At 53.0% G+C, this 56989-nt stretch carries 57 protein-coding genes, 1 other RNA gene and 1 other annotated feature (2 of these 59 cut by a window edge); of the genes, 30 read left to right on the forward strand and 28 right to left on the reverse strand.

The annotated features are described in order from the left end of the window. From astE to ves, 3 genes are all read left to right on the forward strand, one after another. A protein-coding gene (gene astE / locus KI228_RS09705; protein ID WP_061070198.1) for a succinylglutamate desuccinylase crosses the window boundary here: on the forward strand, positions 1-665 show its 3' portion. It extends 304 nt beyond the left edge of the window; only the last 665 of its 969 coding nucleotides appear in the window; its start codon lies off the left edge, out of view; the stop codon is at positions 663-665. 344 nt (positions 666-1009) lie between these two features. Continuing rightward, a complete protein-coding gene (gene spy, locus KI228_RS09710) occupies positions 1010-1495 on the forward strand; it encodes an ATP-independent periplasmic protein-refolding chaperone Spy (RefSeq protein ID WP_044254826.1) in 486 nt (161 codons plus the stop codon). Positions 1496-1662: 167 nt separating this feature from the next. Beyond that, positions 1663-2238, forward strand: a complete 576-nt coding sequence (gene ves / locus KI228_RS09715; RefSeq protein ID WP_043000895.1) for an environmental stress-induced protein Ves — start codon at positions 1663-1665, stop codon at positions 2236-2238. Here ves and cho read toward each other — a convergent pair. Both cho and nadE read right to left on the reverse strand, forming a co-directional pair. Then, positions 2198-3112, reverse strand: coding sequence for an excinuclease Cho (gene cho / locus KI228_RS09720; RefSeq protein WP_081097273.1), 915 nt, complete (start codon positions 3110-3112; stop codon positions 2198-2200). The two genes, ves and cho, sit on opposite strands and share 41 nt — an antisense overlap. A 93-nt stretch (positions 3113-3205) precedes the next feature. Beyond that, positions 3206-4033 (reverse strand): NAD(+) synthase, encoded by an 828-nt coding sequence (gene nadE, locus KI228_RS09725; protein ID WP_044254823.1) that lies wholly within the window; start codon positions 4031-4033, stop codon positions 3206-3208. A gap of 220 nt (positions 4034-4253) precedes the next feature. On the opposite strand from nadE, the gene osmE reads away from it, so the two are divergent. The 7 genes from osmE to chbG all read left to right on the forward strand — a co-directional run bounded on the left by osmE (position 4254) and on the right by chbG (position 10151). Next, the gene (gene osmE, locus KI228_RS09730) at positions 4254-4598 is read left to right on the forward strand and encodes an osmotically-inducible lipoprotein OsmE (RefSeq protein WP_061070197.1); all 345 of its coding nucleotides are present in this window, start codon (positions 4254-4256) and stop codon (positions 4596-4598) included. A 294-nt stretch (positions 4599-4892) separates the two neighbouring features. Next, positions 4893-5213, forward strand: coding sequence for a PTS N,N'-diacetylchitobiose transporter subunit IIB (chbB, locus tag KI228_RS09735; RefSeq protein WP_042319411.1), 321 nt, complete (start codon positions 4893-4895; stop codon positions 5211-5213). A gap of 81 nt (positions 5214-5294) precedes the next feature. After that, positions 5295-6653 carry a PTS N,N'-diacetylchitobiose transporter subunit IIC gene (gene chbC, locus KI228_RS09740; protein ID WP_061070196.1) on the forward strand — a complete coding sequence of 453 codons (1359 nt, stop codon included), beginning with the start codon at positions 5295-5297 and terminating at the stop codon, positions 6651-6653. 52 nt (positions 6654-6705) lie between these two features. Then, entirely contained in the window at positions 6706-7053 is a 348-nt protein-coding gene (gene chbA / locus KI228_RS09745; RefSeq protein WP_043000891.1) for a PTS N,N'-diacetylchitobiose transporter subunit IIA, read from the forward strand. 10 nt (positions 7054-7063) lie between these two features. Continuing rightward, positions 7064-7906 (forward strand): transcriptional regulator ChbR, encoded by an 843-nt coding sequence (gene chbR, locus KI228_RS09750; protein WP_080343308.1) that lies wholly within the window; start codon positions 7064-7066, stop codon positions 7904-7906. A gap of 119 nt (positions 7907-8025) precedes the next feature. Then, a complete protein-coding gene (locus KI228_RS09755; protein WP_061070195.1) occupies positions 8026-9381 on the forward strand; it encodes a 6-phospho-beta-glucosidase in 1356 nt (451 codons plus the stop codon). 11 nt (positions 9382-9392) lie between these two features. Then, positions 9393-10151, forward strand: coding sequence for a chitin disaccharide deacetylase (gene chbG, locus KI228_RS09760; RefSeq protein ID WP_043000888.1), 759 nt, complete (start codon positions 9393-9395; stop codon positions 10149-10151). Between the two features lie 51 nt (positions 10152-10202). Here the strand turns inward: chbG and katE are convergent, their stop codons facing one another. After that, positions 10203-12461, reverse strand: coding sequence for a catalase HPII (gene katE / locus KI228_RS09765; RefSeq protein ID WP_061070194.1), 2259 nt, complete (start codon positions 12459-12461; stop codon positions 10203-10205). 202 nt (positions 12462-12663) lie between these two features. On the opposite strand from katE, the gene cedA reads away from it, so the two are divergent. Next, on the forward strand, positions 12664-12918 hold the full coding sequence (gene cedA / locus KI228_RS09770; RefSeq protein WP_071888400.1) for a cell division activator CedA: 255 nt from the start codon (positions 12664-12666) through the stop codon (positions 12916-12918). 51 nt (positions 12919-12969) lie between these two features. On the opposite strand, the gene tcyP is transcribed toward cedA, so the two are convergent. From tcyP to hxpB, 4 genes are all read right to left on the reverse strand, one after another. Further along, complete coding sequence (gene tcyP, locus KI228_RS09775; protein WP_054176635.1) at positions 12970-14361, reverse strand: cystine/sulfocysteine:cation symporter; 1392 nt, start codon at positions 14359-14361, stop codon at positions 12970-12972. Between the two features lie 132 nt (positions 14362-14493). Then, the gene (locus KI228_RS09780) at positions 14494-15084 is read right to left on the reverse strand and encodes a metal-dependent hydrolase (protein WP_043000884.1); all 591 of its coding nucleotides are present in this window, start codon (positions 15082-15084) and stop codon (positions 14494-14496) included. A gap of 95 nt (positions 15085-15179) precedes the next feature. Then, positions 15180-15941: a 2-dehydro-3-deoxy-D-gluconate 5-dehydrogenase KduD gene (gene kduD / locus KI228_RS09785; RefSeq protein WP_058587977.1), complete on the reverse strand. Its 762-nt coding sequence runs from the start codon at positions 15939-15941 to the stop codon at positions 15180-15182. Positions 15942-16085: 144 nt separating this feature from the next. Beyond that, positions 16086-16754, reverse strand: coding sequence for a hexitol phosphatase HxpB (hxpB, locus tag KI228_RS09790; protein WP_043000882.1), 669 nt, complete (start codon positions 16752-16754; stop codon positions 16086-16088). A gap of 137 nt (positions 16755-16891) precedes the next feature. On the opposite strand from hxpB, the gene KI228_RS09795 reads away from it, so the two are divergent. After that, on the forward strand, positions 16892-17428 hold the full coding sequence (locus tag KI228_RS09795) for a YniB family protein (protein WP_044254806.1): 537 nt from the start codon (positions 16892-16894) through the stop codon (positions 17426-17428). 208 nt (positions 17429-17636) lie between these two features. On the opposite strand, the gene KI228_RS09800 is transcribed toward KI228_RS09795, so the two are convergent. From KI228_RS09800 to pfkB, 3 genes are all read right to left on the reverse strand, one after another. After that, a complete protein-coding gene (locus KI228_RS09800) occupies positions 17637-18497 on the reverse strand; it encodes a fructosamine kinase family protein (RefSeq protein WP_061070193.1) in 861 nt (286 codons plus the stop codon). Positions 18498-18603: 106 nt separating this feature from the next. Continuing rightward, on the reverse strand, positions 18604-18894 hold the full coding sequence (gene ghoS, locus KI228_RS09805) for a type V toxin-antitoxin system endoribonuclease antitoxin GhoS (protein WP_043000879.1): 291 nt from the start codon (positions 18892-18894) through the stop codon (positions 18604-18606). 99 nt (positions 18895-18993) lie between these two features. Further along, positions 18994-19926, reverse strand: coding sequence for a 6-phosphofructokinase II (gene pfkB / locus KI228_RS09810; protein WP_043000878.1), 933 nt, complete (start codon positions 19924-19926; stop codon positions 18994-18996). Between the two features lie 286 nt (positions 19927-20212). Between pfkB and KI228_RS09815 the strand changes: the two genes are divergently transcribed. After that, entirely contained in the window at positions 20213-20971 is a 759-nt protein-coding gene (locus tag KI228_RS09815; RefSeq protein ID WP_043000877.1) for a DUF481 domain-containing protein, read from the forward strand. Between the two features lie 123 nt (positions 20972-21094). Here KI228_RS09815 and yniD read toward each other — a convergent pair whose 3' ends face one another. Then, the gene (yniD, locus tag KI228_RS09820) at positions 21095-21202 is read right to left on the reverse strand and encodes a small membrane protein YniD (protein ID WP_086512613.1); all 108 of its coding nucleotides are present in this window, start codon (positions 21200-21202) and stop codon (positions 21095-21097) included. Positions 21203-21568: 366 nt separating this feature from the next. Here yniD and thrS point away from each other — a divergent pair, with 366 nt between their 5' ends. From thrS to selO, 14 genes are all read left to right on the forward strand, one after another. Beyond that, positions 21569-23497 carry a threonine--tRNA ligase gene (gene thrS / locus KI228_RS09825; RefSeq protein WP_043000876.1) on the forward strand — a complete coding sequence of 643 codons (1929 nt, stop codon included), beginning with the start codon at positions 21569-21571 and terminating at the stop codon, positions 23495-23497. A gap of 3 nt (positions 23498-23500) precedes the next feature. Beyond that, complete coding sequence (gene infC, locus KI228_RS09830) at positions 23501-24043, forward strand: translation initiation factor IF-3 (protein WP_043000875.1); 543 nt, start codon at positions 23501-23503, stop codon at positions 24041-24043. Between the two features lie 95 nt (positions 24044-24138). After that, a complete protein-coding gene (rpmI, locus tag KI228_RS09835; protein WP_003030583.1) occupies positions 24139-24336 on the forward strand; it encodes a 50S ribosomal protein L35 in 198 nt (65 codons plus the stop codon). An 88-nt stretch (positions 24337-24424) separates the two neighbouring features. Then, positions 24425-24781, forward strand: coding sequence for a 50S ribosomal protein L20 (gene rplT, locus KI228_RS09840; RefSeq protein WP_000124850.1), 357 nt, complete (start codon positions 24425-24427; stop codon positions 24779-24781). 120 nt (positions 24782-24901) lie between these two features. After that, positions 24902-25025: a sequence feature (Phe leader region), on the forward strand. Next, the gene (gene pheM, locus KI228_RS09845; protein WP_001386830.1) at positions 24907-24951 is read left to right on the forward strand and encodes a pheST operon leader peptide PheM; all 45 of its coding nucleotides are present in this window, start codon (positions 24907-24909) and stop codon (positions 24949-24951) included. Its footprint overlaps the feature before it by 45 nt. A gap of 62 nt (positions 25026-25087) precedes the next feature. Beyond that, positions 25088-26071, forward strand: coding sequence for a phenylalanine--tRNA ligase subunit alpha (gene pheS / locus KI228_RS09850; protein WP_044265459.1), 984 nt, complete (start codon positions 25088-25090; stop codon positions 26069-26071). A gap of 15 nt (positions 26072-26086) precedes the next feature. Next, on the forward strand, positions 26087-28474 hold the full coding sequence (pheT, locus tag KI228_RS09855) for a phenylalanine--tRNA ligase subunit beta (protein WP_061070192.1): 2388 nt from the start codon (positions 26087-26089) through the stop codon (positions 28472-28474). 4 nt (positions 28475-28478) lie between these two features. Further along, positions 28479-28778 carry an integration host factor subunit alpha gene (gene ihfA / locus KI228_RS09860; RefSeq protein ID WP_001229265.1) on the forward strand — a complete coding sequence of 100 codons (300 nt, stop codon included), beginning with the start codon at positions 28479-28481 and terminating at the stop codon, positions 28776-28778. Positions 28779-28878: 100 nt separating this feature from the next. Then, positions 28879-29859, forward strand: a complete 981-nt coding sequence (gene btuC, locus KI228_RS09865; protein ID WP_043000872.1) for a vitamin B12 ABC transporter permease BtuC — start codon at positions 28879-28881, stop codon at positions 29857-29859. 63 nt (positions 29860-29922) lie between these two features. Further along, positions 29923-30474: a glutathione peroxidase gene (locus tag KI228_RS09870; RefSeq protein WP_044254791.1), complete on the forward strand. Its 552-nt coding sequence runs from the start codon at positions 29923-29925 to the stop codon at positions 30472-30474. Further along, complete coding sequence (gene btuD, locus KI228_RS09875; RefSeq protein ID WP_061070191.1) at positions 30474-31223, forward strand: vitamin B12 ABC transporter ATP-binding protein BtuD; 750 nt, start codon at positions 30474-30476, stop codon at positions 31221-31223. Before KI228_RS09870 ends, btuD begins: the two co-directional genes overlap by 1 nt. A gap of 77 nt (positions 31224-31300) precedes the next feature. After that, positions 31301-31765 (forward strand): C40 family peptidase, encoded by a 465-nt coding sequence (locus tag KI228_RS09880; RefSeq protein WP_043000869.1) that lies wholly within the window; start codon positions 31301-31303, stop codon positions 31763-31765. A 221-nt stretch (positions 31766-31986) separates the two neighbouring features. Then, complete coding sequence (locus KI228_RS09885; protein WP_061070190.1) at positions 31987-32700, forward strand: EAL domain-containing protein; 714 nt, start codon at positions 31987-31989, stop codon at positions 32698-32700. 61 nt (positions 32701-32761) lie between these two features. Further along, positions 32762-34204, forward strand: coding sequence for a protein adenylyltransferase SelO (selO, locus tag KI228_RS09890; RefSeq protein ID WP_061070189.1), 1443 nt, complete (start codon positions 32762-32764; stop codon positions 34202-34204). A gap of 4 nt (positions 34205-34208) precedes the next feature. On the opposite strand, the gene hemP is transcribed toward selO, so the two are convergent. The 3 genes from hemP to ppsR all read right to left on the reverse strand — a co-directional run bounded on the left by hemP (position 34209) and on the right by ppsR (position 36572). Continuing rightward, on the reverse strand, positions 34209-34391 hold the full coding sequence (gene hemP, locus KI228_RS09895; protein ID WP_044254783.1) for a hemin uptake protein HemP: 183 nt from the start codon (positions 34389-34391) through the stop codon (positions 34209-34211). 144 nt (positions 34392-34535) lie between these two features. Continuing rightward, entirely contained in the window at positions 34536-35582 is a 1047-nt protein-coding gene (aroH, locus tag KI228_RS09900) for a 3-deoxy-7-phosphoheptulonate synthase AroH (protein WP_043000865.1), read from the reverse strand. Between the two features lie 156 nt (positions 35583-35738). Then, positions 35739-36572 carry a posphoenolpyruvate synthetase regulatory kinase/phosphorylase PpsR gene (gene ppsR, locus KI228_RS09905; protein ID WP_043000864.1) on the reverse strand — a complete coding sequence of 278 codons (834 nt, stop codon included), beginning with the start codon at positions 36570-36572 and terminating at the stop codon, positions 35739-35741. 333 nt (positions 36573-36905) lie between these two features. On the opposite strand from ppsR, the gene ppsA reads away from it, so the two are divergent. Beyond that, on the forward strand, positions 36906-39284 hold the full coding sequence (gene ppsA / locus KI228_RS09910; RefSeq protein WP_061070188.1) for a phosphoenolpyruvate synthase: 2379 nt from the start codon (positions 36906-36908) through the stop codon (positions 39282-39284). A 37-nt stretch (positions 39285-39321) separates the two neighbouring features. Here the strand turns inward: ppsA and fadK are convergent, their stop codons facing one another. The 5 genes from fadK to KI228_RS09935 all read right to left on the reverse strand — a co-directional run bounded on the left by fadK (position 39322) and on the right by KI228_RS09935 (position 44416). Continuing rightward, positions 39322-40962 (reverse strand): medium-chain fatty-acid--CoA ligase, encoded by a 1641-nt coding sequence (fadK, locus tag KI228_RS09915; RefSeq protein WP_141227509.1) that lies wholly within the window; start codon positions 40960-40962, stop codon positions 39322-39324. A 94-nt stretch (positions 40963-41056) separates the two neighbouring features. After that, a complete protein-coding gene (locus tag KI228_RS09920; protein WP_043000861.1) occupies positions 41057-41350 on the reverse strand; it encodes a ferredoxin family protein in 294 nt (97 codons plus the stop codon). Next, a complete protein-coding gene (locus tag KI228_RS09925; RefSeq protein ID WP_061070186.1) occupies positions 41347-42636 on the reverse strand; it encodes an FAD-dependent oxidoreductase in 1290 nt (429 codons plus the stop codon). Before KI228_RS09925 ends, KI228_RS09920 begins: the two co-directional genes overlap by 4 nt. Positions 42637-42692: 56 nt before the next feature. Then, entirely contained in the window at positions 42693-43628 is a 936-nt protein-coding gene (locus tag KI228_RS09930) for an electron transfer flavoprotein subunit alpha (protein ID WP_044265441.1), read from the reverse strand. Positions 43629-43648: 20 nt separating this feature from the next. Beyond that, positions 43649-44416 carry an electron transfer flavoprotein gene (locus tag KI228_RS09935; protein WP_061070185.1) on the reverse strand — a complete coding sequence of 256 codons (768 nt, stop codon included), beginning with the start codon at positions 44414-44416 and terminating at the stop codon, positions 43649-43651. Between the two features lie 328 nt (positions 44417-44744). Between KI228_RS09935 and KI228_RS09940 the strand changes: the two genes are divergently transcribed. Then, positions 44745-45635 (forward strand): AraC family transcriptional regulator, encoded by an 891-nt coding sequence (locus tag KI228_RS09940; protein ID WP_044254771.1) that lies wholly within the window; start codon positions 44745-44747, stop codon positions 45633-45635. Between the two features lie 70 nt (positions 45636-45705). Here KI228_RS09940 and KI228_RS09945 read toward each other — a convergent pair whose 3' ends face one another. The 9 genes from KI228_RS09945 to ydiK all read right to left on the reverse strand — a co-directional run bounded on the left by KI228_RS09945 (position 45706) and on the right by ydiK (position 55094). Beyond that, positions 45706-46857 (reverse strand): acyl-CoA dehydrogenase, encoded by a 1152-nt coding sequence (locus KI228_RS09945; protein ID WP_042319326.1) that lies wholly within the window; start codon positions 46855-46857, stop codon positions 45706-45708. A gap of 13 nt (positions 46858-46870) precedes the next feature. Then, positions 46871-48466 carry an acyl CoA:acetate/3-ketoacid CoA transferase gene (locus tag KI228_RS09950; RefSeq protein ID WP_044254768.1) on the reverse strand — a complete coding sequence of 532 codons (1596 nt, stop codon included), beginning with the start codon at positions 48464-48466 and terminating at the stop codon, positions 46871-46873. Positions 48467-48610: 144 nt separating this feature from the next. Beyond that, a complete protein-coding gene (gene aroD, locus KI228_RS09955; RefSeq protein WP_054176642.1) occupies positions 48611-49369 on the reverse strand; it encodes a type I 3-dehydroquinate dehydratase in 759 nt (252 codons plus the stop codon). Between the two features lie 33 nt (positions 49370-49402). Continuing rightward, positions 49403-50269, reverse strand: a complete 867-nt coding sequence (gene ydiB / locus KI228_RS09960) for a quinate/shikimate dehydrogenase (RefSeq protein WP_044328161.1) — start codon at positions 50267-50269, stop codon at positions 49403-49405. Between the two features lie 23 nt (positions 50270-50292). Further along, positions 50293-51537, reverse strand: a complete 1245-nt coding sequence (locus KI228_RS09965; protein WP_141227510.1) for an MFS transporter — start codon at positions 51535-51537, stop codon at positions 50293-50295. Positions 51538-51783: 246 nt separating this feature from the next. After that, on the reverse strand, positions 51784-53007 hold the full coding sequence (locus tag KI228_RS09970) for an MFS transporter (protein WP_044254757.1): 1224 nt from the start codon (positions 53005-53007) through the stop codon (positions 51784-51786). Positions 53008-53136: 129 nt separating this feature from the next. Then, positions 53137-53493 carry a YdiL family protein gene (locus tag KI228_RS09975; RefSeq protein ID WP_141227691.1) on the reverse strand — a complete coding sequence of 119 codons (357 nt, stop codon included), beginning with the start codon at positions 53491-53493 and terminating at the stop codon, positions 53137-53139. A 194-nt stretch (positions 53494-53687) separates the two neighbouring features. Continuing rightward, positions 53688-53795, reverse strand: an RNA gene (rprA, locus tag KI228_RS09980) — antisense sRNA RprA. 186 nt (positions 53796-53981) lie between these two features. After that, positions 53982-55094, reverse strand: coding sequence for an AI-2E family transporter YdiK (ydiK, locus tag KI228_RS09985; protein WP_043000851.1), 1113 nt, complete (start codon positions 55092-55094; stop codon positions 53982-53984). Positions 55095-55300: 206 nt separating this feature from the next. On the opposite strand from ydiK, the gene ydiJ reads away from it, so the two are divergent. Further along, on the forward strand, positions 55301-56989 hold the 5' portion of the coding sequence (ydiJ, locus tag KI228_RS09990; protein WP_044265432.1) for a D-2-hydroxyglutarate dehydrogenase YdiJ. The gene runs 1368 nt beyond the window's last position; 1689 of the gene's 3057 nt are visible here — the first part of the coding sequence; its start codon is at positions 55301-55303; the stop codon falls past the right edge of the window.

Raw genomic sequence — 56989 nt, forward strand, 5'->3', positions numbered from 1 at the left:
TGAACCGGATGTTTGGCGGGCGCTGGCAACAGTTTGCCGAAAGCGGTGAGACGCAGCGCGCACGTCAACTGGAACAGTGTCTGGAAAATTTTTATGCGACGGGCACGGAGTCGGTGCGCTGGCATCTCGATTTACATACCGCCATCCGTGGTTCTTACCATTTGCGCTTCGGCGTGTTGCCACAGCGTCCCATCCCCTGGGATGAGACGTTTCTTGGCTGGCTGGGTGCCGCAGGACTGGAAGCGCTGGTGTTTCATCAAACGCCGGGAGGCACGTTTACGCACTTTAGTGCTCAACACTTCGGTGCGCTCGCCTGTACCCTGGAGCTTGGCAAAGCCTTGCCATTCGGTCACAACGATCTCCGCCAGTTTGCGCCGACGTCTGCCGCGCTGACCTGTTTACTGTCGGGGCAAATTGACCATGCAGTCGGCACTCCGCCAGTCCGCTATCGGGTGGCGTCGCAGATCACCCGACGCAGCGACGCATTTGTACTGCACATGGACAGCCAGACGCTCAACTTCACTCCCTTTACCGCCGGAACGCTGCTGGCGGAAGAGGGCGACGAGCGTTTTGTCGTCACTCATGACGTGGAATACGTTCTTTTTCCCAACCCTGGCGTGGCGCCGGGATTACGTGCGGGCCTGATGCTGGAGAAATTGCGCTAACCTGTTTCCCGCAGGCGAGGGCCTGTGGGTTTTAATTTATCGTGCGCCAGGAAATTAATCCGGACTATTCCTGGAGAGCTGCTTTATTTATCATCAGCGCTCAGGTATAGTTCTTCATATTCCCTGCAAAATCATGCTGTTGTCATTTTTTCTTTCAACTCTTCGCAATAATTTCTTTTTTTCTCCACAATTGGCGAAAAAATGTTTTTTACACTTTCATTGTTTTACTGATGCTCTGACTAATTGACGATTAAGCCGTTAAAGTTAATCTCGTCAACACGGCACTGTACTTCTTCATAAGTGACAAGAAAGCCGTAAAATAACTGAAAGGAAGGATAAAGATTATGCGTAAATTAACTGCACTGTTTGTGGCTTCAACTCTGGCACTGGGCGCTGCGAACCTGGCTCACGCAGCGGATACCACCACCGCGGCACCGGCAGACGCCAAACCGATGATGCAGCATAAAGGTAAATTCGGCCCACATCATGACATGATGTTTAAAGACCTGAATCTGACCGATGCTCAGAAACAACAGATTCGCGACATCATGAAGGATAAGCGTGACCAGATGAAGCGTCCGCCGGTTGAAGAACGCCGCGCAATCCACGACATCATTGCCAGCGATACCTTCGATAAAGCGAAAGCAGAAGCGCAGATTACGAAGATGGAAGAACAGCGCAAAGCGAACATGCTGGCACACATGGAAACGCAGAATAAGATCTACAACATTCTGACCCCGGAACAGAAAAAACAGTTTAATGCCAATTTTGAGAAGCGTCTGACAGAACGTCCGGCGCGTGACGGTAAAATGCCTGTACCTGCTGAGTAATCGCTGAGCAGACTTATTCGAAGACCGCCGGTCTTGTCCATCCTCTCCACTGAGGCGATGGACAGGATCGGCGGTTTTTTCTTTTTCATACCCTATGGAAAATCATCATGGCTGCCGATAACGACGTTGTGCTTTATTATGCCGCATAATGTTTATCAGGAGCGATGATGGAATACTTTGATATCCGCAAGATGCCGGTCAGTCTCTGGCGCAACGGTGCTGGTGAAACGCGTGAAATTTGCTGTTTTCCTCCGGCGACCCGCGATTTTCACTGGCGTGCCAGCATTGCTTCTATCGCCGGTAATGGCGAGTTTTCGCTCTTTCCTGGTATCGAGCGGGTGATTACCCTGCTGGAAGGCAGCGAAGTGACGCTGGAAAGTCAGGGCGCCTTCAGCCATACCCTTAAGCAGCACCAGCCGTTTACCTTTGCCGGCGAGCGTGTGGTGAAGGCCAGACTGACGGAAGGGCAGATGTCGATGGATTTTAATATCATGACCCGGCGTGACTCCTGCCAGGCGAAAGTGCGGGTGGCCGATCGTACCTTTACCACGTTTGGCTCACGCGGCGGCGTGGTGTTTGTTATTAGCGGAGCCTGGCAACTGGGCGATAAGCTCCTGACTGCCGATCAGGGCGCCTGCTGGCACGACGGAAAACATACGCTACGGTTGTTGAAAGCAGAAGGGAAACTGTTATTCAGCGAGATCACCTGGTTGCAGGGGTATTCCCCGGATTCAGTTCAATGATTTCACAGGTTCCGGCAACGAGCGGCTTACAGAGAATCTTGTAACCGTCATGATCAAAACCGGCTGGCGTCTGGACCAGCGTCGCCGCATCCTCCAGCGTATCGACCGCCCCCAGCCATAGCCAGTTATTAATGACGTGATACTGCGTCATTTGCGCACGACTCTCTCTGAGCGCAATGGCGTTTTTCCACGGCCAGCAGATAACGCGCAGTTTTTCCAGCGATGCCTGTAAACGGGCGTCGTGCTCCTGTGGCGATTCTTTATTACAGCAGACGCCAGCGCAGCGTTTTAGCGCGGCGCGAAAGCAGGCTCGGCCACGGCTCAGGGGTTCAAGACCCAGTCGCCCGTAACACAATCTTTGTTCGTCAGCGAGTGACTGTAAGGCGGCAAGCGCTGCGCGGCGGTTGGCAAAAAGACCGAACAGATCCGGAGCGTGGGAGAAATCAACGTCACGCGAATAGACGACATCCACTTTTCCATCCCGGAGCGTTAATGCGCAGAGTTGGCGGTTGCGGCGCAGGCGTTTATTAAATAGCGGCTGTTGCTCTTTAATCAGCCGTGCCTCGAGTAATAGCGCGCCGATTTCACCGGCGGTACCGATCCAGGAGATACGCCTGGACTGGCGCAGCATGGCGGCTTCTTCTGGCGTGCGTAAATGCGACAGTACCCGACTGCGGATATTGACACTTTTACCAATGTAAAGTGGCAGGGTGTCGCTTTCGCTGTGAAACAGGTAAACACCAGGCACGCTCGGGAGCGACTCCAGGAAAGGGCGCAGATGTTCAGGATATTCGTAAACTGCTGCTGCTTCAAACTCAAGACGAGGAACTGATTGACGCCGTGCCACGGTAAACTCCGGATGCTGGTTATGCATCCAGTATAGCAGTGGTATTACGATGAAAAAAGAGAGGGCGTGGGCGACTGCGGCGCGAAAGCCGGATGGCGTTGCCATCCGGTCGGTTCATGCTTACTGTTTCCAGAAGTCATCAAACACGGTAATCGGCGGACGGCGTTTATGCTCTGTCTTCAGATACCAGCCTTCAATGATTTTCGCGATAGCGGCATCCACCGCTTTTCCTTCCAGATAGTCATCAATATTCTCATAGGTCACGCCCAGCGCGGCTTCATCCGGCAGAGAAGGGCGATCGTCTTCGAGATCCGCGGTGGGTGTTTTCTTATAAAGGTGCTCCGGGCAACCTAACGCCGCCAGTAGTTGTTTCCCCTGGCGCTTGTTGAGGCGAAACAGCGGGTTAATATCCGTACCGCCGTCTCCGTATTTGGTGAAGAAACCGGTAATGGCTTCCGCCGCATGATCGGTACCCACCACCACGCCGCTGGTCATACCCGCGATACTGTACTGTGCTTTCATGCGCTCACGGGCTTTTTCATTGCCACGAACGAAATCGCTCAGTTCAATACCGGCTTCACGCAAAGCCTGTTCGCTCGCCAGTACCGCACCTTTGATATTGACGGTCAGCACGCGGTCCGGCTGGATAAAGTCGATGGCGTCCTGACAATCCTGCTCATCAGCCTGAACGCCATAAGGCAGGCGAACGGCGATAAACTGCAATGCGTCGTTACCGGTCTCAGCACGCAACTCGCTAATGGCGGTCTGGCACAGTTTGCCTGCCAGCGTCGAGTCTTGTCCTCCGCTGATACCCAGCACCAGACTTTTCAGGAAGGGATAACGTTGCAGATATGCCTTCAGGAAATCCACGCTGCGGCGAATTTCCTCTTCTGGATTAATGTGCGGTTTTGCACCAAGCGCTTTGATGATCTCATGTTGCAGAGTCATTTACCCCCCTCCCAAATGTATAAAGAATAAAATCAGACTGTGTTAAAGCTAACCCTTTGCTGTGAAAACGACAAGTGAACGCAGGCTGAGTGGCGCTTAAAACGACATCCTGCCGTCTGAACGGAATCTGGCAAAATATTCGCGTGCTAAGCGTTAGCTTGAAAAATGTCAAAATGTATTCCAGGCTTATATAACACGCTGATAAACAAGAGGACGGAAAATGAACAGGACTATTGCAGGAATTTTCAGTGCAGCAGCTGTATTAACGATGCTGGCAGGGTGTACGGCGTACGACCGTACCAAAGACCAATTTGTCCAGCCTGTGGTCAAAGATGTGAAAAAAGGCATGAGCCGCGCGCAGGTTGCACAGATTGCCGGAAAACCGTCGTCTGAGGTGAGCATGATCCATGCTCGTGGTACCTGCCAGACCTACATCCTGGGTCAACGTGATGGTAAAGCAGAGACCTATTTCGTGGCGCTGGATGATACCGGTCATGTGATCAACTCAGGCTACCAGAGCTGCGCTGAATACGATACCGACCCGCAGGCAGCGAAGGCACAATAACTGTCTACTGCCTGTACAAGTCAACGAACCGGCCCCTGGCCGGTTTTTTTGTAACGAAGATGATCTTATTTATTGATGCGAATTATTTACCCGAAGTGTGAAGGGGGTCATAACGCCAGGTCAATGAGAGACAATTTAGTTGGTCAAGGAAATACCATCAGCAGGTGCGATGCCGTATACTCATTTCAGACACAGAAATAAGTTTTCGGTTACGCAGGTTATCCAGAGCATAGAAGCAGGTAGAGACTTGCGGCGTGGCTGGTTGACAGATAATCGCACATGAGGAAGGTCTGAATGGAAAAGAAACACATTTATCTGTTTTGCTCTGCGGGTATGTCTACCTCTTTGTTAGTGTCAAAGATGCGCGCGCAGGCGGAAAAGTATGAAGTCCCGGTTATTATTGAAGCATTTCCGGAAACCCTTGCCGGAGAAAAAGGACCCAATGCTGACGTTGTATTATTAGGTCCACAAATTGGTTATATGTTGCCCGAAATTCAGCGTTTGTTACCGAACAAACCTGTAGAAGTGATTGACTCGCTGCTGTATGGCAAAGTCGATGGTTTAGGCGTGCTTAAGGCTGCAGTTGCAGCAATTAAAAAAGCCGCTGCAAATTAATATTTTAAATTTTCCCGTCAAAGAGTTATTTCATTTACATATACCGCAATAATTAATTGCGGTTTTTAAGGGTATTTTTCTATGAGTAACGTCATTGCTTCACTTGAAAAGGTACTCCTTCCTTTTGCTGTCAAAATAGGAAAGCAGCCACACGTTAATGCAATCAAAAACGGTTTTATTCGTTTAATGCCATTAACCCTCGCGGGGGCTATGTTTGTATTAATCAATAACGTTTTCCTGAGCTTTGGGGAGGGGTCGTTTTTTTATTCCCTCGGTATTCGGCTGGATGCGTCAACCATTGAAAATCTCAATAGTCTGAAGGGCATCGGCGGAAACGTCTATAACGGTACGTTGGGTATTATGTCACTGATGGCGCCATTCTTTATCGGTATGGCGCTGGCGGAAGAGCGCAAAGTCGACGCCCTGGCGGCCGGCCTGTTATCGGTCGCGGCCTTTATGACCGTCACGCCTTATAGCGTGGGTGAAGCCTATGCGGTTGGGGCGAACTGGCTGGGCGGCGCGAATATCATTTCCGGTATTATTATCGGTCTGGTGGTCGCCGAAATGTTTACCTTTATTGTCCATCGCAACTGGGTCATTAAATTACCCGATAGCGTACCGGCATCTGTTTCTCGTTCATTCTCAGCATTGATTCCAGGCTTTATTATCCTCTCTATTATGGGGATCATCGCCTGGGCGCTGACGACCTGGGGAACAAACTTCCACCAGATCATTATGGACACCATCTCGACACCGCTGGCTTCGCTGGGCAGTGTGGTTGGCTGGGCGTATGTACTCTTTGTTCCGCTGCTGTGGTTCTTCGGTATCCACGGTTCCCTGGCGCTGACGGCGCTCGACAGCGGTATCATGACCCCATGGGCGCTGGAAAACATCGCTATCTATCAGCAGTACGGTTCAGTGGATGCCGCGCTGGCTGCCGGTAAGACGTTCCACGTCTGGGCGAAGCCGATGCTCGACTCCTTTATCTTCCTCGGCGGTAGTGGTGCAACGCTGGGTCTGATCCTGGCTATCTTTATCGCCTCTCGCCGCGCGGATTACCGTCAGGTGGCGAAACTGGCTCTGCCATCAGGTATCTTCCAGATTAACGAACCGATTCTGTTTGGTCTGCCGATCATCATGAATCCGGTGATGTTCATCCCGTTCATTCTGGTTCAGCCGATTCTGGCCGCGATCACGCTGATAGCGTATTACCTGGGGATCATCCCACCAATTACGAACATCGCACCGTGGACCATGCCAACCGGGCTGGGGGCGTTCTTTAACACCAACGGGAGCGTTGCGGCTCTGCTGCTCGCCTTGTTCAACTTAGGGATTGCGACGCTGATTTACCTGCCGTTCGTGGTGGTTGCGAACAAAGCGCAAAACGCAATCGACAAAGAAGAGAGCGAAGAAGATATCGCTAACGCACTGAAATTCTAAGTTTAACCCGGCATGTGGCAACGCATGCCGGGCCGTCAAAGAGGAATGATTTATGATGGATCTCGAGAATATTACTGATACCCAAACCGAAGCCGAAGAGCTCGAAGAAGTGGTGATGGGGCTTATCATCAACTCCGGACAGGCGCGCAGCCTGGCCTACGCGGCCTTAAAACAGGCGAAGCAGGGCGACTTCGACGCCGCGAAAACGATGATGGAGCAGTCGCGCATGGCGTTGAACGAAGCCCATCTGGTGCAGACGAAACTGATTGAAGGCGATCAGGGCGAAGGTAAAATGAAAGTCAGTCTGGTTCTGGTTCACGCACAGGATCACCTGATGACGTCAATGCTGGCACGCGAACTGGTGGCAGAGTTGATTGAGCTTCACGAGAAGCTGAAATAGTAAGGAGTTGATGATGCAACATCAGGCGACCGCACCGGAAATCACCATTGCCCGTGAACAACAGTTGTTTAACGGTAAAAATTTCCATGTCTTTATCTACAACAAGACAGAGAGCGCCTGTGGTCTGCATCAGCACGATTACTATGAGTTTACGCTGGTGCTCACGGGGCGCTATTACCAGGAGATCAACGGTAAACGCGTGCTGCTGGAACGGGGTGACTTTGTGTTTGTCCCGCTCGGTTCGCACCATCAGAGCTTCTACGAGTTCGGCTCGACGCGCATTCTCAACGTTGGCATCAGTAAACGTTTTTTTGAACAGCACTACAGCCCGCTCATGCCGTTCTGTTTCGTGGCATCGCAGGTCTATCGCACCAACAGCGCATTTTTAACCTATGTCGAAACGGTTATTGCCTCGCTCAACTTTCGTGATACCGGGCTGGAAGAGTTTGTCGAAGTGGTCACCTTCTACATTATCAACCGCCTGCGCCATTATCGTGAAGAACAGGTTCTGGATGATATTCCGCAGTGGCTGAAAGCCACCGTGGAAACCATGCATGATAAAGCGCAGTTTGGTGAAAACGCGCTGGAAAATATGGTTTCCCTGTCGGCAAAATCTCAGGAATACCTGACGCGAGCGACCCAGCGTTATTACAGCAAAACGCCGATGCAATTGATTAATGAAATTCGCATTAACTTTGCCAAGAAACAGCTGGAGATGACTAACTACTCCGTAACAGATATTGCGTATGAAGCGGGATACAGTAGTCCTAGTCTGTTTATTAAGACGTTTAAAAAAATGACGTCATTTACGCCTAATAGCTACAGAAAAAAACTCACGCAATATAATCAGTAATTATTTTACTCAACAACCAGGTTTACGCTTGCCCATTAGTGACGCGGGACGTCTGCGTCATATCTGACAGAAGGGCAGAGCATCATTCACGCCAGTGTTAAGCACTGAAGGGAGAAACGATGAGCCAGAAATTAAAAGTCGTCACCATTGGTGGTGGCAGCAGCTATACCCCGGAATTGCTGGAAGGATTTATTAAACGCTACCACGAGCTGCCGGTTTCCGAATTGTGGCTGGTTGACGTCGAAGGCGGTGAAGAGAAACTGGATATTATTTATCAACTTTGCCAGCGTATGATCGAAAAAGCAGGCGTGCCGATGAAGGTGTTTAAGACTCTGGATCGCCGCGAAGCGCTGAAAGATGCCGATTTCGTAACCACGCAGTTGCGCGTAGGACAGTTGAAAGCGCGTGAACTGGATGAGCGTATTCCGTTGAGTCACGGCTACCTGGGCCAGGAAACCAACGGTGCCGGTGGTCTGTTCAAAGGGCTGCGCACGATCCCGGTGATTTTCGACATTATTAACGATGTGGAAGAACTGTGCCCGAATGCCTGGGTGATCAACTTTACTAACCCGGCAGGCATGGTGACCGAAGCGGTCTATCGTCATACGAACTTCAAACGCTTTATTGGCGTGTGCAACATTCCGGTCGGGATGAAGATGTTCATCCACGATGTGCTGGCACTGAAAGAGAGTGATGACCTGTCGATCGACCTGTTTGGTCTCAACCACATGGTGTTCATTAAAGACGTGATCGTCAACGGGCAGTCACGCTTTGCTGAGCTGTTGGACGGCGTGGCCTCGGGCCAGCTTAAAGCCTCCACGGTGAAAAACATTTTCGATCTGCCGTTTAGCGAAGGGCTCATTCGTTCTCTGAATCTGCTGCCATGCTCGTATCTGCTGTACTACTTCAAGCAAAAAGAGATGCTGGCGATTGAGATGGGTGAATACTACAAGGGCGGCGCACGGGCCCAGGTGGTACAGAAGGTCGAGAAACAGCTGTTCGATCTGTATAAGAACCCGGAGCTGAACGTCAAGCCGAAGGAGCTGGAGCAGCGCGGTGGCGCGTACTACTCTGACGCCGCCTGTGAAGTGATTAATGCCATTTTTAATGACAAGCAAACCGAGCATTACGTCAACATTCCGCATCACGGCCACGTCGATAACATTCCGGCCGACTGGGCGGTAGAGATGACCTGTACGCTGGGTCGCAATGGGGCAACGCCGACGCCGCGTATCACCCATTTTGACGAGAAAGTGTTGGGATTGATCTATACCATCAAAGGTTTTGAAGTCGCTGCCAGTAACGCGGCGCTGAGTGGTGAGTTTAACGATGTGTTGCTGGCGCTGAACCTGAGCCCGTTGGTGCACTCAGACCACGATGCAGAAGGGCTGGCGCGTGAACTGATTCTGGCGCACGAAAAGTGGCTGCCAAACTTTGCCGGGTGCATTGCGAAGCTAAAAGACGCACAACACTAAAGAGGTCGGCTATGGAACGCTTATTGATTGTAAACGCGGATGATTTTGGCCTGAGCAAAGGGCAAAACTACGGCATCGTGGAGGCCTGTCGCCACGGTGTGGTGACCTCGACCACGGCGCTGGTGAACGGTGATGCCATTGAGCATGCGGTCGCCTTAAGCCGCGATCTGCCGACGCTGGCGGTAGGGATGCACTTTGTTCTGACGCTGGGAAAACCGCTGACCGAGATGCCGGGATTAACCCGTGAAGGGCGTCTGGGAAAATGGATCTGGCAGATGGCAGAGGAAGATACGCTGCCGTTGGATGCAATCGCCCGTGAGCTTGCCAGTCAGTACCAGCGTTTCATCGACCTGTTCGGACGGGAGCCGACGCACCTGGATAGCCATCACCATGTGCATATGTTCCCGCAGATCTTCCCCCTTGTCGCGCGATTTGCCGCAGAGCGTAATCTTGCGCTGCGCATTGATCGTCAGCCGGTGTTCCAGGCAGGCGATCTTCCGGCGACGCTGCGTAGCTCGCAAGGGTTCAGCAGTGAGTTTTACGGGGAAGCGATTTCGGAAGCGTTGTTTCTGCAGGCTCTCGATGCTTCAGCAAAACGTGGAGAATCCTCACTGGAAGTGATGTGTCACCCGGCGTTTATTGACAATATCATCCGTCAGAGCGCCTATTGTTACCCCCGCTTGACTGAACTGGACGTGCTGACGTCGGCCTCGCTCAAGTATGCGATTGCAGAACGTGGCTACCGTCTGGGCAGTTTTCTTGATGTCTGACTCCTGAGTTTGCGGCGCGTGGTGCGCCGCTTTTTTTGCCCGCGATTTGCCTCAGGCTGGTACGGCCGGGATTTTAGCCGTGCGCGACCAGACACGGTGAGCTGCCATCAATGTAAACAGCTCATCCATAAAACGGCTATCCGCATCAGCGCCTTCAACAACGCCTTCCTCTCCCTGACTGTCGATATGCAGTCGCGCTTTAAAGCGTCGTGCTTCACCGGCGAGTGCAATAGGTTTGAGATGCTTATAGGCTTCCAGCAGGTAGTACTGCGCGTCGCCGTTGTCCTCAATATCGGCGATGTCACCGCTCGGCACAATGACTGCATCCACGGTGAGAGACGGTGCTCCGGCAAAAGTGGCGGCGATGGTCAGCGTTGAACCATCATCTGCGACCACCTCGCCCATGCGGGAGTAGAGCAGTTTCGCGTGGACGCCTTTCGCCTTAAGCGCCTGGAGTATTGAAAGCAGATCAGCGGATTTCACTTTTCCGTTGAGCAAAATCCCGACGACGCGGCCTTTGATATCGCCGTCCGGCACGGCATACAGACTGAGTGAAGGATCTTTCTTCAGTCCGTTCACCTCTGGCGGCGGTGCAATTTGTGTCTGTTCATCGCTTAACGCGATCCCCAGATTCTTCCCGACCGCCTGCGCGAGGTTAATGTCGATGTGCGCCAGTTGGTCGACCACCCGTTCACGGATCCAGCTACGAACAACCTTACTCAGTTCAAAGCTGAAGGCATCGATGATATGCAACTGCTCCACGGGCGTCTGGCTTGACCAGAACAGACGCGGATGGGCGTAATATTCGCCAAACGAGGGGCTACGTTCACGGATTTTGTTACCTTCGATGCGTTCCTGATATGACTCAAAGCCGCCGCGTTTCGGTCCCGGCGGCGTTTCACGCGGCCAGTTGTCATTGATGGAGTTGGGTTCATAGTTGGCCGGGTTGGTATCAATATCCTGGCGGTGCATGCCGTCACGCTGGAAGTTGTGATACGGGCAGGTCGGGCGGTTGATTGGGATTTCGTGGAAGTTAGGTCCGCCAAGACGACTAATCTGCGTATCGGTATAGGAGAACAAACGCCCCTGCAACAGCGGATCGTTCGTGAAATCAATGCCGGGAACGATATGGCCGGGATGAAAGGCGACCTGTTCGTTTTCGGCGAAGAAATTATCGGGGTTGCGGTTGAGTACCAGTTTACCGACGCGCTGCACCGGAACTAGCGCTTCGGGGATCAGTTTGGTCGGATCCAGTAAGTCAAAGTCGAATTTCAACTCGTCCTCTTCCGGGATCAATTGCAGTCCCAGTTCATATTCCGGGAAATCACCGGCTTCAATGGCTTCCCACAGTTCCCGGCGATGGAAGTCCGGGTCGCGACCGGTCAGCTTCTGCGCTTCATCCCATACGAGTGAGGCTTTACCTGCCAGAGGTTTCCAGTGGAAACGAACGAAGGTGGCCTTACCCTCGGCGTTGATCAGCCGAAAAGTGTGAATGCCAAAGCCTTCCATGGTGCGATAACTGCGCGGAATGCCGCGATCGGACATCGCCCACATGACGTTATGCAGGGTTTCTGGCTGTAACGACACGTAATCCCAGAAGGTGTCATGCGCACTTTGTCCCTGCGGTATCGCCCAGTGAGGCTCCGGTTTTACCGCATGGACAAAGTCAGGAAATTTATGCGCGTCCTGAATAAAAAAGACAGGGGTATTATTGCCAACCAGATCAAAAATGCCTTCTTCGGTATAAAACTTGGTGGCAAAACCACGGATATCACGCACCGTATCCGCCGAGCCTGCGCCGCCCTGAACAGTGGAAAAACGTACGAAGACCGGGGTGATTTTATCCGGGTCAGAGAGAAAGTCGGCTTTGGTGATGTCGCTCAGATTTTTGTAGGGCTGGAAATAGCCGTGAGCTGCCGAGCCGCGTGCATGGACGATCCTCTCGGGAATGCGCTCGTGGTCAAAATGGGTGATTTTTTCGCGCAGGATGAAATCTTCAAGCAGCGTAGGACCACGACTGCCTGCACGCAATGAATTCTGGTCATCAGCAATGCGTACGCCCTGGTTAGTAGTGAGGGCAAAATTCTCGCTGCCCTTGCGTACCGTTTCCAGATCGCTCAGCTTTTTATTGCCGGTATCCGGGGCTTTCAGACTGCCGGGCGCGGTAGGTTGCGCGCCTGGAGGCGTTGGTTCAGGAACAGGGCGATACGACTCATTATCAGGAGCCAGAGAGTCCAGACCCGGTTTTGCTTCGCGCGGATCGTGCACCGGTGATTGATGTGGATGGGGATTTTTCTCATTATGCGACATTGAACTCGTCTCCATTTTTCATTGCTGAAAGGGTCGATGTTTTTTTGTCAAAAACCCTCTAACTATAGTCCACTCGTGTGATCCCGCCGGGCAGAACGCGGATGCCAGCGTTGGTTGACAGGGGAAAGCGCACGCCAGGAGCAGGACGGGCGGGGGTAAAATCGGCTAAGATAGTTCTTTTCTGATTTTTGAATTTGTCTTAGTGAAGCAATTAATGATGAAACCTCTTCGCCAACAAAATCGCCCGGTTATTAGTTATGTTCCGCGTGTTGAACCTGCACCGCCCGAACATGCAATAAAAATGGACGCGTTTCGTGACGTGTGGATCTTGCGCGGGAAGTATGTCGCGTTTGTCTTAATGGGGGAGTCGTTCCAGCGCTCGCCGGCGTTCAGCGAGGCGGAATCTGCCCAGCGCTGGGCAAATCAGATTCGTCAGGAAAACGAAATAGCGGATTAATTCCGGCATAAAAAAACCGCCTCGAAGGGCGGTTTTCTGTTTTGGGGACGTTTAGTGATGCGCCAGTTCGGCGTCGTCTTCACTGTCCAGAATGGTTTTATCGGTTTGCTTCAGCCACTGGCTGGTCAGCGTACCGGCGGTCATTGACCCGCTGACGTTCAGCGCGGTACGGCCCATGTCAATCAGCGGCTCAACGGAGATGAGCAGCGCCACCAGCGTGACAGGCAGCCCCATCGCAGGCAGTACGATCAGCGCGGCGAACGTGGCACCGCCACCGACACCGGCTACCCCGGCAGAGCTGACGGTCACAATGCCGACCAGCGTCGCAATCCAGAGAGGATCCAGCGGGTTAATACCGACCGTCGGCGCCACCATAACGGCCAGCATGGCCGGATACAAACCAGCACAGCCATTCTGGCCAATCGTCGCACCAAAGGAGGCGGCGAAGCTCGCGATAGATTCCGGCACGCCCAGACGACGGGTTTGCGCTTCCACGTTCAGCGGGATAGAGGCGGCGCTGGAACGGCTGGTAAACGCGAAGGTCAGAACCGGCCACACTTTGCGGAAGTACTTGAGCGGGCTCACGCCGTTAACACCCAGCAGTACACCGTGGACAACGAACATAATGCCGAGACCGAGATACGAGGCAATGACGAAGCTACCCAGCTTAATGATGTCCTGCAGGTTAGAACCCGCTACCACTTTAGTCATCAGCGCCAGAACGCCGTAAGGCGTTAACTGCATGACCAGGCGGACCAGTTTCATCACCCAGCTTTGCAGGGTGTCTATTGCGGTCAGCACACGTTCACCTTTCGGCGCGTCATCTTTGAGCAGTTTCAGCGCGGCGACGCCGAGGAAGGCGGCAAAAATGACCACGCTAATAATGGACGTCGGGTTCGCGCCGGTCAGATCGGCAAACGGGTTTTTCGGTACAAAGGAGAGCACCAACTGCGGGACACTGAGATCGGCCACTTTACCGACATAGTTGGTTTCAATGGCATTCAGTCGCGCCGTTTCGGCACCGCCCTGAACCAGACCTTCAGCGGTCAGGCCAAACAGATTGGTCACCAGCACACCGACCAGTGCGGCAATCAATGTGGTAAACAGCAGGGTCCCGATGGTCAGAAAGCTGATTTTCCCCAACTGTGAGGCGTTATGCAGACGGGCGACCGCGCTCAGAATCGAGGCAAATACCAGCGGCATGACGATCATTTGCAGCAGTTGCACATAGCCGTTACCAACAATGTTGAACCACTGGACGGAATCTTTCAGCACCTGGCTGTCAGAGCCATAGATGGTGTGCAGCGCAAGGCCAAAGACCACACCCATGACCAGACCGACCAGCACTTTCTTTGCCAGACTCCACTGTTTATGACGGGCTTGCGCCAGCACAAACAGCAGAATGACGAACACCACAATGTTCGCGATTAATGGAAAATTCATCCCCGTTCTCCTGATTTTATTATTCGTCCCGCTGTGTCACAGCGATCCTGTTGCCGCAAGGTTAGCAGAACTGTGACCTGGCTCTTATATTCAAATGGAATTGTTTATGCCAAAAACGATAATTTCGCTGCTTTACTGGTCGATTTGATGCTTTATAAAGCGATTGAACTGCCATTGCAGTGTATTAATCATATCGGATGACCAGCGAACTGCACTGTTCTGGGGCAAGGTCTGGGGCATCCATACCGCCCAGGCAAACAGCGCCATGCAGAGAAATCGCTCCAGTTGATTACCTTTCTGCGGGACCAGAATCGGCAGGCGAAAGCGCCAGCGACAGGGCCAGAGCAGGGGGACGCCCGCTGGGGTTAGCATATCGGCGGCGATATGGCTCAGATAGCCTATCACCATACCCTGCAAGGCATCGGCGGGGATAACCCAGCTCTCCGGCACTTTCAGGTAGAAGGTCGCCAGTAGCGCAAAGACGGCCAGCAGACTGTGAGTGAATCCGCGATGGCCAAACGCACGGGCGATCGGTTTCGAAATCCATTTTAGTCGCTGACCGAGAAATGACTTTGGGTGATCAATATCCGGTAACAGACAGGTCAGAATAGCGGAAGGAACAATATGCCACCAGTCACCCTGTGCGAGCACGGGCGTGAGTTCCGCGTTTTTAGCAAACACCGCGCAGGCAATGGAAAAGAGGAGGTGACCTTCCGCCGTCATGATAAAACCTGATAAACTGTGAATTCGTACAGTATAGGATTTTTATACAGTGGGCGGAAGTGGTGACGTTGTAACTCTTTGTCAATAATGTGCGTTTAACGCGCTAACCAACCGCCATCGACGGCCAGCGTATAACCGTTGATGTAATCTGCTGCCTTCGAGGCGAGGAAAACGACCGGACCCTGCAGATCGTCTGGCGTTCCCCAGCGGCCCGCCGGGATACGATCGACAATCTCTTTATTGCGTTCAGCATCTTCCCGCAGTTGTTGGGTGTTGTTAGTTGCCATGTAGCCGGGGGCGATAGCATTGACGTTAATCTGATGCTGCGCCCACTCATTCGCTAACAGTCGGGTAATGCCCAGAACACCGCTCTTTGAGGCCGTATAGGACGGGACGCGAATACCGCCCTGAAACGACAGCATTGACGCGATGTTGATAATTTTTCCGCCCTGGCCCTGGGCGATGAACTGGCGTGCAACGGCCTGGGAGAGAAAGAAGAGCGACTTGAGATTCAGGTTCATCACGTCGTCCCAGTCCTTTTCAGTAAAACTGAGTGCGTCTTCGCGACGAATGGTCCCGGCGTTGTTCACCAGAATGTCGATGCGACCGAATTTCTCTACCGCCTGGGTGATAACGTCCGCGATGACTGCCTGTTGGCTTAGATCGGCCTGTATGGCGAAAAAGCGGCGACCCAGCGCTTCAACTTTGGCGGCGGTGTCATGAGGGACTTTGCGGTTCACGCCGATGATATCGCAACCGGCTTGCGCCAGCGCAACCGTCATCCCTTGCCCGAGCCCGGTATCACAACCGGTGACAATGGCGACTTTACCTGTGAGACGAAATGCATCCAGAATCATAATGACCTCGGCTATCCGTTTTTATCTGTTATGTGCCTGAAAGAAGGATAGGAGAGGAACCGAAAGAATACAATAAAAATGAAACGTCGTTTTAATTTTTTAACTGTTGGCAAGACGGGCAATGTGGCCATTGCCCGATCCCGGTTAGCCAAGTAAATCGGCGATGGTCAGTTCTGTGAGTGTGTTGAGCCTGACGTCAGCGAGGATATAGCGCGGATCGTGTCGCACCTCTTTGTCCGGTACGACAATGGAGCGCATCCGTGCGGCTTTCGATGCCACCATACCGTTGACGGAATCTTCCAGCGCTACACAACATAACGGGTCGACGCCCAGTTTCGCCGCGCAGTCGATGTAAACCTGGGGATGTGGCTTGCTGTAGGGTAGTTTCTCCGCGGAAGCGATAGCGTCAAAGCTCTCCCGCAGGTCGAACATCGCCAGTACTTTTTCCAGCATATGCAAAGGGGATGCTGACGCCAGTCCGACTTTCAAACCTTGCGCTTTACACAACGCGACCGCTTCTTTGACGCCCGGTAACAGCGGACGCGTCTCTTCAACCAGCGTGATGGCACGGGTAATGACGCGATCGGTGACCTCCTGGCGGCTCGGCCCGTTCCACGGTTGCTGAGCAAACCAGAGATCGACAACCATATCGATGCGCAGCCCCAGCGTATCCGGGAGTTCGTGACGACGAGTGATATCGACGCCGATGCTGGACAGCACGTCCAGTTCAGCCCGATCCCACAGCGGCTCGGAATCAATCAGCAATCCATCCATATCGAATATGGCCGCAAGAATTTGACGCGGGGTTGACATTACAACCTCTCCTGTTGAGCATTAAATGTAGGGTATTCAGCGTTAGCCGCTATCATAACGTTTTTAAAGATCGGGCGAAAAGGGTTATCAGCAGGTAGACTTAAGCCAAAACGACGCGTCTTCATCAAGGGGAACTCATGACGTATCAACAAGCTGGACGCATTGCAGTGTTAAAAAGGATCTTAGGATGGGTGATATTTATCCCGGCGCTTCTCTCCACGCTGATTTCAGCCCTGAAATTTATGTACGCGCACAGCGAAAAGCAGGAAGGGATTAACGCGGTGATGCTCGATTTTGCCCACGTCATGATCGACATGATGCGAGTGAATACCCCGTTTCTGAACCTCTTCTGGTACAACTCGCCGACGCCGGATTTCCAGAATAGCCTGAACATTCTGTTCTGGCTGATTTTTGTGCTGATTTTTATCGGTCTGGCGATGCAGGATTCCGGCGCGCGCATGAGCCGCCAGGCGCGGTTTTTACGTGAAGGCGTTGAAGACCAGTTGATTCTGGAGAAAGCCAAGGGCAGCGAAGGGTTGTCACGCGAGCAGATCGAGTCACGGATCGTGGTGCCGCATCACACGATTTTTCTGCAGTTTTTCCCGCTCTACATCCTGCCGGTGATTATCATCATTGCCGGCTATGTGTTTTTTTCCCTGCTGGGATTTGTCTGAACTAAAAGGCCGCCATCCGGCGGTCTTTGAGAGTGATGACAAACCTCGTTCCGTTACCGGACAAGCCGAGCGCGCCTGATTATAAACGAGGAAAATCAATTCATTGATTTTCGGCTGATAACCACAAAGAAGGAAAAACCACGTTTTATCCTTCTTTGTTAGCGGCCTGAAAGGCCGCCATCCGGCGGCCAATTGATGTCAACCATGATTACGCCGCGAGTAGTCTGTCCATTGCCTTCTGCGCAATCACCAGGTGCTGGCCGCTAAACAGTCTTGCCCGGTTGAGCAAGGTATACAGTTGATATACCGGTTGCCGGTCGAGAAAATCTAACGGCAGCGGCGACACTGACTGATAACCATCATAAATTTGCGGCGGCTGTTCAGTATGCAGCGGCAACATTGCCAGGTCACACTCTCTGTCTCCCCAGTAACAGGCTGGGTCAAACAGATACGGACCGTCTGGCCCGAGCGCGCAGTTCCCGGACCACAGATCGCCATGTAATAAAGAAGGTTGTGGCTGGTGGGAGGCGAGACGCTGTTGCACGTGCTCGACGATGGCGTCGATATTACCAAAGGCAATCCCTTTTTCCGCCGCCAGTTCGAGTTGCCAGCCAATGCGCTGTTCGGCGAAGAAGGTAGACCAGCGGCGCTGCCAGGCATTGGGTTGCGGCGTGGTCGAGAGCGCGTTATCGAAGTCCAGCCCAAACTGCGGCTGATCGCTCCATTCATGCAGGTGGGCAAGCTGCTGCCCCAGAATAAACGCACTGTGCGCATCCAGGGGGCGGGGAGGGAGATAATCCATCACCAGAAAGCTGTAATCACGATCCGCACCCACCGCCCACACTTTGGGGACCGTCACCGTATGGCTGCGTGATAACAGTTCTAATTGGTCGGCTTCTGCCGTGAAGCCTGGAAGCAGTTCTCGCTCATCACATTTAACGAAGAAATCGCGTCCCGCATAGCGTAAATGCCACGCGGCATGAATTTCTCCGCCAGGCAGTTCGTTACGCAGTTCGATTTCGCCTTCACCGAGTTGCTCGCTTAAAAGACGACTGATAGCCTGCCACATGATGTCTCTCCCCATGTTGTCTGCCAGATCATAAGGTTAGCGCAAAGATGCGGTAAAAAAACACGAACTAACGCACACCGTGGACGTGTTTTCGTGGTAATGGCATTTATTGTCCGCTGAGATCCCACTCGTCCCAGGTCACCACGCTGACCTCCGGCATTTTATCTAACGCACTTTCAGCCAGTCCCGCGGCCAGAGCTTTGACCTCGTCCGGACTCTGGGCGCTAATCAACCCAAAGGTATTGGTTCCCAGTTCATGCACATTACCGTCATCATCCGTAAGAGTGAGTAGAAAACCGGCACGGGTAAGATGATTATTCAGTTCATTTATTTCCGTTAAGGAGTCCTCGTGGAACGTGATAGTAACAACATATCGGGTGATTTCCCCACTGGCCATTTGACACCCCTTTGTAATCTCATGAGTTTGTAGCATAGACGGTGAACGCGTAACCCGACAGGTTTACGCAAAATTCCCCCTCGAAGAGAGGGGGGGTCATTATGGCTGGCTAAGGTAAGCGTAGATTTTTTGTGTATCGTCATGGGAACACAGGCGTGTTCCCTGGTTGAGGGTCGCGGCGCTACCGGCCGCCACGCCGAAGCGCACCATATCGTCAAGCGAGGCGCCTTCAGCCAGTTTGAGGGTCATTGCTCCCACCATACTGTCGCCCGCGCCCACGGTGCTCTGGCTTTTGACCGGCGGCGGCACAACCTGTACACAGGTTTTACTGTCCACGCCCAGTGCGCCCTGAGGACCGAGCGAGACGACGACGCGCTGTGCCTTGCCGCTGCGGACAATTTCCTGTGCCGCGTTGCGCACGTCATCAGGTTGCGTCAGTTCGCGATTAACCAGGGCACTGAGTTCTTTCTGATTGGGTTTAACCAGTTCGATATTGCCAATCGCTAACGCGGCCGTCAGCGCCTCGCCGGAGCTGTCAATGATGCAACGGATCCCCTGTTTCTGCGCGGCGGTAATTAACTGGCTGAGTTTTTCAACGTTAACGCCTGGCGGCAGACTACCGCTGATCACCAGAATGGCACCGGACTCGATCTCCAGAACCTGCTCTTCTATCTGGCGAAACTCATCGTCATTCAGAGCCGCGCCGGGCATCACAAAGCGATACTGTTCTCCGCTGGATTCGACATGAACGTGCAGGTTCTGACGCGTCCAGTCTTTTGCATCAATGGTTGCGACCGGAACGTTTTCGTCAGCGAGCAGGGTCACCAGGTGTTCACCGGTTGCCCCCCCGACGGGGAAAATAGCGGTTGCCGTTCCGCCCAGATGGGCGATGGCGCGAGCGACATTTATGCCACCGCCGCCAGGCTCAAATACCGGGGCAGTACAGCGGAGTTTCCCTTCGGGATAGATTTGCGGAGTGATCGTTGCGCTATCGAGAGAGGGCGCAAGCGTCAACGTATAGATACGTACCATCGTTACCTCCTGTTAGGCTATGTTCAGTCTGGCACCGAATAGCCCTAAAGTGAAGTCATTAACAATATGATTAATTAAAGTTTATTTATTTAATTTACCGTAAAGATATATAAATATTTAATTGTTTTGAGAGCTCTCTTATTCAAAAAATGAAATAAGAATTCATTGCTATGTTATTCGAGCCTTTTTATAATTCGTTACCTTTCCTGGGGCGTTTGTCATTGATCCCTCTGAAAGTTTCCGGGACCGTAATGGTCTCTTTTTTTGTTGTACGGACTCTTTATAAATGAAGCTTTTAAAGACAGTTCCCGCTGCCGTTCTGCTGGCGGGGGGCATGTTTGCGTCGATGTATGCAACTGCCGATGATTCCGTTTTTACTGTCATGGATGACCCCTCAAGTGCGAAGAAACCCTTCGAAGGCAATCTCAATGCCGGTTATCTTGCGCAGTCAGGCAACACGAAAAGTTCTTCTTTGACCGCGGACACGACCATGACCTGGTACGGCCAAACAACGGCCTGGTCACTGTGGGGGAACGCGAGCAACACTTCTTCCAATGATGAACGCTCTTCAGAGAAATATGCGGTTGGCGGTCGTAGTCGTTACAACGTGACCGATTATGACTATCTTTTTGGCCAGGCGAGTTGGCTGACGGACCGTTATAACGGCTACCGTGAGCGCGACGTGTTCACTGCCGGTTATGGTCGCCAGTTCCTTAACGGTCCCGTACACAGTTTCCGTTTTGAATTCGGTCCGGGCGTACGGTACGACGAACATACGGATGGCACGACGGAAACGCAGCCGCTGGGCTATGCCTCTGGCGCGTATGCCTGGCAGATTTCAGACAACACCAAATTTACGCAAGGCGTGTCGGTGTTCGGTGCTGAAGATACGACGCTGAACTCCGAGACGGCGCTGAATGTGGCAATCAATGAGCACTTTGGTTTGAAGGTGGCGTACAACGTGACGTGGAACTCCGAACCGCCGGAAACGGCACCGGAGCATACGGACAGACGTACTACCGTCTCTCTGGGCTACCGGATGTAAACTGAGGCCAGACTGTTCGCCAGTCTGGCTTTTTTATTACAGTGTCTGACGTCGATTTATCCGTCAGCGCTTTTGTCCAGAATGTGCACGCTGCCTGAATCACGACGGCGCAGCGTTTCACGGCTATCCCCAAATCATTGCCGCCCAGCGTAGCAATAACATTGCGCCACAGATGACGATCAGGACGACCACCATTTTCCAGTGTTTTTTGGCGAAGCGATTTGATGGCATCATTTATATCCTGTCGATTTCAGACGGTTAATCCTAGTGTAACAAAACTGTCAGCCAGTCAGTGAATGGATATTCATCCTGTCTCCAGGACAATCCTTCAGGGCAGGTGAGAGGAGGAGGCGAAAAACGCTTGCTGACGTCATGATCCAGCCCAATATAAAACAGAAGGGTGCATTCTCCCTTTTTTTAGTGTTACCATCGGTCGACCACATTGCCGCGCTTGCGTAGCGAAAGCGGATGTGTACCAGATTGTGCGCCAATTTAGCAATTGTTGGTTAGATGGCTGCACAACTAATTGTAAACAAATAAATTTTCTCTTTGTATGTGATCTTGCGTATGGGTCACCACTGCAAATAAGGACATAACATGCCTGTTATTACTCTTCCTGATGGCAGTCAACGCCATTACGACCACGCTGTAAGCCCTATGGATGTTGCGCTGGACATTGGTCCAGGTCTGGCGAAAGCCACCCTTGCTGGCCGTGTTAATGGCGAGCTGGTTGATGCTTCTGACCTGATCGAAAATGATGCGACGCTCTCTATCATCACCGCAAAAGATGAAGAAGGGCTGGAGATTATTCGTCACTCCTGCGCGCACCTGTTAGGTCATGCGATCAAACAACTTTGGCCGAATACCAAAATGGCTATCGGTCCGGTTGTCGACAACGGCTTCTACTATGACGTAGACCTTGACCGTACGTTGACCCAGGAAGATATCGATGCGCTCGAGAAGCGGATGCACGAGCTCGCTGAGAAAAATTACGACGTCATTAAGAAGAAAGTCAGCTGGCACGAAGCGCGTGAAACCTTCGTGAAGCGTGGCGAGATCTATAAAGTCTCCATTCTTGATGAAAACATTGCCCATGATGACAAACCTGGTTTGTATCATCATGAAGAATATGTCGACATGTGCCGCGGTCCGCACGTGCCGAATATGCGCTTCTGCCATCACTTTAAACTGATGAAAACCGCAGGCGCGTACTGGCGTGGCGACAGCGACAATAAGATGTTGCAGCGTATCTACGGAACGGCTTGGGCAGATAAAAAGGCCCTCAGCGCTTATCTGCAACGTCTGGAAGAAGCGGCAAAACGTGACCACCGTAAAATTGGTAAGCAGCTTGACCTGTATCACATGCAGGAAGAAGCGCCGGGTATGGTGTTCTGGCATAACGACGGCTGGACTATTTTCCGCGAACTGGAAGTCTTTGTGCGTTCCAAGCTCAAAGAGTATCAGTATCAGGAAGTGAAAGGGCCGTTCATGATGGACCGCGTGCTGTGGGAAAAAACCGGGCACTGGGACAACTACAAAGATGCGATGTTCACCACCTCTTCAGAGAACCGTGAATACTGCATCAAGCCGATGAACTGTCCGGGTCACGTACAGATCTTTAATCAGGGCCTGAAATCCTACCGCGACCTGCCGCTGCGTATGGCAGAGTTTGGTAGCTGCCACCGTAACGAGCCGTCAGGCGCGTTGCATGGTCTGATGCGTGTACGCGGCTTCACCCAGGATGATGCGCATATCTTCTGTACTGAAGAGCAAATCCGCGATGAAGTTAACGCCTGCATCCGTATGGTCTACGATATGTACAGCACATTTGGCTTCGAGAAAATCGTTGTCAAACTCTCCACTCGTCCCGAAAAACGTATCGGTAGCGACGAAATGTGGGATCGTGCTGAGGCGGACCTGGCCGTTGCGCTGGAAGAAAACAATATCCCATTTGAATATCAATTGGGTGAAGGCGCCTTCTACGGTCCGAAAATTGAATTTACCCTGTATGACTGCCTCGATCGCGCATGGCAGTGCGGTACAGTACAGCTGGACTTCTCCCTGCCGTCTCGTCTGAGCGCCTCCTATGTGGGCGAAAACAATGAGCGTCAGGTACCGGTAATGATTCACCGCGCAATTCTTGGGTCTATGGAACGTTTTATCGGTATCCTGACTGAAGAGTTCGCAGGCTTCTTCCCGACCTGGCTTGCGCCGGTTCAGGTAGTGGTGATGAACATTACTGATTCACAGTCTGAATACGTTAACGAATTGACGCAGAAACTTCAAAATGCGGGCATTCGTGTAAAAGCAGACTTGAGAAATGAGAAGATAGGCTTTAAAATCCGCGAGCACACTTTACGTCGTGTCCCTTATATGTTGGTCTGTGGTGATAAAGAAGTGGAAGCAGGCAAAGTTGCCGTTCGCACTCGCCGCGGGAAAGACCTGGGCAGCCTTGACGTAAGTGAAGTGATTGAGAAGCTGCAACAAGAGATTCGCAGCCGCAGTCTTCAACAACTGGAGGAATAAGGTATTAAAGGCGGAAAACGAGTTCAAACGGCACGTCCGAATCGTATCAATGGCGAGATTCGCGCCCAGGAAGTTCGCTTAACAGGTCTGGAAGGCGAGCAGCTGGGTATTGTGAGTCTGAGAGAAGCAATCGAAAAAGCTGAAGAGGCTGGAGTAGATTTAGTTGAAATCAGCCCTAACGCCGAACCGCCAGTTTGTCGTATCATGGACTACGGCAAGTTCCTTTATGAAAAGAGTAAGTCTTCTAAGGAACAGAAGAAAAAGCAAAAAGTTATCCAGGTTAAGGAAATTAAATTCCGTCCTGGTACCGACGATGGCGATTATCAGGTAAAACTCCGCAGCCTGATTCGCTTTCTGGAAGATGGCGATAAGGCCAAGATCACACTGCGTTTCCGCGGTCGTGAGATGGCCCACCAACAGATTGGTATGGAAGTGCTGACGCGCGTTCGTGACGATCTGAGTGAACTGGCAGTAGTCGAATCCTTCCCAACGAAGATCGAAGGCCGCCAGATGATCATGGTGCTCGCTCCCAAGAAGAAACAGTAGGCCTTCAAGTAGTATTTCCTGTGAAGCCTTTGGGCTTCACAGGTTTTGCTCGCCTGGGTTTCATTTATTAACAATGCGAAGTGGAAGTTATTAAAATGCCAAAAATTAAGACCGTACGCGGTGCTGCTAAGCGCTTCAAAAAAACCGGTGGTGGTGGATTTAAGCGTAAGCACGCAAACCTGCGTCATATTCTGACCAAAAAATCAACTAAGCGTAAACGTCACCTGCGTCCAAAAGGCCTTGTTTCTAAAGGCGATCTGGGTCTGGTTATCGCGTGCCTGCCGTACGCATAAGCCGTTAACGTTTTTTTAAATTTTTAATGCCCAACCGATTTCACTGTGGTGAAAGGGGGGCAAATCAGAATAGATACAGGAGAGCACTATGGCTCGCGTAAAACGTGGTGTAATTGCACGCGCACGTCACAAGAAAATTTTGAAACAAGCCAAAGGTTACTACGGTGCGCGTTCTCGCGTATACCGCGTTGCCTTCCAGGCCGTCATCAAAGCAGGTCAGTATGCTTACCGTGACCGTCGTCAACGTAAGCGTCAGTTCCGTCAACTGTGGATTGCGCGTATCAACGCAGCAGCACGTCAGAACGGTATTTCTTACAGCAAATTCATCAACGGCCTGAAAAAAGCCTCTGTTGAAATCGACCGTAAGATCCTGGCTGACATCGCCGTATTCGACAAAGTAGCGTTCACCGCTCTGGTCGAAAAAGCGAAAGCAGCTCTGGCATAAGCCAGTGAAAAGAGGGAGCCTGGCTCCCTCTCTTTTATTTGTTGTTCCGTCAATAAGTTGACAATTGATCCGTAACCCTTTTCAATAAAGGTTCTCCGGTTTTTACCACACAAGGTAACGCAAGCATGAATGCTGCTATTTTCCGCTTCTTTTTTTACTTTAGCACCTGACTTCGGGAGGCTAGCGCGTGAAAGAAGAAACGAAAAACAGCGCAAAAAAGCCTCCTGATGGAGGCTTTTTTTGTGCCCGAAATCGAGAGATTACGTTCAACGAACCGGTGTCTTCACCGACACAATGAGGAAAACCATGTCACATCTCGCAGAACTGGTAGCCAGTGCGAAGGCGGCCATTAACCAGGCGTCAGATGTTGCCGCGTTAGACAATGTGCGCGTCGAATATTTGGGCAAAAAAGGGCACCTGACCCTTCAGATGACGACGCTGCGCGAGCTGCCAGCTGAAGAACGTCCTGCCGCCGGTGCGGTGATTAACGAAGCGAAAGAGCAGGTACAGCAGGCACTCAACGCGCGTAAGGCAGATCTGGAAAACGCCGCGCTGAATGCGCGTCTGGCAGCGGAAACCATCGACGTTTCTTTGCCGGGGCGTCGCATTGAAAATGGCGGTCTGCATCCGGTCACCCGTACCATCGATCGCATTGAAAGCTTCTTTGGCGAGCTTGGCTTTACCGTGGCGACCGGCCCGGAAATCGAAGATGACTACCATAACTTCGATGCGCTGAATATTCCTGGTCACCACCCGGCTCGTGCCGATCACGACACCTTCTGGTTTGATGCAACGCGTCTGCTGCGTACCCAGACATCCGGCGTACAGATCCGTACCATGAAAGATCAGCAGCCGCCGATTCGCATTATCGCGCCGGGTCGCGTGTATCGTAACGACTACGATCAGACGCACACCCCGATGTTCCATCAGATGGAAGGCCTGATTGTGGATACCAACATCAGCTTTACCAATCTGAAAGGGACGCTGCATGACTTCCTGCGTAACTTCTTTGAAGAAGATTTGCAGATTCGTTTCCGTCCTTCCTATTTCCCGTTTACTGAGCCGTCTGCCGAAGTGGACGTGATGGGTAAAAACGGTAAATGGCTGGAAGTGCTGGGCTGCGGCATGGTGCATCCGAACGTTCTGCGTAACGTTGGTATCGACCCGGAAATCTACTCAGGTTTCGCATTTGGGATGGGGATGGAGCGTCTAACCATGTTGCGTTACGGTGTGACTGACCTGCGTGCGTTCTTCGAAAACGATCTGCGTTTCCTCAAACAGTTTAAATAAAGGCAGGATAAAACAATGAAATTCAGTGAACTGTGGTTACGCGAGTGGGTTAACCCGGCTATCGATAGCGACGCGCTGTCGAATCAAATCACCATGGCAGGCCTGGAAGTTGACGGTGTTGAAGCGGTTGCCGGTGCATTTAATGGCGTCGTCGTGGGTGAAGTGGTTGAATGCGGCCAGCATCCGAATGCGGACAAACTGCGCGTGACGAAAGTGAATGTCGGTGGTGAGCGTCTGCTGGACATCGTCTGCGGCGCGCCAAACTGCCGTCAGGGGCTGAAAGTGGCGGTTGCCACCATCGGTGCCGTTCTGCCGGGCGATTTCAAAATTAAAGCCGCTAAGCTGCGTGGCGAGCCGTCTGAAGGCATGCTGTGCTCCTTCTCCGAGCTGGGGATTTCAGACGATCACAGCGGCATTATTGAACTGCCGGCCGATGCGCCGATCGGTACCGACATCCGCGAATACCTGAAGCTTGATGACAACACCATTGAGATCAGCGTGACCCCTAACCGTGCTGACTGCTTAGGCATCATCGGTGTCGCCCGTGACGTGGCTGTGCTGAACAAAGCGCCGCTGGTTGAGCCGGAAATCACGCCGGTAGCGGCAACCATCACTGATGTCCTGCCGATTACCGTAGACGCCACCGACGCCTGCCCGCGCTATCTGGGGCGCGTCGTCAAAGGCATCAATGTGAAAGCGCCAACCCCGCTGTGGATGAAAGAAAAACTGCGCCGTTGCGGTATCCGCTCCATTGATGCCGTGGTTGACGTGACCAACTATGTATTGCTTGAGCTGGGTCAGCCGATGCACGCCTTTGATAAAGACCGCATTGAAGGCGGGATTGTCGTGCGCATGGCGAAAGAGGGCGAAACGCTGGTACTGCTTGATGGCACAGAAGCAAAGCTTAACGCTGATACGTTGGTAATTGCCGATCATCATAAAGCGCTGGCGATGGGCGGTATCTTCGGTGGTGAGCATTCTGGCGTGAATGATGAAACGCAAAATGTGCTGCTGGAATGCGCTTTCTTCAGCCCACTGTCAATTACCGGTCGCGCACGTCGTCATGGTCTGCATACCGATGCGTCTCACCGTTATGAGCGCGGTGTGGATCCGGCTTTGCAGTACAAAGCGATGGAACGTGCTACCCGTTTGCTGATTGACATCTGCGGCGGCGAAGCTGGTCCGATCATTGATGTGACGGATGAAACCACGCTGCCGAAGCGCGCGACCATTACGCTGCGTCGCAGCAAGCTGGATCGTCTGATTGGCCATCACATTGCCGATGCACAGGTCAGCGATATCCTGCGCCGTTTGGGCTGTGAAGTGACCGAAGGTCAAGGCGAGTGGCGAGCCGTTGCGCCAAGTTGGCGCTTCGACATGGAAATTGAAGAAGACCTGGTTGAAGAAGTCGCCCGCGTGTATGGCTACGACAACATCCCTGATGAACCGATCCAGGCGGGTCTGATTATGGGGACGCACCGTGAAGCGAATTTGTCGCTGAAGCGTGTGAAAACGCTATTGAATGACAAAGGCTACCAGGAAGTCATTACTTACAGCTTTGTTGACCCGAAAGTGCAGCAGTTGCTCCATCCGGGTGAAGAGGCGCTGCTGCTGCCAAGCCCGATCTCCAGTGAAATGTCGGCAATGCGTCTGTCGTTGTGGACGGGGTTACTGGCAACGGTGGTCTATAACCAGAATCGTCAACAGAACCGCGTACGTATTTTTGAAAGTGGGCTGCGTTTTGTGCCGGATACCCAGGCCAATCTGGGCATTCGTCAGGATCTGATGCTGGCGGGGGTTATTTGCGGTAACCGCTATGATGAGCACTGGGATCTGGCAAAAGAGACCGTTGATTTCTATGATTTGAAGGGCGATCTGGAAGTGGTGTTGGATCTGACCGGTAAACTCGGTGACATTCAGTTCAGAGCAGAAGCCAATCCGGCACTGCATCCGGGACAGTCAGCCGCGATTTATCTGAAAGGTGAACGCATTGGTTTCATTGGTGTTGTTCATCCTGAGCTGGAACGTAAGCTGGATCTCAATGGCCGTACTCTGGTGTTCGAACTGGAGTGGAACAAGCTCGCAGACCGCGTGGTGCCTCAGGCGCGCGAGATTTCACGCTTCCCGGCGAACCGTCGCGACATCGCTGTGGTCGTCGCCGAAAACGTTCCCGCTGCTGATATTTTATCCGAGTGTAAGAAAGTTGGCGTAAATCAGGTAGTTGGCGTAAACTTATTTGACGTGTACCGTGGTAAGGGTGTTGCGGAGGGGTATAAGAGCCTCGCCATTAGCCTGATCCTTCAGGATACCAGCCGTACACTCGAAGAAGAGGAGATTGCCGCTACCGTCGCCAAATGTGTAGAGGCATTAAAAGAGCGATTCCAGGCATCATTGAGGGATTGAACCTATGGCGCTTACAAAAGCTGAAATGTCAGAATATCTGTTTGATAAGCTTGGGCTTAGCAAGCGGGATGCCAAAGAACTGGTCGAACTGTTTTTCGAAGAGATCCGTCGTGCTCTGGAAAACGGTGAGCAGGTAAAACTCTCTGGTTTTGGTAACTTCGATCTGCGTGATAAGAATCAACGTCCGGGACGTAACCCGAAAACGGGCGAAGATATTCCCATTACAGCACGGCGCGTGGTGACCTTCAGACCCGGACAGAAGTTAAAGAGCCGAGTCGAAAACGCTTCGCCCAAAGATGAGTAATCAGATCTAACCAAAAAGGCCGCTTTTGCGGCCTTTTTTCTTTTCTGCGGGGGTATCGCACCGTAGAATCAATGACATCCTTTTCAGTTGAACGGAAATCATGCTGACTTTTGCCCGTCAACAACAGCGACAACATGTGCGCTGGATCCTGAGTCTGTCGGTACTGATGTTACTGACACTGTGGTTGAGCCTGTGCGCCGGAGAGCAGTGGATATCGCCCGCTGACTGGCTGACGCCGCGTGGTGAACTCTTTGTCTGGCAAATTCGCCTTCCGCGCGCGCTGGCGGTTCTGCTGGTGGGCGCGGCGCTGGCTTTGTCCGGCGCAGTGATGCAGGCGCTGTTTGAAAACCCGCTTGCGGAGCCGGGGTTGCTCGGCGTCTCCAACGGTGCGGGCGTGGGGCTGATCGCCGCCGTGCTGCTGGGGAAGGGCATACTGCCGCACTGGGCGCTTGGACTGTGCGCGATTGCCGGTGCGCTGGTCATCACGTTGATCCTCCTGCGTTTTGCCCGTCGTCATCTTTCGACCAGCCGCCTGCTGCTTGCTGGCGTGGCGCTGGGGATTATCTGTAGTGCGCTGATGACCTGGGCCATCTATTTTTCTACCTCATTCGATCTGCGTCAGTTGATGTACTGGATGATGGGGGGATTTGGCGGCGTTAACTGGGAGCAGTCCTGGTTGATGCTGGCCCTGATTCCGGTGCTGGTGTGGATCTGCTGCCAGTCGCAGGCGATGAACATGCTGGCGTTGGGGGAAACCTCTGCCCGACAACTGGGACTCCCCCTGTGGTTCTGGCGAAATCTGTTGGTGGTTGCCACCGGATGGATGGTCGGTGTCAGCGTGGCGCTGGCCGGGGCCATTGGTTTTATTGGCCTGGTCATCCCCCATATTTTACGCCTGTGCGGCTTAACGGACCATCGCGTGCTGTTACCTGCCTGTGCGCTGGCGGGGGCCATTGCGCTACTGCTGGCCGATGTGGTCGCTCGCCTGGCGCTGGCCTCCGCCGAATTGCCAATTGGCGTGGTCACCGCGACGCTCGGCGCACCGGTTTTTATCTGGCTGTTACTCAAAGCCGGACGTTAGGTACGACAAGACAGTCTATGATTAGAAGCTGGTATTTGAATCACTCACGATCCTGGAGAGGCTATGCAAGACTCGATTCTGAACACGGTAGTGACAACGATTGATGGCGAAGTGACCACGCTTGAGAAATACACAGGTAATGTTCTGCTGATTGTTAACGTAGCTTCAAAATGCGGACTTACCCCACAGTATGAGCAACTGGAAAATATTCAGAAAGCGTGGGCCGACCGTGGCTTTATTGTGCTGGGCTTTCCCTGCAATCAGTTCCTTGGGCAGGAACCTGGCAGTGATGACGAGATCAAAACCTGGTGCGCGACGACCTGGGGCGTGACCTTCCCGATGTTCAGCAAGATTGAGGTAAACGGGGAGGGGCGTCATCCGCTGTACCAGAAGCTGATTGAGGCGGCACCGACGGCTGTAGCCCCTGAAGAGAGTGGTTTCTATGAGCGAATGGCCAGCAAAGGGCGTGCGCCGCTCTATCCTGACGATATCCTGTGGAACTTTGAGAAGTTCCTCGTAGGCCGTGATGGCAAAGTGATACAGCGTTTCTCTCCGGATATGACGCCGGAAGATCCGATTGTGATGGAAAGCATCAAACTCGCGTTGGCTAAATAATGTCTTCAGTGATGCAGTTACAGGATGTGGCGGAATCGACCCGGTTAGGGCCTCTGTCCGGTGAGATTCGGGCAGGGGAGATCCTGCATCTTGTGGGGCCGAACGGCGCCGGGAAGAGCACGCTGCTGGCGCGGATGGCAGGGTTAACCAGTGGGACAGGAACGATCGCTCTGGCGGGGACTGAGCTGGCGTTGTGGCCCGCCGCTAAACTTGCCCGCCATCGTGCTTATCTGGCGCAGCAGCAAAATCCGCCTTTCGCGATGCCGGTATGGCACTTCCTGACGCTACATCAGCCAGACAAAACGCGCACAGACCAGTTGATGGCGGTGGCCGAGTCGCTGGGGCTGGCGGACAAACTTGAACGCAATGCGAAGGAGCTCTCAGGTGGGGAATGGCAGCGCGTCCGTCTCGCCGCGGTGATCCTGCAAATCGCGCCAGAGACCAACCCACAGGGGCAGCTATTGCTCCTCGATGAGCCCATGAACAGCCTTGATGTCGCGCAGCAAAATGCGCTGGATCGCATTCTGCACCGCCTGTGCCAGCAGGGGATTGCCATCGTGATGAGCAGTCACGACCTGAATCATACCTTGCGCCACGCGCACCGGGCGTGGTTGCTCAAACAGGGGAAACTGCTCGCCAGCGGTCCACGTGATGAAGTGCTGACGCCAGCGCATTTAGCGCAGGCGTATGGTCTGCACTTCCGGCGTCTTGACATCGAAGGTCACAGAATGATTATATCAACCACTTAAACGAAATGGTTTCTTGAAAACCCGCGTAAATACCCGCTATAAGGGGTGAAGAATAAAAATACAGAGGATTCGCCTGAATGCGTTTCTGGTTTCTTTTTTGCACAGCACTGTTGTTGGCCGGATGTAGTAGCCACCGAGCGCCGCCGCCCAATGCCCGGCTCTCTGATTCCATTACCGTGATTGCCGGCTTAAATGATCAACTCCAGACCTGGCGCGGGACGCCCTATCGTTACGGCGGCATGAGTCGCGGTGGTGTGGATTGTTCCGGTTTTGTGCTGATGACCATGCGCGATCAGTTCTCTTTGCAGCTGCCGCGCGAAACCCGTCAACAGGCAAAACTGGGGACGGAAATCGATAAGGACGACTTGTTGCCTGGCGATCTGGTGTTTTTCAAAACCGGGTCGGGAGAGAGCGGTTTACATGTGGGTATTTATGATACTAACGGTCAGTTTATTCATGCATCAACCAGTCGTGGTGTGATGCGTTCGTCGCTGGATAATGTCTACTGGCGGAAAAACTTTTGGCAGGCGAGACGCATTTAGTCGTAGGGCGTTATTTCGATTGAGGATGTCCCTCGCTTTTATTGCCGAAAAAGAACAATGCTGGATAAGCGTTTATAATCAGGATAAGCTGAATACTAAGGAACCGGGGCTCCGGGTGAAAAGGACAACATGAACATTTTCCTTCTGGCATTAAAAAAGATGGATGACGACATCCTGTGTAATAGGTTGCCGAATCACTCCCTGTATGTGGGACTGCCGTGATGAATGTTTCACTGGATAATGTGTATCATTCTGAACTCTATTTTCAGCCCGCCAGGAATGTACAACGAAAACTTATCGGTTTAAGCGTTACCGCGAACTTTGTCAGTGAAGACGGTGACGTTCGTATCCCAACTGAACTGGTGCTTCCGCGACTTTCTCCCGAAGAACAGTGCCAGTTATTTATCGAAAAGCTGGCGCTGATCGAAACGTGCCAACATTTTTTTATTCAACATAAACTTGTCGCCTGGATTTATATAACCCCGGCAGTTGTACCGTTATTATTAACCAATAGTGAGTGCGTTTCTGCCGTTAAACGGTTTTCGTTTCTCGAACTCATGATTAATGAGAATTTTCCCGAACTGTCTGAAGGCAAAGAGAATAAAACGTTGCATGCGCTGGCTGAACGTTTTCCTCTGGTACTGGCCAATTTCGGTGCAGGGGAAAGTGCCAACAAAGCCATATTCGATGGATTATTTAAACGAATTATCCTGGACCGGAATTTTGTCCATCGTCGGGCCACTCGTCTTTCCTTCGAACCGTTCATGCGCGCCATCCTTACGCAAGTGTCGCCTTATTGCGAATCGCTGATGATCGCCGGTATCGACAGCGAAGCGATGTTGACCCGCGTGACGCCATTCGGTTTTAGCGGTATGCAGGGCGGGCTGTGGCCTGCCGTCTCGGCCAGTCAGGTCACCCAATTACTCCACGGATAACCTTTCTGTTTGCTGGTGTTTATGACGGAATTAACCGTCTACACTACAGGCAGGAGGCCCTATGACCCTGTCTTTCACAGCCCGCTGGCGCGATGAACTGCCAGCAACATTTACCGCACTGTCGCCAACACCGCTGAATCACTCGCGACTGATTTGGCACAACGATGCGCTTGCCGAACAACTGGGCATCCCCGATTCCCTTTTTCATCCTGACAGCCCGGCGGGTGTCTGGGGCGGCGAGGCGCTGTTGCCGGGGATGTCTCCGCTGGCGCAGGTCTATAGCGGTCATCAGTTCGGCGTCTGGGCGGGTCAACTGGGTGACGGGCGCGGCATTCTGCTCGGTGAGCAGTTGCTTGCCGATGGCAGCACAATGGACTGGCACCTGAAAGGCGCGGGTTTGACGCCGTATTCGCGCATGGGTGATGGTCGTGCGGTATTGCGCTCCACGATCCGAGAAAGCCTTGCCAGTGAAGCGATGCACTACCTGGGGATACCGACGACCCGGGCGCTGACGATTGTCACCAGTGAAACACCGGTTTACCGCGAAACGGTGGAGGCGGGGGCGATGCTGATGCGACTGGCGCAAAGCCACTTGCGCTTCGGTCATTTTGAGCATTTCTATTACCGTCGCGAGCCGGAAAAAGTTCAGCAACTGGCGGATTTCGCCATTCGTCATTACTGGCCGCATCTCCTGCAAGACGCCGATAAGTACATTCTCTGGTTTCGCGACGTGGTCGCGCGGACCGCGTCACTGATCGCCGACTGGCAAACCGTGGGTTTCGCGCACGGGGTGATGAACACCGATAACATGTCGATCATCGGGCTGACGATGGACTACGGTCCGTTTGGGTTCCTGGACGACTATGAACCGGGCTTCATTTGCAACCATTCTGACCACCAGGGGCGCTACAGCTTTGACAATCAACCGGCGGTAGGTTTGTGGAATCTTCAGCGCCTTGCGCAAAGTCTGTCGCCCTTCATCACCGTTGAGGCGCTCAATGATGCCCTCGACGGGTACCAGGTGGCGCTACTGACGCGCTACGGTCAGCGGATGCGGCAGAAACTGGGGTTCATGACCGAACAAAAAGATGACAACGATCTGTTGAACGAATTGTTCAGCCTGATGGCCCGCGAGCACAGTGACTATACCCGTACTTTCCGCATGCTAAGCATGACAGAGCAGCAGAATGCCGCCTCTCCACTGCGCGACGAATTTATTGATCGCGCCGCCTTTGATGACTGGTTCACACGTTACAGAACGCGTTTGCAGCGCGATGCAGTCGATGATGCTGCGCGTCAGTCGCTAATGCTGAGCGCCAATCCTGCGGTGGTGCTGCGTAACTGGCTGGCGCAGCGGGCGATTGCGGCGGCGGAGAAAGGCGACATGAGTGAACTGCATCGCTTACATGCCATATTGCGCGAGCCTTTCCGCGATCGCGATGATGACTACAGCCAGCGTCCGCCGGACTGGGGCAAACGCCTGGAAGTCAGCTGTTCAAGCTGAAGCGCTATTTGGTCAGCAAGAGTTTACCTGCCTGCGTTTGACGCAGCAGGTATTCCTGACCGTTGTGATCGATAATCACTTTACCGTCATCACCTAACAGTTTCTGACTGCTGATCTTGCGGATGGGCGCAGGTGGGAGAGCCGCGTTTTCTCGTTCCTTAAGGCGGGGTGACTCAATGTTATCCATACGGGCATCACGATTTATTAATAATAATTAATGTAACAATGATTTTTATTATCAATAAAGTGCACGATAACAACAAGTATTAAATGTGGTAGTTTGCGAAAAGGGGGGGGAGAATATGCCCACCCTGTACGGATGGGCGGACGATCAGAAGCGGCTGTCCACCGCCGAGGCCAGTTTGCTCAGCAGCAGTTCAGTGTCTTCCCAATTAAGGCAAGGATCGGTTATCGACTGACCATACACCAGCGGCTGCCCGCTGATAATTTTCTGCGTACCTTCACGCAGGAAGCTTTCCGCCATAATGCCGGCGATGGCTGTCGATCCGTTACGGATTTGCTGGCAAATATCATCACAGACATCCAGTTGACGGCGATGCTGCTTCTGGCAGTTGCCGTGGCTGAAATCGACGACCAGATGTTCTGGTAAATCAAATTCATGCAGCGTATCGCAGGCTGCAGCAATATCTTCAGCATGGTAGTTTGGCTTTTTGCCACCGCGCATAATGATATGGCCATAAGGGTTGCCGCTGGTCTGATAAATGGTCATCTGACCGGTTTTATCGGGGGAGAGGAACATATGGCTGGCGCGGGAAGCGCGGATCGCGTCAACGGCGATACGGGTATTTCCGTCGGTCCCGTTTTTAAAGCCGACCGGGCAGGAGAGCGCCGAGGCCATTTCGCGGTGGATCTGGCTTTCGGTGGTCCGCGCGCCAATGGCGCCCCAACTGATCAAGTCGGCAATAAATTGACCGGTCACCATATCGAGAAATTCCGTCGCGGTTGGGATGCCCAGTTCATTGACCTGCAACAGCAGTTTACGCGCCAGTTCAATGCCGTGATTCACGCGATAGCTGCCGTTGAGATCCGGGTCGGAAATGAGTCCCTTCCAGCCGACAACGGTACGTGGTTTTTCAAAATAGGTGCGCATGACGATTTCCAGGCGCGCCTGATGCTGCGTGCGCAGCGCCTGTAAACGCGTGGCATACTCCAGTGCGGCATCGAGATCGTGAATGGAGCACGGACCTACAATAACCAGCAAGCGGCGGTCTTCACCATTCAATATTCTTTCTATCCGGCGTCGGGAGTCGGTGACGTGGCTGGCGACGGCGGGCGACACAGGATGCCGTTGCGCAAGTTCAGCGGGCGTGACCAGACTGTCTATACGCGCGGTACGCAGTTCATCGGTTCTGTTCATGACAATTCTCAGAAATTTGTGGCTTCTACGGCAGAGGTACCGGGAAGTGATGGGCACAACCTTAAACCAATCCCTGCTGATTTCAAGTGCGAGGTGCGTCACACCTCGCGGCAGAACGGTATGATAACAAAAAAACAGAACTCGTGAACTAGTTTATTAGTACATGCGTCGACTTAATCCCATGATATCGAGGATTTTGGTGGCAATCTCTTCAACTGAATAGTTAGTACTGTTCAACCACGGGATCTGGTTCTTACGGTAGAGCGCCTCGACTTCGGCCACTTCCATACGGCACTGACGCAGGGAGGCATAGCGACTGTTTTCCCGGCGCTCTTCGCGGATGGCGGCCAGACGTTCAGGGTCAATCGTCAGACCAAACAGCTTATGTTGCAGGGGTTTTAACGATGCAGGCAGAACCAGATTGTCCATGTCGTCGGCAATAAAAGGATAGTTTGCCGCACGGATGCCAAACTGCATTGCCAGGTAGAGGCTGGTGGGCGTTTTGCCGCAGCGCGAGACGCCTAACAAAATCACCTGCGCCTGGTCCAGGTTGCGCAACGAAATGCCGTCATCGTGGGCAAGGGTATAATCAATGGCGGCGATTCGCGCATCGTACTTGTTCAGGTTACCCGGATTCAGCCCGTGCGTCCGGTGAGCAATCGGCGTGGGGTAGAGTTTCATCTCGTGCTGTAGCGGGGTGATCAGCGCTTGCACGATATCCTGACAGAAGCCTTCGCTTTGCAGAATGATGGAACGGATCTCCGGTAATACAATCGAATAGAACACCAAAGGGCGCACGCCGGTTTGTTGATAAATGGCGTCGATTTGGTCTTTAACGGCGCGGGCGCGGTTCTCATTTTCAACAAACGGCAGCGTAATACTGCTGATAGTGACGGGGAACTGTGACATCACCGCATGGCCCAACACTTCAGCGGTAATTGCCGTTCCATCGGAAATATAAAACACGTGACGATCTACAGCATTATCCATTTTCACACCCTGAAAGTCAGTCATAATTCTCTGAAAGCATAAATTAAAATTACTCTGAAGCGTAGAAAATAACGCTTATTTTGAAAATGAAATGGTATTTTTATATTTTATGAAAAGTGCATTTCATTTTATGGAACAGATGTTTATACCGACACATTTTGTGGGGATCGCCCGCCATTCGCGGGTTTGCGCAAATGGGTAAACTGTCCGAAAAAATAAAAAATATATTTGCTTGAACGATTCACCGTTTTTTTAAGCGGGTTAAATATGCAAAGATAAATACGTAATTAAGCGTTTCCTAAACTCGTTCATTTATCACAAAAGGATTGTTCGATGTCCAACAATGGCTCGTCACCGCTGGTGCTTTGGTATAACCAACTCGGCATGAATGATGTAGACAGAGTTGGGGGCAAAAATGCCTCCCTGGGTGAAATGATTACTAACCTTTCCGGTATGGGTGTATCGGTACCGAATGGTTTTGCCACAACCGCCGATGCGTTTAACCAGTTTCTGGACCAAAGCGGTGTAAACCAGCGCATCTATGAACTGCTGGATCAAACGGATATTGACGATGTTAACGCGTTAGCGAAGGCCGGCGCGCAGATCCGCCAGTGGATTATCGACACTCCTTTCCAGCCTGAGCTGGAAAATGCTATCCGTGATGCCTACGCGCAACTCTCCGCGGACGATCAACATGCTTCTTTCGCCGTGCGTTCATCTGCCACTGCGGAAGATATGCCGGATGCCTCTTTTGCCGGGCAGCAGGAAACCTTCCTCAACGTCCAGGGCTTTGACGCCGTACTGGTCGCCGTGAAGCACGTGTTTGCCTCGCTGTTTAACGACCGCGCAATCTCCTATCGCGTTCACCAGGGCTATGACCACCGTGGCGTGGCGCTCTCTGCGGGTGTCCAGCGGATGGTGCGTTCCGATCTGGCGTCGTCCGGCGTGATGTTCTCCATCGATACTGAATCTGGCTTTGACCAGGTGGTGTTTATCACCTCCGCGTGGGGGCTGGGCGAGATGGTAGTACAGGGCGCGGTAAACCCGGATGAGTTCTATGTCCACAAACCGACGCTGGCGGCCAATCGCCCGTCTATTGTGCGCCGCACGATGGGCTCGAAAAAAATCCGCATGGTCTATGCGCCGACCCAGGAACACGGCAAACAGGTCACCATTGAAGATGTGCCGCAGGAAAGCCGTGACATTTTCTCCTTGACCAACGACGAAGTGCAGGAACTGGCGAAACAGGCGGTACAGATTGAAAAACACTACGGTCGTCCGATGGACATCGAGTGGGCGAAAGATGGTCATACCGGCAAACTGTTCATCGTCCAGGCTCGTCCGGAAACCGTGCGTTCTCGCGGCCAGGTGATGGAGCGTTACACGCTGCACGCGCAGGGCAAAATCATTGCGGAAGGCCGTGCTATCGGTCACCGCATCGGGGCAGGCCCGGTAAAAGTCATTCACGACATCAGCGAGATGAACCGCATTGAGCCTGGCGACGTGCTGGTCACCGACATGACCGACCCGGACTGGGAACCGATCATGAAAAAAGCGGCGGCGATTGTCACTAACCGTGGCGGTCGTACCTGTCACGCGGCCATTATCGCGCGTGAACTGGGGATCCCGGCGGTGGTAGGCTGCGGCGATGCCACTGAGCGCATGAACGATGACGAGAAGGTCACCGTTTCCTGCGCAGAAGGCGATACAGGCTACGTGTACGCCGACATGCTCGACTTCAGCGTTAAGAGCTCCAGCGTCGATACGATGCCGGATCTGCCGCTGAAGGTGATGATGAATGTCGGTAACCCGGATCGGGCGTTTGACTTCGCCTGTCTGCCAAACGAAGGCGTTGGCCTGGCGCGTCTGGAATTTATCATCAACCGTATGATTGGCGTCCACCCGCGTGCGCTGCTGGAGTTTGACGATCAAGATGCCAAACTGCAAAACGAAATCCGCGAGATGATGAAAGGCTTTGATTCTCCGCGTGAATTTTACGTGGGGCGCCTGACGGAAGGGATCGCCACCCTTGGCGCGGCGTTCTGGCCGAAACGCGTGATTGTGCGTTTGTCCGACTTTAAGTCGAATGAGTACGCAAACCTGGTGGGTGGTGAACGCTACGAGCCAGAGGAAGAGAACCCGATGCTGGGCTTCCGTGGCGCGGGTCGCTATGTGTCGGACAGCTTCCGTGATTGCTTTGCGCTGGAATGCGACGCGGTGAAACGCGTGCGTAATGAGATGGGACTGACTAACGTCGAAATCATGATCCCGTTCGTCCGTACCGTTGAGCAGGCAAAAGCGGTCGTGGAAGAGCTGGCGCGTCAGGGGCTGAAACGCGGCGAAAATGGTCTGAAGATCATCATGATGTGTGAGATCCCGTCCAACGCCCTGCTGGCTGAACAGTTCCTGCAATACTTTGACGGCTTCTCGATCGGTTCTAACGACATGACACAGCTGGCGCTGGGCCTGGATCGTGACTCTGGTGTGGTATCAGAGCTGTTTGATGAGCGTAACGACGCGGTGAAAGCGCTGCTGTCGATGGCGATTCGCGCCGCGAAGAAACAGGGTAAATACGTCGGGATTTGCGGTCAGGGTCCGTCTGACCATGAAGACTTTGCCGCCTGGCTGATGGAAGAGGGGATCGACAGCCTGTCGCTGAACCCGGATACCGTTGTCCAGACCTGGCTGAGCCTGGCGGAATTGAAGAAGTAAGGTACTGCCGGATGGCGATGCGCCGCCATCCGGCAATTTATGCCTCACGGCATTCCGACGCTAATCGCTGAATAATATCCTGGCGTAACAGGAACTTCTGGATCTTCCCGGATGCCGTTCTGGGTAACTTTTCGACCACCACAATGTGCTCTGGATACTTATATTTCGCTACCCGTTTACGGCTAAAGAAGGCAACCACTTCTTCCAGCGACAGTGAATGATGCGGCGCTTTCAGCACGATGTAGGCACAGGAACGCTCGCCTAAACGTTCGTCCGGCATAGCAACCACACAGGCATCGTGAATGCGGGGGTGCTGCAACAGAATATCTTCCACTTCGCGACTGCTGATGTTTTCTCCGCCCCGAACGATAATATCTTTCTTGCGCCCGGTTATCTGAATGTAGCCCGCCTCGTCCATCCGACAGAGATCGCCACTGTAGTACCAGCCCTCGCTATCCAGCGCCCGGGTGGTTAACTCAGGCTCGTCAAGATAGCCCATAAAGACGTTCGGTCCGCGCGATGCCTCTTCCCCTTCAACGCCCGGAGGTACGGGATTACGCGCCTCATCAACAATTCTGATCTCCACGCCTGCCGCCGCGTAGCCATCGGTATTCATCATACGGGAAGGGGGATCGTCGAGATTCACTACCGCATGCGGCGAGCTTTCCGTCGAACCATAAACGCTGAGCAGTTTAATGCCGCGCTGCTGGCAGTCGCGAGCAATGCGCTGCGGAATGGTCGTTCCTCCGCACAAAAAGAAACGCAGCGAAGAGAGATCGGCAGGCTGCCGTTCCACAGTACAGAGCAGGTCGTACACAAACGGCGTCGCCCCTAAGACGCAGGTACAGCGCTGTTGCTCCAGAAGCGCAAGGCAGGCCGTTGGGGTAAAAATATCCAGTAGCACGCTGCGCGCGCCGATCAGAAACGGTGCCGTCACGCCGTGTAAAAAACCGGTGGCGTGTCCCAGCGGCGCTGGCATCAGAAAGACGTCCAGCCAGGTCAGATTCAGACGCGCGCAGTAGGCCCGCTCGCTGGCGAGAATATTGTTGTGGCTGAGCATGACGCCTTTTGGCAGTCCCTCGGTGCCAGAGGTAAACAGCACGGCGGCCAGCTCGTCGCCGTGAACCTGAATGTGACGGGCAAGTGGCGCGTTGTCCGCAACGATCTGGCTGAGGGCGAGCGAGGTTGTCGCCGGTGCCAGTTTATCGACGCCGATAACGTGTTGCAGATGTGGCAACTGGTTTTGCAGGGGCAAGATCAAATCGACCGGGCGCGTCTGTTTAAACACGGTTGGGGCGAAAAACAGTTTTGCCTGACACTTGTTCAGCACCCACACTAGCTCGGCTTCGCGCCAGGCGGGCAGCAGGGGAACGGATACGGCGCCGGTTTTCAGACAGGCGAGATAGATAACGGTAAATTCGCACCAGCCGGGAAGCTGAAAAGCGACGCGGTCGCCGGGCTGAATGCCGTTCGCCAACATCCAGCTCGCCAGACAGCTTGCCGCGTGGTCGAGGGCGGCGTAAGTGAATTCCGTACCGTGGTTATCCACGACGGCAATTTTGTCTGGCACGCTGCGTGCGGTATGTTGCCAGTAGTCTCCCAGCGAGGCATCGCCCCAAAAGCCAAGCTTGCGGTATGCGTCCCGCCGCACGGCGTCAAACGTTAATGTGACACTCATCGGAGGTTCCCGGTCTATCAAGGGGGTAGTAGGGGATTGCAGGCCGGATAAGACGCCTGGCGTCACTCTCCGGCATTTGTGCCCATCCGTCGTTTCAGCCGTAGCGGAAATCCACGCCAAACGTGCCTGCGGGGTACTCCCATTTTTCGAGGATCGTCTCACCACACAGCACCCGGCAGGTTCCGCACTCCAGACAGCCCGCGGAATCAAAGTGAATCGTACCTGCCTCATCCTGCTTATAGAGTCCGGCAGGGCAGGCATTCAGCAATTTTTGAAACTCTTTGCTGTCCGGGTTCGCCGCCAGAATGATGTGCGGATGGCCCTCATCAACATGGAATTTATTGACGCCCAGTTTGACGTCGACGTTAACGCGATTTTCCTGGCTCATAGCGCCGTGACTCCCTTAATGCCATCTTTGAGCAGATTCATCAGCCCGATCTGTTTTGCATGTGACAGGATCATTTTGCGCATCGGCTGATTCGGGCTGCCATCAATGGTGAATATGTCATTCATGATGTCCGCCACCATTCGCGGGTACTGGGTGAACAGGCGCGGATTCTCCATCAGCGCCGGGATCTTACGGAAATGCTGCATATCACGCATAACGCACCCTTTCTCCAGCTCGTGTTTGTATTGCGCAAGCGTGCGGGCAGAGAAGTCCTTGCGCTCTTTGGCCCCAACCGCGGCGTGTGCCGCCGCTTCGGCAGAGGCGATGGCTAAATCCATTCCGCGTACCGTAAAACCGAGGTTCAGACAAAAGCCCGCAGCGTCACCGACAATCATCACACCGTCGCCTACCAGCTCCGGCACCATCGCCAGTCCGCCTTCTGGCACCATATGTGCCGAGTACTCCAGCAATTTGCCGCCCTGAATCAACGGACGAACGGCAGGGTGCTGTTTAAAATCTTCCAGCATCTGCGGTACGCTTTTCTGCGCATGGGCCATGTCGCCCAGCCCGCATACCAGACCGAGGGAAATGGAGTCACGATTGGTATAGAGGAACCCGCCGCCCATCAGGCCGTTTGACGGTGATCCTGCGAATAACCACGCCGCGCCTTCATTTCCGGACAGATTAAAACGGTCGTTGATTTGCTCCGGGGAGAGGCCAATCAACTCTTTCACACCGACAGCGTAATGGTGCGCCGATGAGGCAGGTACCATGCCCAGCGAACGGCCCAACATTGAATTGACGCCATCAGCGAGGATCACCACGTTGGCTTCGAGAATATCGTCGCCAGCCTGTACGCCTGTGACCTGGTTGCCTTCACGAATCAGCGCATCCACGCGCACGCCAGGGATAAATTGTGCGCCAGCCGCTTCGGCTTGCTCCATCAGCCACGGGTCGAGACGGTTGCGCAACACGCTGTACGATGCCTGAGTCGGTACATCCGGCTGTTCGCGATGGTAATCCAGCGTGATCGCGCTTTCTTCCGTCATAAACGAGATTTTCTCGCGGGTGACTTTGCGTTCAACGGGCGCCTTCTCGCCAAATCCGGGCATAATCCGCTCAATCACATGGGCGTAGAGACGCCCCCCGGTCATATTTTTACTGCCCGCGCTGTTACCGCGCTCGATGACCAGAACATCGAGTCCGGCTTTTGCCATGATGTACGCCGCCACCGTGCCCGCTACGCCAGCACCGACGACGATGGCATCAAATTTTTCATCCGACATGCTTAAAGCTCCCTTCCCGCCGTTTGCACAGCGGGAGATGTGGGTCAAGGTGAGAATTAGCGCAATTGCGCGATCAGGGCAGGGACCACTTTGTAGATGTCGCCCACCAGTCCGTAATCGGCATAGTTAAAGATTGGCGCGTTTTTATCTTTGTTCACGGCGACAATCACTTTCGCGCCATTGCCGCCCACCATATGCTGGATCTGTCCGGAAATACCCAGCGTCAGATACAGTTCGGACTTCAGCAGTACGCCGGAAACGCCGATGTAACGCTCGCGCTCCATCCAGTTTTCCCCTTCGGCGATAGGGCGTGAACAGCCCACTTCCGCGCCGAGTACGGTGGCCAGTTCGCGCACCATGTTCAGGTCGTCTTGTGCCGCCAGGCCGCGACCGACGCCTACCACGCGTTTTGCTTTGCTTAAATCAACGCTGCTGAGCGATTTGGCGCGACGTTCCTGACACAAGATCTCCTGGCGCGGGGCCACCCACTCGGCGGTAACCACCGGGCAGTCATGCGTGGGATCCGCCTCAATCGGCTCCAGTACACCAGGGGCGAGAGTGATAATGGCCAGCGGGCTGTTCAGTTTTTCTTTGCCAAACGCCAGGCCGCCATACATACGATGCTCGGCAAACAGCGCGTTCTCTTCAACGCTCACTGCCGTTGCATCGTTAACCATGGCCGCATCCAGCTGAATACTCAGACGCGCGCCCAGCGCTTTGCCGCGCTTGGTTGCTGCCATCAGCAGCAGACCGTCGCCTTTTTCCCGGATTTGCGCGGCCAGCGTTTCGGCGTAATTTTCGATTCGCTGTAGGTCGGAGGGTTTATCCAGTACGATGATGCCGTCAGCACCGAGCGGCTTAACCTGCGCCGCCTGCTCAGAACCCTGAACAATGGCATAGACCTGTTGACCCCACTGACGTGCGCCAGCCATCAGCTCTGCGTAGCGTTCAACGTTATCGCTAAATACCCAGACGTGGGTTAATTGACTCATGATTGTGTTCTCCGTTGGGCTCAGTTCAGGGCTTTTTTCAGGTGTTCAGCCAGTTCGGCGATGGCTTCCGGCGAATCGTTATCCAGAATGATGTGCTTACGCGCCGTTTGTGGTGGTACAGTAATGGCAACCAGTTCTGCTCGCAGCTCGCCCTGACTCCAGCCGATGTCGCTTGCCTGCCATGTGTGTACGGGCTTTTTCCCGGCGCCAAGAATGGCTTTCATTGAGGGGATGCGTGGCACGTTAATATCCGATGTCACGCAGATAACGGCCGGAAGTGTTAGTTCTATCACCTCAACGTCCTCTTCCAGCGTACGTTCTACAAGCAGCTTATCGCCCTGACGCTGGAGGCTGCTGACGGCGTTAAGGGTTGGCAGTTGCAGGATCTCACCGACCAGTAGACCAACCTGTTGTGCATAAAGGTCGCCAGACCCTTCACCAAACAGGAGCAGATCGAATCCGATTTTTTCCACCGTGGCGGCAATGGCCTGCGCCGTGTCTTTTGGCAGCGCGTGTTCCAGCTGTGCATCCTGCATCAGATACAGTGCATGTGGCCCGCGGGAGAGCACATCCTTACGCACTTTAGAGTTTTGCAATAATAAGCCGCCCACCGTCAGTGCCGCGATCTCATCCTCTGCCTCGGTGGCCAACTGCGTTGCGGCCTCAATGGCGTTGAGATCGAACTGATTGATTTTGGCGTCCGCATTGTCAAAGCTCAGCGCTTGCTCGGGCGTAACAACAATGTCCTGTTCTTCAGGCACCAGCTTAAAGCAGGTTATTATTTTCATGGCATCTCCTGTGAGTCGCATACCGACAGTGACAATCAGGCCACCCCGGCGGAAAGTGAAAATTGACTGGAAATAGTGTGCGACAGACGGCGGCTTTTTATCGACGGAGCAATCTGTTTTCGTTACCAGGTATCTTGCAAAAAAAGTGGGATCGCTCGTACAAAAGAAATGAGTAGAAAATCATTTGAGAGAATTAAACGTATTATCTTGCAGGTGAGGGAAATAATCTTGTTTTGCCCTTACTAAATACAGTTGTATAACCGCCATACTCGCTTTATTTTATCCTCATTATATTGTTCAGGATGAATTTCTGCTTGTGGAGGTTGTCATGTATCAACGCTGCTTTGATAATGCCATGGAAAGCCTTTTTGACCAGGGCAAAACCCCGCGATTTTCCCGATTTGTCATTAGTGATGATCCCCGTTGGGAGTCCGGTCATCATGTTCATGACAATGAGACCGAGCTGATTTATGTCAAAAAAGGCATCGTCAGATTAACGATCGACTCTTCCCTTTATGTGGCTCACGAAGATGATATTGTCGTGGTGGAGCGGGGGCGGTTACACGCCGTGACATCGGATGTGAACGCGCCAGCCACCACCTATACCTGTGCGCTGTATGGCTTTCGCTTTCAGGGCTGGGAGGAAAACCAACTGCTACAATCGCATTCCTGTCCGGTGGTTGCCGTCGGCCAGGGAAAAGAAGTGATCAAAAGTATTTTTAATGAGCTCGGGGTGATGCTGCCGCAAAGTAAAAATGGCCTGACGTCGTCCGTCTGCGATGCTTTTGCCTATGCGTTGACGGTGCTCTTCTTTGAGAACTTTAAAAATGCATATCGTTCGGAACAAGGACATATTAAAAAAGATGTTCTGATTAAAGATATTCTGGTCTATCTCAATAATAATTATCGGGAGAAAATTACGCTTGAGCAGTTATCAAAAAAATTTCGTGCCAGCGTCAGCTATATTTGTCACGAATTCACCCGCGAGTACCATATTTCACCGATTAATTATGTGATTCAGCGGCGGATGACCGAAGCGAAATTTGCCTTAACCAATACTGATTATTCACAGGCCGAAATTTCCTGGCGCGTCGGGTATGAAAATGTCGACCACTTCGCGAAGCTTTTTTTGCGCCACGTCGGCTGTTCGCCAGGCGATTATCGTAAACAGTTTAAAAACAGCCTGACAGAGCAGGCCTGCCTGTTGTCCGACGTCTGAGTATATGTGTCATCATCGGTAAGCGTTTGAATGGCCGGATACGATGCAAGTACCGTATCCGGCCTGTCGCTTACTTGTTCTGATAATCCTTCAGGATCTGCCGACCTGCGACATAAATCATGATCTCATCCGTCCCGCCGCCAATCCGTTCACAACGGACATCGCGCCAGAATCGGGAGACACGCGCTTCGTCGGTATAACCCAGCCCGCCCATAATCTGAATTGCATCGTCAATCACTTCCATCGCGGTGCGGGCACAATACAGTTTCGCCAGCGCGGCGCTGGTACGCAGTGACTGCTCCTGATCGGCCTGCCATGCCACCTTCAGCACCATATTGCGCATGTTGTCGACTTTGATTGCCATCAGCGCCAGCTTTTCCTGGATCATCTGGTTGTGTCCAATCGGTTTGCCAAACGCAATGCGCTGGTTGGCATAACGTGCGGCATCCTCAAAGGCGCATTCGGCGAAGCCGGTACTGCGCGCAGCGTTGATCAGACGTTCCATCTCAAAGTTATACATCACGTTGAGAAAGCCCATGCCTTCTTCGCCCACCATGTCGCTTTCATCCACCTCAACGTTGTCGAGATAGACTTCGCAAGTGCTGAGCATATGCCAGCCGATTTTGTGCAGCGGATTGATTTTGATCCCAGGCTTGTTGGACTCCACCCACCAGAGGGTAAAGGCTTTCTTCGGATCTTTTGGCTCGGGATCGCGCGCCAGCACCAGCATGTATGGGTACTCTTTGGCGCCGGTAATAAACGTTTTCTGGCCGTTCAGGTACACCTTGCCGTCTTTGCGCGTGTAGCTGGTGGTGGCGCTGTTGTTGTCAGAACCCGCACCTGGCTCGGTTAACGCCAGGGCATAGGCCGGATCGCCGGTCTCCAGCGTGCTTTCCGCCGTTTTCCGCAGTTGTTCTGGCGAGCCGAAACGGCGCATGCTGTGAATACACTGCCCGTTGGTGATCAGAAAGGCCGGGGCGCCGCATTTTGACACTTCCATCAGGGCCAGCATTTGGGTGACATAGTCTGCCGGAATACCGCCGAACTCTTCCGGTACGCCCAGCATGGAAATCCCGTTATCCGCCAGCGCACGCATAAACTCTCTGGGGTAGGTCGCCGTCTGGTCGCAGGTGCGGAAATACTCTTCCGGAAAATTGCTGGTGATCAGTTCCCGGATACTGGCAAGCAGCAGCTCTTGCTCTTCGGTTAAAGAAAAGTCCATCATCATACTCCTTTTAATTCGCCGCTTCCGGCAGTTCAAAACCCATGGTGGCGTCGATAAATAATCTTTCATCCATCAGTTTCAGGTCTGGTGAAATAACCGGTGCGAAATCCATTTTCGCCAGAATATCGCGCTCCAGATCCACTCCAGGGGCAATTTCAATAAGATGCAGACCGTCCTCTTTTAGCGTAAATACCGCGCGTTCGGTGATGTAGCGCACGTCCAGACCGCGCTCGAGGGCGATTTTTCCGCTAAAGGTGATTTCCGGCAGTTCGCTGATGAATTTATTCACCCGGCCTTCCTGGACGATGGTTAATTTACCGTCGGCCACTTCTGTTTTCAGACTGCCAGCGGTTAGCGTGCCGCAGAAAACAATTTTCTTTGAGGTCGCGCTGATATCGATAAAGCCGCCAGTTCCCATGATTTTGCCGTTAAATTTGTGCACCCCGACGTTGCCGTGGCGGTCAACTTCCGCAAAGCTCAGATAGCAGACGTCCAGCCCACCGCCATGGTAGAAGTCAAACTGTGAAGTCATATCAAGAATGGCGCGAGTGTTGACGTTTGCGCCAAAAGCGACACCCTGGGAGGTGATCCCACCCACGGGGCCGGTTTCAACGGTCAGTACAAAGTCATCTGCACAGCCTTCCTCACGGGCCACCAGTCCAATGCCATCCGCGATGCCGACGCCAACGTTACCGACCGCACCTTTACGCATTTCAAACAAGGCGCGACGGGCAACCAGTTTGCGTTGGTTGAGGGGCAGGGAGAGCTGGGTGCTGTCGTCGAGGGTGAAATCGCCCGAGATAAACCGGTTCACCGGCGCGCCGCCGTACAGTTGCGTCTGGTCTGGGTCGACCACCACGATATCCACCAGATAGCCGGGGATACGTACGGATTTAGGATGCAGCGTGGCTTTCTTGACCATTTTCTGCACCTGCATCATCACGATGCCACCGTGGTTGTGCACCGCCTGAGCCAGCACCAGCGCGTCGAGGTACATCACCTCATCTTCAAACGAGGCATAGCCTTCGCTGTCGCAGGTGGTGGCGCGGATAAACGCGACGGTAGGCGCAATCGCTTTGTAGTAGAGATATTCTTTGTTATCAATCTCCACCAGCTTGATAAGGTCTTCTTTGGTGACCTCATTGAGCTTGCCCCCCTGTTGGCGCGGGTCGACGAAGGTGCCAATCCCGATATCGCTGAGGATCCCCGGCTGGTGGGCGGCAGACGCACGCAGAGCCTGAGTCAGCACCCCTTGTGGATAGTTATAGGCGACAATCTTATTTTGTTCCGCTAAATCCGAAATACGCGGCGACTGCCCCCAGTGCCCACACAGAGCCCATTTCACCAGGCCTTCCTGAGCCAGCGGGCTGATTCCGCGATCGGCGCGATCGCCCAGACCCGTCGGACTGATAATCGATAAATTCCGTGGCGTTTGCGTTTGCTTATATTTATCGGCTAAAGCGGTAATTAAGGTGGTGGCTTCCAGAATACCGCCGCCTGCGCCTAATATACACAGTACATCTTCATCTTTAATATAATTTACCGCGTCCTGGGCCGAGAGCACAGGCACGCGACCATTAACGCGTGGTGGTCTTTCAGGTTTCATATAAACTCCTGGATACCCGGCAGAAGCCCTACGCCGCTGTGTTCAGGCGCAGGCCTCCGCTGAATATTCATGTGGAATATTCACTGTGGAATAAAATATATATTTAATGGCGGGAGAGAATCTGTCCCGCCTTTATTTCGTTAATTACGCCTGATGTAATATCGTTAATACCGTACGCAGATCGCTAACGGATATTTGTCCCGGTGCCGAAGCCTTTTTAACCGCGCCAAAGGTCGCCGCGGAGCCGAAGACTTCACCGGCCAGGCGCGAAATCACACCGGTTTTCGACATCGACATGGTGATCACCGGACGGTCAGCGTACTGTTCCTGCATTTTCAGCGTAGCGGAAAGCAGCGTCAGAACATCTCTGTGGTTCTGCGGCATCAGGGCGATCTTCGGAATATCGGCACCCAGTTCCTGCATTTTGCGCAGCCGTGCAACGATCTCTTCTTCTGCTGGCGTCTTGTGGAAATCATGGTTGGACATGATCACGCTGACGTTTTTGCTGTGCGCGTAGTCTACCGTCGCCTTGACCAGCTCATCACCGGTAAACAGTTCGAGATCGATCATATCCACCAGGCCGCTATCGACCGCCGCGCGATTCAGCGCGAGATAGGCGTCGGTTGAAATGGCCTGTTCACCCCCTTCCTTCGCACTACGGAACGTAAACAGCAGGGGAGTCTGGGGCAGTTCAGTGCGGATTGCGCGGACAGCCTCCAGGACGGCATCGGCAGAGGCGACATCGGCGAAATGGTCAACGCGCCATTCCAGAATGTCGAAATCCGCGTCGCGATAGGCCTGCGCTTCTGCGCGGACGCTGGCGATATCTTTGCCCATCAGCGAGACGATTATTTTTGGAGCCCCTTCGCCAATCACGAGGTTTTTTACGGTTACGGTTTTCATTTAATACCTTTTATCAGTCTTAGTTCCTGGCCGTCAGGCCGCAAACCCCATCACCTGTTTTACGTATTCCAGCGGAAAATCTTTGCCGGTCCACAGTTTGAACTGTTCAGCGCCTTGCCACAACAACATGCCGTAACCATCGATTGTTTTGCAACCGGCCTGTTGCGCTTGTTGCAATAACTTCGTCATATGCGGGTTGTAAACGCATTCGGTAACCAGCAGTTCCGGACGTAGCAGGCTCACGTCACTGACAATCGATTCATTTTCCAGCGGCTTCATGCCGACTTTAGTGCCATTGGTCAGGATATCCGCTGTCGCCAGCGCGTCAGCGAAGGCCTGCTGGTCAGCAAGGTCTGTCACCGTCACCACGCAGTCGGTGTTTTCATTCACCCGCTTAGCGAAGTCCAGCGCTTTCTGGAAAAATTCATCATTGCGGTTAAAGAGTTTAATCGCTTTGATCCCCTCAATGGCTGCCTGCGCACCAATGGCCGTGGAGGCGCCACCCGCACCCAGTAATACCATGGTTTTACCCTTGATATCGAAACCACTCTCTTTGATTGCGCGAATGTGACCGGTGCCGTCGGTATTGTAACCACGCAGGTAGCCGTCATCATTGACGATGGTATTAATCGCGCCAACCAGTTTCGCCGCCGGGGTCAGTTCATCAACAAATTCACAGGCCAGCTGTTTATTGGGCATCGATACGCCGGTCCCACGCATTTTTAACGCTTTCAGCCCCTCGATAGCGCCAGCGAAGGTGCTGTTGTCGACCTCAAAGGCCATATAGGTAAACGGCAATCCGGCTTTCTCCAGCGCCTTATTTTGCATTTCAGGCGACAAACTGTGTCTGATGGGATAAGCCATTAAGCCGATCAGTTCATATTTCGCGGTTACATCCATAACATGACTCCTTAAATTGTCGCTTAACTTTTTGTTGAGAAATAACGTTCGCCCAGACGGATATCGTTTTGTGGAATATTAAAGACCCGGTAATAGCGAACAAAAACGATAATGCCGGTGATAAAGGCCAGCAGGGCAAAAGCGAAATCCAGTAAAATGATGTATTGCAGGCCGATGGTGGAGAGGTAACCGGTAATCAGCGGAATAACAAAATTCGCGAGGCCGCCCATCATCATATAAACGCTGGTGACTTTGGCTTTGCTCTTCGGAAAGAATTCCGACATCACCGACACGCCCAGTTGTAAAATCCCGCCCGCGGCAGAGAAGCCAATCACAAACGCGCCCGCGTTACACACCAGCGGTGACGGCCAGAGATAAATGACGGCCGCGGTAACGGTGGCCAGTCCGGCATTAAAGACGTTAGCCCAGATGGGGCGAACCATTTTTTTCAGCAGTGCGGCAAAGATAAAGACGCAGACCAGCGAACCCAGGCTGTAATACGTGATGGTTTTCAGCGCATCCGCTTCTTCCATTCCGGCGAAGGCCATGGCGTATTTCGGCATCCAGACCACGATAACGTAAAAGGTGGAAAACGCCGCCACGCCAAACATGACGGAAGCCACTCCTTCCAGCCAGACCAGCGGTTTGCTGTTCATCTGCGGTAACTCTTTAGCGACGCTGGCATCCACCAACTGGCCGGGGAACTGACTGCACAGTAACATCAGGGTGATCAGTACAAACAGAATGCCAGGAATGATCACGCCATAGCCGTACCAGATGTTGTTGAGCAGCATATAGCCGACCAGCATCGGATAGAGCATCTGTCCGAAGGAGACCATTGCTTTGACGAGGATCACCGCGGAACCTGACGCTTTCGGAAAACATTCCATCAGCGCCGGGTAGCCTCCGGTATCAAGCGCTGAGTTGGCCACGCCAACGCAGACGGCGAGGACAAAGGCCACCATCAGGTTAGGACTGGCAGGGATGCCGAAGAAAAAGAGAATATATAACGCGGCACCCAACAAAATGATCGCCCGACGACCGAATTTATCCGACAGGACGCCAAAAAACAGAATACTCACCAGTCGACCAAGTCCGATGCCGGAAATTAAATAGGCGATCCCTGCGCTGTCGGTAGAAAACTTCGCGGCGAGTGAGGTCATATTTTGCGCCAGCGTAATGACGCTAATACCGTGGAGAAAATAGCTAAGATAAATACAGATGACCGCCAGGAAAAATGGCGTGCTGAAAGCCTTATTCTGTGACATTTTTTCAAAGCTCCTTGCCGGTTAATTTAATTCTGCTTTCGCCAGCGTTTTTATATCCGGCGATTTTTTATTAATATACGATGGTGAAACGACATGAACTACATAACATGACGTTTTCGTTACCAGGTATATTGCAGACGAAAGTGTGAAAACCCACGTATCCTGCGACGTTTAATTGTTAATAACGGCGTTAAACAAACTATATTGCAGTCAGTGATAAGAATATTGCATTCGGCGGATTCAGCCTTATTCCGCCACCGGTGACATCATCAATTGACGTTTCGTTTCGAGACGACTGCGGTAGCCAATAAATAGCGCCAACAAGAACCCCACGGCGGCAATACCGGTATCGAACCACATAATATCGGCGATGCTCCTTTGTGAGAGATGGGCCGTGACCAGCGGGATCGTAAAGGTAGCAATGCTGCCCGCACTGTAATAAATGCCGGTGGCTTTCCCTTTGGCATGCGGAAAGCGGGCGGCCATCAGGGTCAGACCGATTTGCACTACGCCCCCGGCTGATGAAAAGCCGATCACAAAGGCAAAGACGATCACGACATACATCGTGGGATGCAGGCACACCGTCAATAGCGCGACAAACGAAACAAAAGTGTACAGCATCAGCAAGGTGGTTGAACGCACCGTTTTGCGCACCAGCGGGGCGGTAATCAAAACGCAAAGCAGCGAACCGCAGGTGTAGATACTCAGCAGTTTGATCGACAGGGTATACGACATCCCGGCGACAAACTGACCATACTGCGCCAGCCACTGGCTGATGAGATAAAACGTCGCCATCGAGATGTAGCCGTACAGCGTATAGCTGGCAAGGTCGATAAATGCGCAGCGATGTCTTTCAGCCGGGCGCTGGTGCGGTTCGTGTGTCGGTGTGACCGGCGCGAGGCGGCGTCCAGGATGCGGTGGAAAGGCGCAGCGCAGTAAAAACAGACCGTTAACCAGCATGATGGCGGCGGCAACGATAAATGACCAGCCAAACCACAGTTCTGCCCAGACGAGCAGACTGATGATGATGGGCAGTAAAAACTGTCCGCCGGAGACAAACGCCTTAATCAGAATGTTGGCGGTGCTCGGCGAAGAGGGAAAGGCCTCCATCAGGCTGGGATAGGTCCCGGCGTCCAGGAAACTGTTCGCCATGCCCGCGAGGACGCCGAACACATAAGCGATGATGATATTATGGGTCGTCAGAATACCGAAAAAGAACGTCACATAACAAAGCATCCCCAGAATGATGAAGGGGCGGCGGCCAAACCGATCGGATAATAATCCGGCGCAAAACAGCACGCTTAAGCGCCCGATGCCTAATGAGGAGATCACGACTGACACCCCAGCGGCATTGGTCTGCCACTGTTGTTCGAGCGATGCCATGTTGAGACTCATCAGGATGACTCCCATACCGTGCACCAGGTAATTGAGATACAGCCCCATCGCAGTGGGGAAATAGTGATTTTTCATGATGCCTGCTCAGCGAAATGGCTAATGATTTTCCCTGGTACGGGGTAAATACCCCTGCATTAAAAGTACAATGGGTCTCTATATTTGAAGTTTCTTAGTATGAATCGCCAGTGGCAGGAAATATGTGGTCTAACACAATCGTTCCAGGTCGTGGGCATAGAGTTCGGCAGCAACGGATTGATAAATCTTCCAGTCAAGAAAACTGCCATCACGATAGACCGACTGAAAATCGGTTAAATCAGAAAAGAAACGCATGGTATTATTACCAATGCGATTGTTTATCTTCTCTATAATAGCATTAATACGTAATTTTCTTTTTCTACACATTTCCAGCAGCGTTTCAACAATGGCGGGAGGGAGTTCACATTCGCCATTTTCCCACCGCTGCCAGTCGGCGGCATTATAATCTGGCGCAATCCACGATACGCACTCTTCAATGGTCATTGCAAAAACATGACGTAATGCCTGTAGCTCATAAGCGTTCATCATTGAATGACCTCATATTAAAAAACAGTAAAGCATAAATAACATTATCAGGCTGATTTCGGCGTGAAGAGAGTCGCAGTATCTTGTGCAATATTATTTGTTATCGGCATGTGAAAAGGGGAATTCCCATGAAAAAAAGAGGGATAAAGGCAGAGGGAAGGATTATTTTGCGGTGAGACAGCCGCCATGTCAGGATAAAAAAAAGCCCATCGTGGGAGATGGGCAAAGACTACACACAGCAATTCGTTGTTTCACTCAGGGGATTTCCATACTTATAAATCAATGTCTTGATCTATAACCGTGAGCTAATAATAGGGTATGGGGTGTTTTAGCGTCGATCAGATTCGTCTCAATAGTTTAAAGACTGTAAAGAATTTGCGATACAAATCAGGGACAACGAAGCGGGAACAGGAAAGACAGAGGCATCGCGCTACACTATTGATTAGCTGTGCTAAACATTCAGGCGACCGCAGTCGCCTGCTATCGTGCTATTTTTTAAGGTTTTCGATTTCACCCAGTTCTTCGAGGATCTCTTCAGGTTCGCTGGTCGGCACAGGCGCTTCGTTAACCCAGGCCGAGAACAGTCGCCATGAAACGGCCAGCAGTACCGGACCGATAAACAGCCCAATCATGCCAAACGCAATCAGGCCGCCAATGACGCCGGAGAGGATCAGGATCAGCGGCAAGTCCGCGCCCATACGAATCAGCATCGGGCGAATGACGTTATCCAGTGTGCCCACCACGCAACTCCAGGCCAGCAGCACGCTGCCCCAGGTCGTATCGCCACTCCAGTAAAGCCAGATAATGGCCGGAATCAATACCGGTAACGGCCCCAGTTGAACCAGACAGGAGAGGATCATCACCACGGAGAGCAGTGTGGCATAGGGTACGCCGGACACGGCCAGACCGATGCCGCCCAGCACCGCCTGCACCAGGGCAGTGACAACCACGCCCAGCGCCACCGCGCGGATCGCCTGGGCGGCCAGCAGCATCGCTGCGTCTCCGCGTTTTGCCGCCAGACGGTAGGCAAAATGACGAATACCCAACGCCACCGTCTCTCCACGCCAGTACAGCAGGGCGCTGAATAACAGCATCAGGCTGCAGTGCATCATAAAACGACCGATGTGAGCGGCCTGACCGACAAACCAGGTTGTTGTGGTACCGATGTACGGGCGAACCTTCGCCATAATCGCCGTACCGCCCATATCCAGCAGGTTATGCCAGCCGGCATACAGTTTGGCGCCAACCAGCGGAATGCTGTTCAACCAGGCCAGGTCCGGCAACGTCATATCCCCGCTCGTGACGGCGTGGATCAGCGGTCCGCTGCCGTCAACGATACTGTTGACCAGCAGGGCAATCGGGATCACAAACAGCAGTACTAATAAAAGTGTCATCACCAGAACCGCCAGCGAACGGCGGCCCCAGAGTAATTTTTGCAGGCGCAGTAGAACGGGCCAGGTCGCAATGACGATCGTCCCGGCCCAGGCAAAGCCCAGAATAAAAGGTTGAACAATCCAGAGACACGCCACAATCATGATGGCTAAAAACAGCACCGACAGCAGCACTTGTGCGATATCCCTGGGCTGACGAATATTGACCATAAACTCTTTTCACCTATGTAGTGCGTCAGATCGTTGACGCGACGCGACCGCTCGAAACACGTCTCATAATGATGAGCAATTTCAGCGGTTTTTGACAGGCGGATTCTGCCAGTATTTCTGTTGGGTGTATTAGAAAAAAATGTGATACAACAATAAGCAAACGATTAACTCCCACAACACACAGACCGCAGGAAAGGGTCACGATAATGATTCCACAAATTTCTCAGGCACCCGGCGTCGTTCAGCTGGTGCTCAATTTTTTGCAAGAGCTGGAGCAACAAGGATTTACCGGCGATACGGCAACCAGTTATGCCGATCGTCTGACAATGTCGACAGATAATAGTATCTATCAACTTCTCCCCGATGCCGTGGTTTTCCCTCGTTCAACGGCTGATGTGGCGCTCATTGCCCGCCTGGCTGCGCTGCCACGCTTTGCCTCGCTGATTTTCACACCGCGCGGCGGCGGTACCGGCACGAACGGACAGGCGCTCAATCAGGGCATCATTGTCGATATGTCCCGCTATATGAGCCGCATCATCGAAATCAACCCGGAAGAGGGCTGGGTGCGGGTGGAAGCGGGGGTGATCAAGGATCAACTGAACCAGTTTCTGAAGCCATACGGCTATTTTTTCGCCCCGGAATTGTCCACCAGTAACCGGGCAACGCTGGGCGGGATGATTAATACCGACGCCTCCGGACAGGGTTCTCTGGTCTATGGGAAAACATCCGATCACGTGCTGGGGGTGCGGGCCGTGCTGCTGGGCGGCGATATTCTCGACACGCAGCCGCTGCCGATCGCACTGGCGGAAACGCTCGGTCAGAGCAACACCACGATTGGCCGTATCTATCGCACTGTGTTTGAACGCTGCCGCGATAACCGTCAGTTAATTATTGATAAATTTCCCAAACTGAACCGCTTCCTGACGGGCTACGATTTGCGTCACGTGTTTAACGATGACATGAGCGAATTCGATCTGACCCGAATTCTCACCGGCTCGGAAGGGACGCTGGCGTTCATTACGGAAGCGCGACTGGACATTACGCCGCTGCCGAAAGTGCGTCGACTGGTGAACGTGAAATACGACTCTTTTGACTCCGCGCTGCGCAATGCGCCGTTTATGGTGGACGCGCGCGCGCTGTCGGTGGAGACGGTTGATTCAAAAGTGCTGAACCTGGCGCGTGAAGACATCGTCTGGCATTCAGTGAGCGAATTGATTACCGATGTCCCGGACAAAGAAATGCTCGGCCTGAACATTGTCGAATTCGCCGGGGATGATGAAACGGTTATCGACGCGCAGGTGGCTTCCCTGTGCGAGCGGCTTGACGAACTGATTGCCCGCGAAGAGGCGGGCGTGATTGGCTGGCAGCTATGCACTGAACTGGCGGGCGTTGAGCGTATCTATGCCATGCGTAAAAAAGCGGTAGGCCTGCTGGGTAATGCGAAAGGGGCGGCAAAACCGATTCCCTTTGCCGAGGACACCTGTGTGCCGCCGGAACATCTTGCTGATTACATCGCGGAGTTCCGCGCGTTGCTTGATGGTCACGGTCTGAGCTACGGCATGTTCGGTCACGTTGACGCCGGGGTGCTGCATGTGCGTCCTGCGCTGGATATGTGCGATCCACAGCAGGAGGTGCTGATGAAGCAAATCTCCGATGAAGTGGTGGCGCTGACGGCAAAATATGGCGGTCTGCTGTGGGGGGAACACGGCAAAGGTTTCCGCGCTGAGTACAGCCCGGCGTTTTTCGGTGATGAACTTTTCGCGGAATTGCGGAAGATTAAAGCGGCGTTCGATCCGCAAAACCGGCTGAATCCGGGGAAAATATGTCCGCCTGAAGGCATTGACGCACCCATGATGAAAGTCGACGCGGTCAAACGCGGCACCTGGGACCGGCAA

Origin of the sequence: Citrobacter amalonaticus, assembly GCF_018323885.1 — a bacterium.
Classification (GTDB): domain Bacteria; phylum Pseudomonadota; class Gammaproteobacteria; order Enterobacterales; family Enterobacteriaceae; genus Citrobacter_A; species Citrobacter_A amalonaticus.

Excerpts from the sequence above, each read along its gene's own strand:
- spy (WP_044254826.1), top strand. The coding sequence starts at position 1,010 with ATGCGTAAATTAACTGCACTGTTTGTGGCTTCAACTCTGGCACTGGGC.
- ves (WP_043000895.1), top strand. The coding sequence starts at position 1,663 with ATGGAATACTTTGATATCCGCAAGATGCCGGTCAGTCTCTGGCGCAAC.
- cho (WP_081097273.1), bottom strand. The coding sequence starts at position 3,112 with ATGCATAACCAGCATCCGGAGTTTACCGTGGCACGGCGTCAATCAGTT.
- nadE (WP_044254823.1), bottom strand. The coding sequence starts at position 4,033 with ATGACTCTGCAACATGAGATCATCAAAGCGCTTGGTGCAAAACCGCAC.
- osmE (WP_061070197.1), top strand. The coding sequence starts at position 4,254 with ATGAACAGGACTATTGCAGGAATTTTCAGTGCAGCAGCTGTATTAACG.
- chbB (WP_042319411.1), top strand. The coding sequence starts at position 4,893 with ATGGAAAAGAAACACATTTATCTGTTTTGCTCTGCGGGTATGTCTACC.
- chbC (WP_061070196.1), top strand. The coding sequence starts at position 5,295 with ATGAGTAACGTCATTGCTTCACTTGAAAAGGTACTCCTTCCTTTTGCT.
- chbA (WP_043000891.1), top strand. The coding sequence starts at position 6,706 with ATGATGGATCTCGAGAATATTACTGATACCCAAACCGAAGCCGAAGAG.
- chbR (WP_080343308.1), top strand. The coding sequence starts at position 7,064 with ATGATGCAACATCAGGCGACCGCACCGGAAATCACCATTGCCCGTGAA.
- KI228_RS09755 (WP_061070195.1), top strand. The coding sequence starts at position 8,026 with ATGAGCCAGAAATTAAAAGTCGTCACCATTGGTGGTGGCAGCAGCTAT.
- chbG (WP_043000888.1), top strand. The coding sequence starts at position 9,393 with ATGGAACGCTTATTGATTGTAAACGCGGATGATTTTGGCCTGAGCAAA.
- katE (WP_061070194.1), bottom strand. The coding sequence starts at position 12,461 with ATGTCGCATAATGAGAAAAATCCCCATCCACATCAATCACCGGTGCAC.
- tcyP (WP_054176635.1), bottom strand. The coding sequence starts at position 14,361 with ATGAATTTTCCATTAATCGCGAACATTGTGGTGTTCGTCATTCTGCTG.
- KI228_RS09780 (WP_043000884.1), bottom strand. The coding sequence starts at position 15,084 with ATGACGGCGGAAGGTCACCTCCTCTTTTCCATTGCCTGCGCGGTGTTT.
- kduD (WP_058587977.1), bottom strand. The coding sequence starts at position 15,941 with ATGATTCTGGATGCATTTCGTCTCACAGGTAAAGTCGCCATTGTCACC.
- hxpB (WP_043000882.1), bottom strand. The coding sequence starts at position 16,754 with ATGTCAACCCCGCGTCAAATTCTTGCGGCCATATTCGATATGGATGGA.
- KI228_RS09795 (WP_044254806.1), top strand. The coding sequence starts at position 16,892 with ATGACGTATCAACAAGCTGGACGCATTGCAGTGTTAAAAAGGATCTTA.
- KI228_RS09800 (WP_061070193.1), bottom strand. The coding sequence starts at position 18,497 with ATGTGGCAGGCTATCAGTCGTCTTTTAAGCGAGCAACTCGGTGAAGGC.
- ghoS (WP_043000879.1), bottom strand. The coding sequence starts at position 18,894 with ATGGCCAGTGGGGAAATCACCCGATATGTTGTTACTATCACGTTCCAC.
- pfkB (WP_043000878.1), bottom strand. The coding sequence starts at position 19,926 with ATGGTACGTATCTATACGTTGACGCTTGCGCCCTCTCTCGATAGCGCA.
- KI228_RS09815 (WP_043000877.1), top strand. The coding sequence starts at position 20,213 with ATGAAGCTTTTAAAGACAGTTCCCGCTGCCGTTCTGCTGGCGGGGGGC.
- yniD (WP_086512613.1), bottom strand. The coding sequence starts at position 21,202 with ATGCCATCAAATCGCTTCGCCAAAAAACACTGGAAAATGGTGGTCGTC.
- thrS (WP_043000876.1), top strand. The coding sequence starts at position 21,569 with ATGCCTGTTATTACTCTTCCTGATGGCAGTCAACGCCATTACGACCAC.
- rpmI (WP_003030583.1), top strand. The coding sequence starts at position 24,139 with ATGCCAAAAATTAAGACCGTACGCGGTGCTGCTAAGCGCTTCAAAAAA.
- rplT (WP_000124850.1), top strand. The coding sequence starts at position 24,425 with ATGGCTCGCGTAAAACGTGGTGTAATTGCACGCGCACGTCACAAGAAA.
- pheS (WP_044265459.1), top strand. The coding sequence starts at position 25,088 with ATGTCACATCTCGCAGAACTGGTAGCCAGTGCGAAGGCGGCCATTAAC.
- pheT (WP_061070192.1), top strand. The coding sequence starts at position 26,087 with ATGAAATTCAGTGAACTGTGGTTACGCGAGTGGGTTAACCCGGCTATC.
- ihfA (WP_001229265.1), top strand. The coding sequence starts at position 28,479 with ATGGCGCTTACAAAAGCTGAAATGTCAGAATATCTGTTTGATAAGCTT.
- btuC (WP_043000872.1), top strand. The coding sequence starts at position 28,879 with ATGCTGACTTTTGCCCGTCAACAACAGCGACAACATGTGCGCTGGATC.
- KI228_RS09870 (WP_044254791.1), top strand. The coding sequence starts at position 29,923 with ATGCAAGACTCGATTCTGAACACGGTAGTGACAACGATTGATGGCGAA.
- btuD (WP_061070191.1), top strand. The coding sequence starts at position 30,474 with ATGTCTTCAGTGATGCAGTTACAGGATGTGGCGGAATCGACCCGGTTA.
- KI228_RS09880 (WP_043000869.1), top strand. The coding sequence starts at position 31,301 with ATGCGTTTCTGGTTTCTTTTTTGCACAGCACTGTTGTTGGCCGGATGT.
- KI228_RS09885 (WP_061070190.1), top strand. The coding sequence starts at position 31,987 with ATGAATGTTTCACTGGATAATGTGTATCATTCTGAACTCTATTTTCAG.
- selO (WP_061070189.1), top strand. The coding sequence starts at position 32,762 with ATGACCCTGTCTTTCACAGCCCGCTGGCGCGATGAACTGCCAGCAACA.
- hemP (WP_044254783.1), bottom strand. The coding sequence starts at position 34,391 with ATGGATAACATTGAGTCACCCCGCCTTAAGGAACGAGAAAACGCGGCT.
- aroH (WP_043000865.1), bottom strand. The coding sequence starts at position 35,582 with ATGAACAGAACCGATGAACTGCGTACCGCGCGTATAGACAGTCTGGTC.
- ppsR (WP_043000864.1), bottom strand. The coding sequence starts at position 36,572 with ATGGATAATGCTGTAGATCGTCACGTGTTTTATATTTCCGATGGAACG.
- ppsA (WP_061070188.1), top strand. The coding sequence starts at position 36,906 with ATGTCCAACAATGGCTCGTCACCGCTGGTGCTTTGGTATAACCAACTC.
- fadK (WP_141227509.1), bottom strand. The coding sequence starts at position 40,962 with ATGAGTGTCACATTAACGTTTGACGCCGTGCGGCGGGACGCATACCGC.
- KI228_RS09920 (WP_043000861.1), bottom strand. The coding sequence starts at position 41,350 with ATGAGCCAGGAAAATCGCGTTAACGTCGACGTCAAACTGGGCGTCAAT.
- KI228_RS09925 (WP_061070186.1), bottom strand. The coding sequence starts at position 42,636 with ATGTCGGATGAAAAATTTGATGCCATCGTCGTCGGTGCTGGCGTAGCG.
- KI228_RS09930 (WP_044265441.1), bottom strand. The coding sequence starts at position 43,628 with ATGAGTCAATTAACCCACGTCTGGGTATTTAGCGATAACGTTGAACGC.
- KI228_RS09935 (WP_061070185.1), bottom strand. The coding sequence starts at position 44,416 with ATGAAAATAATAACCTGCTTTAAGCTGGTGCCTGAAGAACAGGACATT.
- KI228_RS09940 (WP_044254771.1), top strand. The coding sequence starts at position 44,745 with ATGTATCAACGCTGCTTTGATAATGCCATGGAAAGCCTTTTTGACCAG.
- KI228_RS09945 (WP_042319326.1), bottom strand. The coding sequence starts at position 46,857 with ATGGACTTTTCTTTAACCGAAGAGCAAGAGCTGCTGCTTGCCAGTATC.
- KI228_RS09950 (WP_044254768.1), bottom strand. The coding sequence starts at position 48,466 with ATGAAACCTGAAAGACCACCACGCGTTAATGGTCGCGTGCCTGTGCTC.
- aroD (WP_054176642.1), bottom strand. The coding sequence starts at position 49,369 with ATGAAAACCGTAACCGTAAAAAACCTCGTGATTGGCGAAGGGGCTCCA.
- ydiB (WP_044328161.1), bottom strand. The coding sequence starts at position 50,269 with ATGGATGTAACCGCGAAATATGAACTGATCGGCTTAATGGCTTATCCC.
- KI228_RS09965 (WP_141227510.1), bottom strand. The coding sequence starts at position 51,537 with ATGTCACAGAATAAGGCTTTCAGCACGCCATTTTTCCTGGCGGTCATC.
- KI228_RS09970 (WP_044254757.1), bottom strand. The coding sequence starts at position 53,007 with ATGAAAAATCACTATTTCCCCACTGCGATGGGGCTGTATCTCAATTAC.
- KI228_RS09975 (WP_141227691.1), bottom strand. The coding sequence starts at position 53,493 with ATGAACGCTTATGAGCTACAGGCATTACGTCATGTTTTTGCAATGACC.
- ydiK (WP_043000851.1), bottom strand. The coding sequence starts at position 55,094 with ATGGTCAATATTCGTCAGCCCAGGGATATCGCACAAGTGCTGCTGTCG.